Origin of the sequence: Pseudomonas sp. ArH3a (genome assembly GCF_022648765.1) — a bacterium.
Classification (GTDB): Bacteria; Pseudomonadota; Gammaproteobacteria; order Pseudomonadales; family Pseudomonadaceae; genus Aquipseudomonas.
The window spans coordinates 5319328-5375222 of the sequence record NZ_CP080330.1 but is presented as its reverse complement, the minus strand read 5'-3'; the positions used below and the strand labels follow the sequence as shown (position 1 = coordinate 5375222).

The 55895-nt window shown below is 59.7% G+C and carries 59 protein-coding genes and 1 tRNA gene (2 of these 60 only partly in view); 45 read left to right on the top strand and 15 right to left on the bottom strand.

The window, feature by feature from the left end:
- The 15 genes from fabF to K0P33_RS24570 form a co-directional block, all read left to right on the top strand.
- Positions 1-292, top strand: the end of a protein-coding gene (gene fabF / locus K0P33_RS24640; protein WP_094952766.1) for a beta-ketoacyl-ACP synthase II. Its footprint begins 953 nt before the window's first position; only the last 292 of its 1245 coding nucleotides appear in the window; its start codon lies beyond the left edge, outside the window; it ends in the stop codon at positions 290-292.
- Positions 292-1107 (top strand): aminodeoxychorismate lyase, encoded by an 816-nt coding sequence (gene pabC / locus K0P33_RS24635; protein WP_094952767.1) that lies wholly within the window; start codon positions 292-294, stop codon positions 1105-1107. The genes fabF and pabC overlap by 1 nt, the downstream gene beginning before the upstream one ends.
- Position 1108: 1 nt before the next feature.
- Positions 1109-2254: an endolytic transglycosylase MltG gene (gene mltG, locus K0P33_RS24630; protein WP_242152070.1), complete on the top strand. Its 1146-nt coding sequence runs from the start codon at positions 1109-1111 to the stop codon at positions 2252-2254.
- 19 nt (positions 2255-2273) lie between these two features.
- Positions 2274-2906 carry a dTMP kinase gene (tmk, locus tag K0P33_RS24625; RefSeq protein WP_242152065.1) on the top strand — a complete coding sequence of 211 codons (633 nt, stop codon included), beginning with the start codon at positions 2274-2276 and terminating at the stop codon, positions 2904-2906.
- A complete protein-coding gene (locus K0P33_RS24620; protein ID WP_094952770.1) occupies positions 2899-3888 on the top strand; it encodes a DNA polymerase III subunit delta' in 990 nt (329 codons plus the stop codon). The genes tmk and K0P33_RS24620 overlap by 8 nt, the downstream gene beginning before the upstream one ends.
- Before the next feature lie 77 nt (positions 3889-3965).
- Positions 3966-4751 carry a TatD family hydrolase gene (locus K0P33_RS24615; RefSeq protein WP_242152062.1) on the top strand — a complete coding sequence of 262 codons (786 nt, stop codon included), beginning with the start codon at positions 3966-3968 and terminating at the stop codon, positions 4749-4751.
- 445 nt (positions 4752-5196) lie between these two features.
- Positions 5197-5865: a TetR/AcrR family transcriptional regulator gene (locus K0P33_RS24610; protein WP_242152060.1), complete on the top strand. Its 669-nt coding sequence runs from the start codon at positions 5197-5199 to the stop codon at positions 5863-5865.
- A 139-nt stretch (positions 5866-6004) separates the two neighbouring features.
- A complete protein-coding gene (locus K0P33_RS24605) occupies positions 6005-6973 on the top strand; it encodes a radical SAM protein (RefSeq protein ID WP_094952773.1) in 969 nt (322 codons plus the stop codon).
- Between the two features lie 102 nt (positions 6974-7075).
- Positions 7076-7681 (top strand): DUF4823 domain-containing protein, encoded by a 606-nt coding sequence (locus K0P33_RS24600; protein ID WP_094952774.1) that lies wholly within the window; start codon positions 7076-7078, stop codon positions 7679-7681.
- 16 nt (positions 7682-7697) lie between these two features.
- A complete protein-coding gene (locus tag K0P33_RS24595; protein WP_242152056.1) occupies positions 7698-8258 on the top strand; it encodes a DUF1285 domain-containing protein in 561 nt (186 codons plus the stop codon).
- A 70-nt stretch (positions 8259-8328) separates the two neighbouring features.
- On the top strand, positions 8329-9042 hold the full coding sequence (locus K0P33_RS24590; RefSeq protein WP_094952776.1) for a GntR family transcriptional regulator: 714 nt from the start codon (positions 8329-8331) through the stop codon (positions 9040-9042).
- The gene (locus K0P33_RS24585; protein WP_094952777.1) at positions 9039-10040 is read left to right on the top strand and encodes an ADP-ribosylglycohydrolase family protein; all 1002 of its coding nucleotides are present in this window, start codon (positions 9039-9041) and stop codon (positions 10038-10040) included. Before K0P33_RS24590 ends, K0P33_RS24585 begins: the two co-directional genes overlap by 4 nt.
- Before the next feature lie 194 nt (positions 10041-10234).
- Positions 10235-11701 carry a cytosine permease gene (locus K0P33_RS24580; protein WP_242152053.1) on the top strand — a complete coding sequence of 489 codons (1467 nt, stop codon included), beginning with the start codon at positions 10235-10237 and terminating at the stop codon, positions 11699-11701.
- On the top strand, positions 11694-12611 hold the full coding sequence (locus K0P33_RS24575; protein ID WP_242152050.1) for a PfkB family carbohydrate kinase: 918 nt from the start codon (positions 11694-11696) through the stop codon (positions 12609-12611). Before K0P33_RS24580 ends, K0P33_RS24575 begins: the two co-directional genes overlap by 8 nt.
- A 25-nt stretch (positions 12612-12636) precedes the next feature.
- A complete protein-coding gene (locus K0P33_RS24570; RefSeq protein ID WP_094952780.1) occupies positions 12637-13365 on the top strand; it encodes a class I SAM-dependent methyltransferase in 729 nt (242 codons plus the stop codon).
- Positions 13366-13563: 198 nt separating this feature from the next.
- Here K0P33_RS24570 and K0P33_RS24565 read toward each other — a convergent pair whose 3' ends face one another.
- From K0P33_RS24565 to K0P33_RS24555, 3 genes are all read right to left on the bottom strand, one after another.
- Positions 13564-13830 carry a hypothetical protein gene (locus K0P33_RS24565; RefSeq protein ID WP_094952801.1) on the bottom strand — a complete coding sequence of 89 codons (267 nt, stop codon included), beginning with the start codon at positions 13828-13830 and terminating at the stop codon, positions 13564-13566.
- Positions 13831-13881: 51 nt separating this feature from the next.
- Complete coding sequence (locus K0P33_RS24560) at positions 13882-14226, bottom strand: hypothetical protein (RefSeq protein ID WP_094952800.1); 345 nt, start codon at positions 14224-14226, stop codon at positions 13882-13884.
- Positions 14227-14311: 85 nt separating this feature from the next.
- Positions 14312-15508 (bottom strand): MFS transporter, encoded by a 1197-nt coding sequence (locus K0P33_RS24555; RefSeq protein ID WP_242152048.1) that lies wholly within the window; start codon positions 15506-15508, stop codon positions 14312-14314.
- Between the two features lie 188 nt (positions 15509-15696).
- On the opposite strand from K0P33_RS24555, the gene K0P33_RS24550 reads away from it, so the two are divergent.
- The 6 genes from K0P33_RS24550 to K0P33_RS24525 all read left to right on the top strand — a co-directional run bounded on the left by K0P33_RS24550 (position 15697) and on the right by K0P33_RS24525 (position 21717).
- The gene (locus K0P33_RS24550; RefSeq protein WP_094952803.1) at positions 15697-16176 is read left to right on the top strand and encodes a GNAT family N-acetyltransferase; all 480 of its coding nucleotides are present in this window, start codon (positions 15697-15699) and stop codon (positions 16174-16176) included.
- 237 nt (positions 16177-16413) lie between these two features.
- Positions 16414-17235 carry an SDR family oxidoreductase gene (locus K0P33_RS24545; RefSeq protein WP_094952798.1) on the top strand — a complete coding sequence of 274 codons (822 nt, stop codon included), beginning with the start codon at positions 16414-16416 and terminating at the stop codon, positions 17233-17235.
- A gap of 32 nt (positions 17236-17267) precedes the next feature.
- Entirely contained in the window at positions 17268-18248 is a 981-nt protein-coding gene (locus tag K0P33_RS24540) for a substrate-binding domain-containing protein (RefSeq protein WP_242152045.1), read from the top strand.
- Positions 18245-19744 (top strand): L-arabinose ABC transporter ATP-binding protein AraG, encoded by a 1500-nt coding sequence (araG, locus tag K0P33_RS24535; RefSeq protein WP_242152042.1) that lies wholly within the window; start codon positions 18245-18247, stop codon positions 19742-19744. The genes K0P33_RS24540 and araG overlap by 4 nt, the downstream gene beginning before the upstream one ends.
- Positions 19745-19761: 17 nt before the next feature.
- A complete protein-coding gene (araH, locus tag K0P33_RS24530) occupies positions 19762-20727 on the top strand; it encodes an L-arabinose ABC transporter permease AraH (RefSeq protein WP_094952802.1) in 966 nt (321 codons plus the stop codon).
- 186 nt (positions 20728-20913) lie between these two features.
- Positions 20914-21717 (top strand): IclR family transcriptional regulator, encoded by an 804-nt coding sequence (locus K0P33_RS24525; RefSeq protein ID WP_094952795.1) that lies wholly within the window; start codon positions 20914-20916, stop codon positions 21715-21717.
- Here K0P33_RS24525 and K0P33_RS24520 read toward each other — a convergent pair whose 3' ends face one another.
- Entirely contained in the window at positions 21718-22770 is a 1053-nt protein-coding gene (locus K0P33_RS24520; RefSeq protein ID WP_094952794.1) for an NAD(P)-dependent alcohol dehydrogenase, read from the bottom strand.
- Between the two features lie 182 nt (positions 22771-22952).
- Here K0P33_RS24520 and K0P33_RS24515 point away from each other — a divergent pair, with 182 nt between their 5' ends.
- Positions 22953-23843 carry an AraC family transcriptional regulator gene (locus tag K0P33_RS24515; RefSeq protein WP_094952793.1) on the top strand — a complete coding sequence of 297 codons (891 nt, stop codon included), beginning with the start codon at positions 22953-22955 and terminating at the stop codon, positions 23841-23843.
- Positions 23844-24035: 192 nt separating this feature from the next.
- On the opposite strand, the gene K0P33_RS24510 is transcribed toward K0P33_RS24515, so the two are convergent.
- Positions 24036-25700 carry an electron transfer flavoprotein-ubiquinone oxidoreductase gene (locus tag K0P33_RS24510; RefSeq protein ID WP_094952792.1) on the bottom strand — a complete coding sequence of 555 codons (1665 nt, stop codon included), beginning with the start codon at positions 25698-25700 and terminating at the stop codon, positions 24036-24038.
- Positions 25701-26207: 507 nt separating this feature from the next.
- On the opposite strand from K0P33_RS24510, the gene K0P33_RS24505 reads away from it, so the two are divergent.
- The 14 genes from K0P33_RS24505 to K0P33_RS24440 all read left to right on the top strand — a co-directional run bounded on the left by K0P33_RS24505 (position 26208) and on the right by K0P33_RS24440 (position 37856).
- Positions 26208-26957 carry an electron transfer flavoprotein subunit beta/FixA family protein gene (locus K0P33_RS24505; protein WP_094952791.1) on the top strand — a complete coding sequence of 250 codons (750 nt, stop codon included), beginning with the start codon at positions 26208-26210 and terminating at the stop codon, positions 26955-26957.
- A gap of 16 nt (positions 26958-26973) precedes the next feature.
- Positions 26974-27903 carry an FAD-binding protein gene (locus tag K0P33_RS24500; RefSeq protein WP_094952790.1) on the top strand — a complete coding sequence of 310 codons (930 nt, stop codon included), beginning with the start codon at positions 26974-26976 and terminating at the stop codon, positions 27901-27903.
- A 79-nt stretch (positions 27904-27982) separates the two neighbouring features.
- Positions 27983-28792: a transporter substrate-binding domain-containing protein gene (locus tag K0P33_RS24495; protein WP_094952789.1), complete on the top strand. Its 810-nt coding sequence runs from the start codon at positions 27983-27985 to the stop codon at positions 28790-28792.
- Between the two features lie 9 nt (positions 28793-28801).
- Positions 28802-29164: a DUF4398 domain-containing protein gene (locus K0P33_RS24490; RefSeq protein WP_083357227.1), complete on the top strand. Its 363-nt coding sequence runs from the start codon at positions 28802-28804 to the stop codon at positions 29162-29164.
- The gene (locus tag K0P33_RS24485; RefSeq protein ID WP_094952788.1) at positions 29161-29976 is read left to right on the top strand and encodes an OmpA family protein; all 816 of its coding nucleotides are present in this window, start codon (positions 29161-29163) and stop codon (positions 29974-29976) included. The genes K0P33_RS24490 and K0P33_RS24485 overlap by 4 nt, the downstream gene beginning before the upstream one ends.
- A gap of 273 nt (positions 29977-30249) precedes the next feature.
- A complete protein-coding gene (locus K0P33_RS24480; protein ID WP_242152040.1) occupies positions 30250-31689 on the top strand; it encodes a PLP-dependent aminotransferase family protein in 1440 nt (479 codons plus the stop codon).
- Between the two features lie 117 nt (positions 31690-31806).
- Entirely contained in the window at positions 31807-32298 is a 492-nt protein-coding gene (locus tag K0P33_RS24475; protein ID WP_242152037.1) for a translation initiation factor 2, read from the top strand.
- A gap of 161 nt (positions 32299-32459) precedes the next feature.
- Entirely contained in the window at positions 32460-32714 is a 255-nt protein-coding gene (locus K0P33_RS24470) for a YkgJ family cysteine cluster protein (protein ID WP_094952785.1), read from the top strand.
- 54 nt (positions 32715-32768) lie between these two features.
- Positions 32769-33374, top strand: a complete 606-nt coding sequence (locus K0P33_RS24465; protein ID WP_094952784.1) for an START domain-containing protein — start codon at positions 32769-32771, stop codon at positions 33372-33374.
- Between the two features lie 103 nt (positions 33375-33477).
- Positions 33478-33714, top strand: coding sequence for a hypothetical protein (locus K0P33_RS24460; protein ID WP_025854180.1), 237 nt, complete (start codon positions 33478-33480; stop codon positions 33712-33714).
- A gap of 213 nt (positions 33715-33927) precedes the next feature.
- Positions 33928-34269: a ribonuclease E inhibitor RraB gene (locus K0P33_RS24455; protein ID WP_003193463.1), complete on the top strand. Its 342-nt coding sequence runs from the start codon at positions 33928-33930 to the stop codon at positions 34267-34269.
- 422 nt (positions 34270-34691) lie between these two features.
- Positions 34692-36101, top strand: coding sequence for a circularly permuted type 2 ATP-grasp protein (locus tag K0P33_RS24450; protein ID WP_242152035.1), 1410 nt, complete (start codon positions 34692-34694; stop codon positions 36099-36101).
- Between the two features lie 4 nt (positions 36102-36105).
- The gene (locus K0P33_RS24445; protein WP_094952782.1) at positions 36106-37056 is read left to right on the top strand and encodes an alpha-E domain-containing protein; all 951 of its coding nucleotides are present in this window, start codon (positions 36106-36108) and stop codon (positions 37054-37056) included.
- Positions 37053-37856, top strand: a complete 804-nt coding sequence (locus tag K0P33_RS24440) for a transglutaminase family protein (protein ID WP_094952781.1) — start codon at positions 37053-37055, stop codon at positions 37854-37856. The genes K0P33_RS24445 and K0P33_RS24440 overlap by 4 nt, the downstream gene beginning before the upstream one ends.
- Positions 37857-38006: 150 nt before the next feature.
- On the opposite strand, the gene K0P33_RS24435 is transcribed toward K0P33_RS24440, so the two are convergent.
- Entirely contained in the window at positions 38007-38813 is an 807-nt protein-coding gene (locus K0P33_RS24435) for a cytochrome c (protein ID WP_242152033.1), read from the bottom strand.
- A gap of 648 nt (positions 38814-39461) precedes the next feature.
- Between K0P33_RS24435 and K0P33_RS24430 the strand changes: the two genes are divergently transcribed.
- From K0P33_RS24430 to K0P33_RS24420, 3 genes are all read left to right on the top strand, one after another.
- Positions 39462-40667 (top strand): acetyl-CoA C-acetyltransferase, encoded by a 1206-nt coding sequence (locus K0P33_RS24430; RefSeq protein WP_242152031.1) that lies wholly within the window; start codon positions 39462-39464, stop codon positions 40665-40667.
- A 16-nt stretch (positions 40668-40683) separates the two neighbouring features.
- Positions 40684-42831, top strand: a complete 2148-nt coding sequence (locus K0P33_RS24425) for a 3-hydroxyacyl-CoA dehydrogenase NAD-binding domain-containing protein (protein WP_094950380.1) — start codon at positions 40684-40686, stop codon at positions 42829-42831.
- A gap of 215 nt (positions 42832-43046) precedes the next feature.
- Positions 43047-43772 carry an amidotransferase gene (locus tag K0P33_RS24420; protein ID WP_242152029.1) on the top strand — a complete coding sequence of 242 codons (726 nt, stop codon included), beginning with the start codon at positions 43047-43049 and terminating at the stop codon, positions 43770-43772.
- Here K0P33_RS24420 and K0P33_RS24415 read toward each other — a convergent pair.
- The 3 genes from K0P33_RS24415 to K0P33_RS24405 all read right to left on the bottom strand — a co-directional run bounded on the left by K0P33_RS24415 (position 43769) and on the right by K0P33_RS24405 (position 46523).
- The gene (locus K0P33_RS24415) at positions 43769-44740 is read right to left on the bottom strand and encodes a magnesium and cobalt transport protein CorA (RefSeq protein WP_094950378.1); all 972 of its coding nucleotides are present in this window, start codon (positions 44738-44740) and stop codon (positions 43769-43771) included. The genes K0P33_RS24420 and K0P33_RS24415 overlap by 4 nt on opposite strands.
- 137 nt (positions 44741-44877) lie before the next feature.
- Complete coding sequence (locus K0P33_RS24410; RefSeq protein WP_242152026.1) at positions 44878-45618, bottom strand: 1-acylglycerol-3-phosphate O-acyltransferase; 741 nt, start codon at positions 45616-45618, stop codon at positions 44878-44880.
- Positions 45619-45830: 212 nt separating this feature from the next.
- On the bottom strand, positions 45831-46523 hold the full coding sequence (locus K0P33_RS24405; protein ID WP_094950376.1) for a crotonase/enoyl-CoA hydratase family protein: 693 nt from the start codon (positions 46521-46523) through the stop codon (positions 45831-45833).
- 336 nt (positions 46524-46859) lie between these two features.
- Between K0P33_RS24405 and K0P33_RS24400 the strand changes: the two genes are divergently transcribed.
- The 6 genes from K0P33_RS24400 (at position 46860) to K0P33_RS24375 (ending at position 50629) form a co-directional block, all read left to right on the top strand.
- Positions 46860-46949 (top strand) — tRNA-Ser (locus K0P33_RS24400).
- Positions 46950-47701: 752 nt separating this feature from the next.
- Positions 47702-49216: a sensor domain-containing diguanylate cyclase gene (locus K0P33_RS24395; RefSeq protein ID WP_242152024.1), complete on the top strand. Its 1515-nt coding sequence runs from the start codon at positions 47702-47704 to the stop codon at positions 49214-49216.
- A gap of 417 nt (positions 49217-49633) precedes the next feature.
- Positions 49634-49888, top strand: coding sequence for a hypothetical protein (locus K0P33_RS24390; protein ID WP_242152022.1), 255 nt, complete (start codon positions 49634-49636; stop codon positions 49886-49888).
- Positions 49885-50139 carry a hypothetical protein gene (locus K0P33_RS24385; RefSeq protein ID WP_242152020.1) on the top strand — a complete coding sequence of 85 codons (255 nt, stop codon included), beginning with the start codon at positions 49885-49887 and terminating at the stop codon, positions 50137-50139. The genes K0P33_RS24390 and K0P33_RS24385 overlap by 4 nt, the downstream gene beginning before the upstream one ends.
- Entirely contained in the window at positions 50136-50381 is a 246-nt protein-coding gene (locus K0P33_RS24380) for a hypothetical protein (RefSeq protein WP_242152018.1), read from the top strand. Before K0P33_RS24385 ends, K0P33_RS24380 begins: the two co-directional genes overlap by 4 nt.
- Positions 50378-50629, top strand: coding sequence for a hypothetical protein (locus K0P33_RS24375; protein WP_242152015.1), 252 nt, complete (start codon positions 50378-50380; stop codon positions 50627-50629). Before K0P33_RS24380 ends, K0P33_RS24375 begins: the two co-directional genes overlap by 4 nt.
- On the opposite strand, the gene K0P33_RS24370 is transcribed toward K0P33_RS24375, so the two are convergent.
- The 6 genes from K0P33_RS24370 to K0P33_RS24345 all read right to left on the bottom strand — a co-directional run.
- A complete protein-coding gene (locus K0P33_RS24370) occupies positions 50604-51797 on the bottom strand; it encodes a tyrosine-type recombinase/integrase (protein ID WP_242152013.1) in 1194 nt (397 codons plus the stop codon). The two genes, K0P33_RS24375 and K0P33_RS24370, sit on opposite strands and share 26 nt — an antisense overlap.
- 266 nt (positions 51798-52063) lie before the next feature.
- Positions 52064-52312 carry a hypothetical protein gene (locus tag K0P33_RS24365; protein ID WP_242152010.1) on the bottom strand — a complete coding sequence of 83 codons (249 nt, stop codon included), beginning with the start codon at positions 52310-52312 and terminating at the stop codon, positions 52064-52066.
- Between the two features lie 65 nt (positions 52313-52377).
- Positions 52378-52671 (bottom strand): hypothetical protein, encoded by a 294-nt coding sequence (locus K0P33_RS24360; RefSeq protein WP_242152007.1) that lies wholly within the window; start codon positions 52669-52671, stop codon positions 52378-52380.
- A gap of 15 nt (positions 52672-52686) precedes the next feature.
- Positions 52687-55485, bottom strand: coding sequence for a toprim domain-containing protein (locus K0P33_RS24355; RefSeq protein WP_242152004.1), 2799 nt, complete (start codon positions 55483-55485; stop codon positions 52687-52689).
- A 4-nt stretch (positions 55486-55489) separates the two neighbouring features.
- Complete coding sequence (locus tag K0P33_RS24350) at positions 55490-55723, bottom strand: hypothetical protein (RefSeq protein WP_122456916.1); 234 nt, start codon at positions 55721-55723, stop codon at positions 55490-55492.
- Between the two features lie 74 nt (positions 55724-55797).
- Positions 55798-55895 carry the end of a hypothetical protein gene (locus K0P33_RS24345; protein WP_242152001.1) on the bottom strand. The gene runs 139 nt beyond the window's last position, so 98 of the gene's 237 nt are visible here — the last part of the coding sequence; the start codon falls outside the window, past its right edge; the stop codon is at positions 55798-55800.

Here is a 55895-nt window from a genome sequence, read left to right as displayed (position 1 = left end):
CATCAAGTCGGTGTTCGGTGAGCACGCCTATAAGCTGGCGGTCAGCTCCACCAAGTCCATGACCGGCCACCTGTTGGGTGCGGCGGGCGCGGTCGAGGCAATCTTCAGTGTGATGGCCATCAAGGATCAGGTCGCTCCGCCGACCATCAACCTTGATGAGCCGGACGAAGGCTGCGACCTGAACTTCGTGCCTCACGAAGCGCAGCCGATGCCGATCGACGTGGTGATCTCCAACTCGTTCGGTTTTGGTGGCACCAACGGTTCCCTGGTGTTCCGCCGGTTCACGCAGTGATGCACAGCTGGGTCGACGGTCAGCCAGCGGACAACGTGCCCCTGAAAGATCGCGGCCTGGCGTACGGTGATGGGGTGTTTGAAACCATCGCCGTCAAGGCCGGGCAGCCTGTGCTGCTCGACCGTCACCTGCAACGCCTTGACGAGGGTTGCAGGCGCCTAGCCTTGGTTACGGACCCAAAGCTTGTCCGTAACGAAGTGCTGGCGTATGCCGCCGCCCTTGGCGACGGTGTTCTCAAATTGATCCTCACCCGCGGCGACAGCTTGCGCGGTTATGGCATCAACCCAGGCGCCCCGGTGCGCCGTCTCTTGCAGGGCAATCCGCCCGCTACTTATCCCCCCGCGTATGGAACCGACGGCATCCGCCTGTTTCCGTGCGCCACCCGCTTGGCCGAGCAGCCGTTGCTCGCCGGTCTCAAGCACCTTAATCGCCTGGAACAAGTGATCGCCCGCGCCGAGTGGCAGGACGTTGAGCACGCCGAAGGATTGATGCTGGATATGTCCGGGCGCGTCATCGAGGGCGTGTTCAGCAACCTGTTCCTGGTGCGCAACGGCGTGTTAACGACCGCCGATCTGAATCGTTGCGGGGTCGCCGGAGTCATGCGCGCCGAGATTCTGGCCCAGGCTCAAGCACTTGGCATGCCGCTGGACGTGGCCGACATTAGCCTTGAGCAGTTGCAGCAGGCCGACGAGGTTTTTGTTTGCAACAGCGTCTATGGCATTTGGCCGGTGCGTGGCTGTGCTGCGATGAGCTGGCCGGTTGGGCCGCTCACCCGTAAACTGCAGGCCATTGTTCGCGCGCTATTGGATATTTGAGTTGATACGAAAACTGGTTTTACTGCTGCAGATCGGCCTGGTCTCGGCAGGCTTGCTGCTGGGCTTCTCGGCCTGGAAGCTTGACTCTGCCTTGAAGCAGCCCCTGAATCTGACCCAGGAACAATTGCTCGATGTACCGGCGGGGTCGACCCCGACGGGGACTTTCAATCGCCTCGAAGCCGAAGGCGTGCTCGATGATGCCTTCTGGTTGCGCCTGTACTGGCGTTTCAACCTCGACGGCCAGCCGCTGCACAGCGGCGAATACCGCATGACCCCCGGCCTCACCGCCGAAGGCCTGATCGGCCTGTGGCAGCGCGGCGAAGTGGTGCAATACAGCCTGACGTTGGTGGAGGGCTGGAACTTCCGCCAAGTGCGATCGGCCCTGGCCAAGCATGAAAAGATCGTGCAGACCCTGTCTGGCCTGAGCGACAGCGAAGTGATGGATAAGCTCGGCCACCCTGGCGTGTTCCCCGAAGGGCGGTTCTTTCCTGATACCTACCGCTTCGTGCGCGGCATGACCGACGTCGAATTCCTGAAAAAAGCCTACAACCGCCTGGACGATGTGCTCGCTCAAGAGTGGAGCAAGCGCGCCGCTGATGCGCCCTACACCGACCCTTACCAAGCGCTGATCATGGCTTCCCTGGTCGAGAAAGAGACCGGCGTGCCGCAAGAGCGCGGGCAGATCGCGGGCGTCTTTGTGCGGCGGATGAAGATCGGCATGCTGCTGCAAACCGACCCAACGGTGATCTACGGCTTGGGTGAACGCTACAACGGCAAGCTGACCCGTGCGCACCTCAAGGAAGCCAACCCCTACAACACCTACATGGTTGCCGGCTTGCCGCCGACGCCGATCGCGATGGTCGGCCGCGAGGCGATCCATGCTGCGTTGAACCCGGTGCCGGGCAGCAGCCTGTATTTCGTCGCCCGTGGCGATGGCAGCCATACTTTCTCCGATGACCTGGATGCGCATAATGCCGCCGTGCGTGAGTTTCAGCTCAAGCGCCGCGCCGATTACCGTTCCAGCCCGGCGCCAGTGGTGAAACCACCGGAAGACGCGGCGCCATCTGCCGATGCGCCGGCGCAAGCACCGGGTGAAACGCCCGCCGAGCCTGCGCGGGACACCGCCGCGCCGCAAAGCCCGCAATGACTCTGACTAAGGACCGCCTGTGACTGGCTTGTTTATTACCCTGGAAGGCCCGGAAGGCGCCGGCAAAAGCACCAACCGCGATTATCTGGCCGAGCGCTTGCGTTCGCAGGGCGTCGAGGTGGTGTTGACCCGTGAGCCCGGCGGCACGCCGCTGGCCGAGCGCATCCGTGAAGTGCTGCTGGCCCCAGGTGAAGAACAGATGAACCCGGACACCGAGCTGCTGCTGGTGTTTGCCGCCCGCGCCCAGCACCTGGCCGAAGTGATCCGCCCAGCCCTGGCACGTGGCGCCGTGGTGATCTGTGACCGTTTTACCGATTCGACCTACGCCTACCAAGGCGGTGGCCGCGGCTTGTCCCTGGCGCGTATCGCCACCTTGGAAACGTTCGTCCAGGGCGACTTGCGCCCTGACCTGACGCTGTTGTTCGATCTGCCGGTGGAAGTGGGCATGGCTCGCGCCAGTGCCCGGGGGCGCCTGGACCGTTTCGAACTGGAAGGCCAAGTCTTCTTCGACGCCGTGCGCACAGCGTTTCTCCAGCGTGCCGAGGCTGAGCCTGCGCGTTATCACCGGTTGGACGCGTCCCAGCCCCTGACGCAGGTACAGCAGGCCATCGACGCCCTATTGCCGACTCTGCTGGAGCGTGCCCGTGGCTGAAGCCTATCCGTGGCAGGACAGCCTCTGGCAGCAACTGGCCGGCCGTGCTCAGCACGCCCACGCCTATCTGCTGCATGGGCCGGCGGGTATCGGCAAGCGTGCCTTGGCCGAGCGCTTGATGGCCAGTCTGCTATGCCAGCGCCCGGTCAGTCTGGAAGCCTGCGGTGCGTGCAAATCCTGCCTGCTGCTCAAGGCCGGCAGCCACCCTGATAACTACCTGCTGGAACCCGAGGAAGCCGACAAGGCGATCAAGGTCGACCAGGTGCGTGACCTCGTCAGCTTTGTGGTGCAGACCGCGCAGATGGGCGGGCGCAAGGTGGTGCTGATCGAGCCGGTGGAGGCGATGAACATCAATGCCGCCAACGCCTTGCTCAAAAGCCTCGAAGAACCGTCGGGCGATACCGTGCTGTTGCTGGTCAGCCACCAGTCCAGCCGCTTGTTACCGACCATTCGCAGCCGCTGCGTGCAGCAGGCTTGCCCGTTGCCGAGCGAAGCCATGAGCTTGCAGTGGCTGGCGCAGGCGCTGCCGGAGTGCTCCGAAGACGAACGGGTTGAACTGCTGATCCTGGCCGCAGGTTCACCGCTCGCGGCCGTGAAGCTGCAAGCCCAAGGCGTGCGCGAGCAACGGGCTTTGGTCGTGGATGGCGTGAAAAAGCTGCTCAAGCAAGAGTTGTCCGCGACACAACTGGCCGAAAGCGCCTGGAAGGATATTCCGTTGCTGCTGCTGTTTGACTGGTTCTGTGACTGGTCGAGCCTGATCCTGCGCTACCAGTTGACCCAGGATGAAAGCGGCCTGGGCCTGCCGGACATGCGCAAGGTGGTGCAGTACCTCGCGCAGAAAAGCGCGCAAGACAAAGTGCTGAACATCCAGGACTGGATTCTGGCCCAGCGCCAGAAGGTCCTGGGCAAAGCCAACCTCAACCGCGTGCTGTTGCTCGAAGCATTGCTGGTGCAGTGGGTCGGCTTGCTCGGCCGGCGTTAATTTCCGTGGCCGACGGTTGTATCGTTGGCCAGACACGTTCCGTGGCTCACCTTTACCGGACTAAGTTGTAACTTCCTATGCTCGTAGATTCCCATTGCCACCTTGATCGCCTCGACCTTGCCCAGCACGGTGGCTCCCTTGACGCTGCCCTTGAAGCGGCGCGCCAGCGTGGAGTAGGGCACTTCCTGTGCATCGGCGTGAGCGCCGAGAACGCCGCCGACGTCAAAGCGCTGGCTGATCGTTATGCCGATGTCGATTGTTCGGTGGGCATCCACCCGCTGGATCTCAAACCCGGTGAAGCGCTGGCCCTGGATTGGCTACTGGGTGAACTCAACCACCCACGCGTGGTGGCGATTGGCGAAACCGGCCTGGATTACCACTACGAGCCCGAAGCCGCCCAATTGCAGCAGGCATCCTTCCGCCTGCACCTGCAAGCCGCCCAGCAAACCGGCAAGCCGGTGATTGTCCACACCCGGGGCGCCCGCGCCGACACGCTCACGCTGCTGCGCGAAGCCGCATTGCCACAGGCTGGCGTGCTGCACTGCTTCACCGAAGACTGGGACATGGCCAAGGCCGCGCTGGACCTGGGCTTCTACATTTCCCTGTCGGGTATCGTCACCTTCCGCAACGCCGACGCCCTGCGTGACGTGGCGCGCCAGGTGCCGGCCGACCGCCTGCTGGTGGAAACCGATTCGCCGTACCTGGCGCCCATCCCCCATCGTGGCAAGCCGAACCTGCCGGAATACGTGCGGGACGTGGCGGATTACCTGGCGATGCTGCGCGGCGAATCCTACGAGCGCTTTGCCGAGCAGACCACCGAGAACTTCAAGCGCCTGTTCCCGCTCGCCCACGTTGCCGGCTGATAAGGCCTAATCGCAGGCAAAAAAAACCCGGGTTCTGGGGGGGGAATCCGGGCTAAGACCATTAGGAGTAAAACAAGAGTACGCAGTCCGTCGGTACCCAGGTCGACGCGTCACTTGGGGGAGATGTCACGTCGACAGTTCAAGTATTGATCAGTATCCCGTTCAGTCCAGTCGCATCTGATCGTTTTTTAAACAGATTTGGAATACGCGCGCTTCGCTTGAGTTCTCATTGAGCAGGTGCACGGCGCCCTTGGGCACGTCTCGTTTCTGACTGATATCAATGAAATCGTTGGCGTGCTGAAGCTAAAGTGCGTGACGGGTTCACATAGACGTTGCCCAACGACTGTTCAGTCGGGATAATCCCTCGTACTGGGTAAATCGTATCGTCATGTAGCCGTGGCCATGCACAACCCTCCTAATATTCACCTCTGCAGACCTCTCCCTCATGCAAAAAGAACCCCGTAAGGTCCGTGAGTTTCGCCGCCGTGAGCAGGAAATTCTCGACACCGCACTCAAGTTGTTCCTCGAACAAGGTGAAGACAGCGTCACCGTCGAGATAATTGCGGATGCCGTGGGTATCGGCAAAGGCACGATCTACAAGCATTTCAAATCTAAGGCCGAGATCTATCTGCGCCTGATGCTCGACTACGAGCGCGACTTGAACGAGCTGCTGCATTCGGCCGATGTCGACAAGGACAAGGAAGCGCTGTCCCGGGCCTACTTCGAGTTCCGCATGCGTGACCCGCAGCGTTACCGCCTGTTCGATCGCCTGGAAGAGAAGGTGGTCAAGGGCCATCAGGTGCCGGAAATGGTCGAGGAGCTGCACAAGATCCGCGCCTCGAACTTCGAGCGCCTGACTCTGTTGATCAAAGGCCGCATCAGCGAAGGCAAGCTTGAAGACGTGCCACCGTATTTCCACTACTGCGCTGCCTGGGCCTTGGTGCATGGCGCCGTGGCGCTGTACCACTCGCCGTTCTGGAGCAATGTGCTGGAAGATCAGGAAGGCTTCTTCCAGTTCCTGATGGACATCGGCGTGCGCATGGGCAACAAGCGTAAGCACAGCGCCGAGCTGCCAAGTGCTGAGCCCAAGAGTGGCGAAACCCCCGCGACTTAAGCCGTTCCCGACACTACTGGCGCAATGATTTACTGCCAGTTGCAGTACCCCAGGAATATACTCAGGCAAGGACCTTGCTAAAAGTTGATTTATAAGTCAGCTTTTAGCGCGCCCGAACAATCCTCTGCCGGAGTGATCCATGATCGTTGATCGTCAAGGCAGGCGGTTTCGCAATTTGCGGATCAGCCTGACCTCAGCCTGCAATTACGCGTGTACCTACTGCGTGCCTAACGGCAAGCGGCTGGTGGCTGCCCAGGACGAGCTCTCGGCCGAGGCCATGGCCCGTGGCGTGGCGTATCTGATCGAAGCGGCGGGCATCGAGCGCCTGCGCATCACTGGCGGCGAGCCGCTGGTCAGTCCTAAATTGGAAGCCTTCATGCGCGCGGTGGGTGGGATGGGCCTCAGTGATATCAGCCTGACCACCAACGGCCAATTGCTCGCACGCAAGCTGCCATTGCTGGTAGAGGCCGGCATCCGCCGCATCAACGTCTCCCTCGACACCCTGGACGCCGACGCCTTCCGCACCATTGCCCGTGGCGGCGACCTGGCCACCGTGCTCGATGGCATGGACCAGGCCCGCGCTGCCGGGATCAAGATCAAAGTGAACATGGTGCCGTTGCGCGGGCAGAACCTCGACCAGGTCATGCCGCTGCTCGACTACTGCCTGGAGCGTGGCTACGAGCTGCGCTTTATCGAGCTGATGCGCATGGGCCACCTGGCCAAGGACTCCAACGCGTTCCTGCAGCAATTCGTCAGCTTGCAGCAACTGCTCAGCCTGATCGGCGAACACCACGAATACCTGCAAGCCAATGCGCCGGTCGACGCCACGGCAGTGCGCTACGAAGTGCCGGGCAAGGGCTTCTTTGGTGTGATAGCCAACGAAAGCGTGCCGTTCTGTCGTACCTGTTCGCGGCTGCGGCTGTCGTCCACGGGTTGGTTGCATGGTTGCCTGTCGTCGAGCAACCGTCACTACGTCGGCGACCTGCTCGACCAGCCGCGCCACCAGGCGCTGCCGGCCTTGCAGGGTTTGTTGATGAAGGCCCTGGGTGACAAACAGGAAGTGGCCTTCTCCGGCGGTGCGACCATCATGAAAATCATTGGCGGCTGACGCCGAGTCTCAAGCTTGTAGCTAATATCTGCTCCTCTGGCGCGGATTCTGCATCTCACGCCCATTCGCCGGTTTTCCGTCACCGGCTTCTGGAGGATTAGGATGCGAAGTCTGGTTTTGTTGCTGGCGTCATTGACGCTGAGTGGTTGCATGACCGTCAGCGATATGGCCGAAGGCACCCGCTATCAGATGAGCGACGCCGGGTTGCTGGACCACAGTGATACGCGCCGCACCGCGTCGATTCGCATACAGCCGGACTCTTTTGTGTTTATCGCCCAGGGTGTGTTTGTGCCGCCGGGCAGCGCCTATCCGCGCCCTAACGTGGTGGCTGAGGAAGCCTTCAACGGTTTCGTCGAATATTTCCCGATGGTGCGTCGCGCCCACAAGCCTGAAGGCCTGGAACAGGCCATGTCCGAAGCCCGCGCGGCGGGTGCGCATTACCTGCTGTATTGCCGCTTCGCGGCAGCCGATGACCGTATCGGCAATACCGACGAGTGGACCGATCAACAGGCCCTGGACCGCGTCGGGATCGACACTGGCGTCATTCAGATCATGTTGATCGAGACCAGCACCCAGTATTTGATTGATACTGCACGTATTCGCAGTCGTGGCGGTTTACTGACGTTCCACGACAACAAGCCAGAAGATCTGATTGCCCGCCCACTGGCGCAGTACGCCCGGAGCCTGCTGGGTATGAGTAATCAGTAAGCCAGAGGAGCGCCCGATGACCGATTCCGCCAAGGCCAATGACCTATTGGCCCAACTGCCCAAGGGCAAGGGGCCGGCACCGGTACACCTGTGGAACCCGGATTTTTGCGGCAACATCGACATGCGCATCGCCCGCGACGGCACGTGGTTCTACCAAGGCACGCCGATCGGGCGTAAGCCGATGGTCAAGCTGTTCTCCAACATCATCCGCCGCGATGGCGATGATTACTTCCTGGTCACGCCCGTGGAAAAGGTCGGCATCAGCGTCGATGATGCGCCGTTTGTCGCGGTGACCCTGGAGGTCGAAGGGCAGGGCGAGAGCCAAGTACTGCGCTTCAGCACCAACGTTGACGATCAAATCGAAGCCGGCCTCGAACACCCGCTGCGTGTCGTCATCGACCCAGTCACCCAGGAACCGGCGCCGTACCTGCGGGTGCGCACCAACCTTGAAGCCCTCGTGCACCGCAACGTGTTCTACCAACTGGTGGAGCTTGCGGTCAGCCGTCCGATCAACGGTCAGAACTGGCTGGGCGTCTGGAGCGGCGGTGAGTTTTTCCGCATCGGCCTGGAACCCTGAGGCCGGCTTTTTCATCCTCCTGAAATAATGTGCTTGCTGTCATTAGGCGCTTTCGGTTATCAGTTTGTACATGATTAGACATGTCCGATTTGATAAGAAAAAACGCGTCGTCGACGAGCTCATCCGCCGTATCGAGGGTGGAGTGATGGCCGACGGGTTCCTGCTGCCGGGCGAGCATCAGTTGGCCGAGGAATTCGCGGTCAGCCGTGGCACCCTGCGCGAAGCCTTGGCTGAGCTCAAACGCCGCAACTACATCGCCACCCAGAGCGGCGTAGGTTCCATCGTCACCTTTGACGGCATGGTCCTCGACCAACGCAGCGGCTGGGCCCAGGCTTTGGCTGACACCGGCGCGCAGGTGACCACCGACATCCTGCGCCTGGACGCCGTGACCCGTCCGGACCTGTTCAGCCGTTTCGGCAGCGACCAGTTCATCGCCCTCGACCGCCGTCGGCGCACCACTGACGGCACGGCCGTGTCGCTGGAGCGCTCGCTGATGCCCGCCACCGGTGGCCTGGAAAGCCTGCCCCGCGTCGGCCTGATCGACAACTCCCTGACCATCACCCTGGCGGCCTACGGCTACATCGGTGCCGAAGGTGACCAATGGATCGGCGCCGAGCCGCTGAGCGACGAAGACGCCGAGTTGCTAGGCCGTCCGGCCGGCACGGTATTTCTCAAGGCCTCGCGCACCACCTACGACCGTCGCGAGCGCTTCATGGAGTACGTCGAAAGCCTGCTCGACCCTCTGCACTTTCGTCTGCATCTGCAGTTTGGAGCTTCAAAATGACCGCGGAAAATCGCGCGCTTGGCGCCTTCTACGGCTTGGCCTTGGGCGACGCTCTGGGCATGCCCACCCAGTCCTTGAGCCGCGAGCAGGTGCAGCAGCGCTTCGGGGCCATCACCGGCCTGGAGGACGCCGATGGCGACCAACCGATTGCGCCGAATATGCCGGCCGGTTCGATCACCGATGACACTGAACAGGCGATCCTGGTCGGCGAGTTGCTGGTCGAAGGCAAGGGCAAGATCGAACCGACCGTGCTCGCCCAACGCCTGATCGACTGGGAAGCGGTGATGCGCGCCAAGGGCTCCCAGGATTTGCTCGGGCCATCGACCAAGCGCGCCATCGACATGATCCTCGCCGGCCACACCCCGGAAGAATCCGGGCGCTACGGCACCACCAATGGCGCCGCGATGCGTATCACGCCGGTGGGGATCGCCGCCGATGTCAGCGACCCGGCGCAGTTTATCCAGGCCGTGATTCAGGCCTGCCAGGTCACCCATAACACCACGCTGGGTATCTCCAGTGCGGCGGCGGTGGCCGCGGTGGTCTCGGCCGGCATCAACGGCGTGGACCTGGGCGAAGCACTCAACATTGGCACCCAGGTTGCCCAGCAGGCCGAACGCCACGGCCACTGGATTGCCGGTGGACGCATTTCCACGCGAATCAGTTGGGCACGGACCTTGAGCGTCGGCAGCGGCGACAAGGCCTTGTTTGCCGACCTGCTCTACGAATTGATCGGCACCTCCGTCGCGTCCCAGGAATCGGTAGTGGTCTCGTTTGCCCTCGCGCAACAAGTGGCGGTGGGTGCGATGAATGCCTTTGAGGCCGTGTGCCTGGCCGCCAGCCTTGGCGGCGACACCGACACCATCGCCGCGATCCTCGGCGCGATGTTGGGCGCGTGTTTGGGCATGCAGTGCTGGCCTGAGGCGATGATTGAACAGGTCAAGCAGGTCAATGGCCTGGATTTGCAGGCGCTGGTGCAAGGGCTGCTCGAAATTCGATAAGCGCCGCAGGCAAACAGGTGGGAGCGGGCTTGCTCGCGAAATCGGTGTATCAGGTGGCCTATCAGTTGGCTGAACCACCGCTATCGCAGGCAAGCCAGCGCCCACATTGAGCCCAGTTTGAGTCAGGACGACCGATTGAAGCTTTGACTATCTGCCACAACCACAACAATACAGGCACCAGGAGCATCTCCCTCATGAGCACCCCGTCTAGCGGCCAAAGCGCCGGGCAATTGGAAACACGCGGTATCGAACCGGTCCCTGAAGGCGAGTGTAACGGCCATCCGCTGCAGCTGTTCTGGGTGTGGTTCGCGGCCAACATCAGCATCCTCGGCTTGCCGCTCGGCGCGACCCTCGTGGCCTTTCGTGGCCTGGCGATCTGGCAGGCGATCATCGTCGCGATCCTCGGCGCCGCCGGCTCTTTCGCCGTGGTGGGTATCATCTCGATTGCCGGTCGTCGCGGGCGTGCACCAAGCCTGACGCTGTCGCGCGCCATCTTCGGCGTGCGCGGCAATATCGGCCCCACCTTGGTCTCGCTGATGTCGCGCCTGGGCTGGGAAACCGTCAACACCACCACCGCCGCGTTTGTTTTGCTGTCGTTGTGCTCGATCCTGTTCGGTTCGCCGGTCGAGGCAAAAAGCGCACCGGTGCTGACGCTGATCTTCATTGCCATTTTCGTGCTGCTGACCCTGTCCGTCTCCGGCCTCGGCCACGCCACCTTGTTGGTCATCCAGAAGTGGGCCACCTACGTGTTCGGCGCGCTGAACATTCTGGTGGGCGGCTTCCTCTGCGCCACCATCGACTGGAGCGCGGTGTTCAATGCCACCCCGGCGCCGTTGAGCGCAATGATCATCGGCGTCGGCACCATGGCTGCCGGCACCGGCATCGGCTGGGCCAACGCCGGTGCCGACATGTCGCGCTACCAGCACCGCAGCGTCAAAGCCGCACGCCTGGTGGCATCTGCCGCTTTTGGCGCGGGCATTCCGCTGGTGCTGCTGATCACCCTCGGCGGCCTGCTGTCGGTGGGCAACAACGACCTGGCCTCGGCCACTGACCCGATCATCGCGATCCGCGACATGCTGCCCACCTGGATGGCCGTGCCGTACCTGATCACCGCGTTTGGCGGGCTGTTGCTGTCGAATAACCTCTCGGTGTACTCGGCGGGCCTTACCACCTTGACCCTCGGCTTGAAGGTCAAGCGCGTGCACGCGGTGATCGTCGACATCGTGGCGATCTTCGCCGGCTCGATTTACTTCATGCTGATCGCCGACAGTTTCTACGGCCCCTTCATCACCTTCATCTCGCTGCTGGCCGTGCCGATCACCGCGTGGGTCGGCATCTTCGTGGTCGACCTCATCCACCGTCACTACTACAGCCCCCAAGACCTGCTGGACGTGAGCCCCAGCAGCGCCTACTGGTATCGCGGCGGTGTGGAATGGCGTGCATTCGGCGCCTGGGCGATAGCGATTGTGCTGGGTTTTTGCTTCACCACCATCGGCACCACCGCCGAAAATATTTGGTTCGCCGGGCCGTTGTCCGACTCGTGGCTGGGCCATAACGGCCTGGGCTGGATCGTCACCTTCCTGGTGGCCGGCGGGATTTATGAGCTACTGGGCGGCGCGGCTGACCGTCGTCCGGCTTTAGTCGAGAGCCCTAATGTCTAGATTGCTGCACACCGGCCAGGTCATCGTCGACCTGGTGATGGCCCTCGACACACTGCCTGCGACCGGCGGCGACGTGCTGGCGCAATCCGCCAGCTTCGAAGCCGGCGGCGGCTTCAACGTAATGGCTGCTGCCCGGCGCAATGGTTTGCCGGTGATTTACCTCGGCCGGCATGGCAACGGCCGTTTCGGCGACCTGGCGCGCGCAGCGATGCAGGCTGAAGGCGTGGAAATCGCGCAGGCGGCCAGCGATGGCAAGGACACCGGTTTGTGTGTGTCGCTGACCGAGGCCACCACCGAACGCACGTTCATTTCGCATATCGGCGCTGAAGGGGAGTTGAGCGCCGAGGATTTGGCCGGTGTGGTGCCGCGCGCGGACGACTATGTGTACGTCAGCGGCTACAGCCTGTTGCTTGAAGGCAAGGCGCAGGCGTTGCTCGATTGGCTGCTGGCGCTGCCGCGTGAAATCACGGTGGTGTTCGACCCGGGGCCGCTGGTCAAAGCGCCGGATTCGGCGTTGATGGTTGCCTTGCTGCCGCGTATCGACATCTGGACCAGCAATGGCCCCGAAGCCCTGGCGTTTACTGGTGCGAGGACGTTGGCCGAGGCGCTGCTTGAACTTAATCGCCACCTGCCGGCTGAGGCACTGCTGGTGGTGCGCGATGGGCCGAATGGGTGCTGGGTGAGCCACCAAGGCCAGGCCGAGCATGTGCCGGGTTTCAAGGTGACAGCGGTGGACAGCAACGGCGCGGGGGATGCCCATGCCGGTGTGTTTCTTGCGGGGTTGGCCAAGGGGTTGCAACCTTCACAAGCAGCGCGTCGCGCGAATGCTGCCGCGGCGTTGGCGGTGACACGCTGGGGGCCGGCGACATCACCGGGTACTGACGAAGTGGATGCGTTGTTGGCAGAATAGGGCCTTCTTAGCAGGGAATGAGCCCATGACCCAGAATATCTACGACACCCCGGCCTTCTTCGAGGGCTACAGCAAGATGGGCCGCTCGGTCGAAGGCCTGGCCGGTGCGCCGGAGTGGCCTGCCTTGCAGGCACTGCTGCCGCCGATGCGTGGCTTGAAAGTGGTGGACCTTGGCTGTGGCTACGGCTGGTTCAGCCGCTGGGCCGAGGAGCAGGGCGCCGCGCAGGTGCTCGGGTTGGACGTGTCGCACAAGATGCTGGCGCGGGCCAAAGAGATGACCTCTGCGCCGACCATCACTTATGCAATCGCCGACCTGGAACAGCTCGACCTACCTGCCGGCGCATTCGATCTGGCCTACAGCGCCCTGGCCTTCCATTACATCGTCGACCTCAAAGGGCTGTTTGCGCGCATACACCAGGCGCTGGTGCCCGGTGGGCGGCTGGTGTTTTCCATCGAACACCCGATCTTCATGGCGCCGCGCAATCCTGGGTGGCTGGTGGATGATCAGGGCCGTAAGAGTTGGCCGGTGGATGGTTACCAGTTGGAAGGGCCGCGGGTGACCAACTGGCTGGCCGATGGCGTGATCAAGCAGCATCGTACCTTGGGCACGTTGCTGAATTTGTTGATTCAGGCGGGGTTTACGCTGAGTCATGTGCAGGAGTGGGGGCCAAGCGAAGCGGACCTGATTGCTCGGCCCGAACTGGCGGAAGAGCAAGAGCGCCCAATGATGCTGCTGGTGTCGGCTCAACGCTGATTTCGGGTGTGCAGCACAAATCAAACTGTGGGAGCGGGCTTGCTCGCGAATGCGCAGTGTCAGCCAACCTATAAGGTGACTGGTTGACCGCATTCGCGAGCAAGCCCGCTCCCACATGAGTTTTGTAGTGGCTGGAAAACCGGCGTTAGCCAGCTTTGCGCAGCGCTTCAATCAACGGGCCAGACCAGACAAAATGGATCACTGAGAGCCTTCACCGTCCAGCTTGCGTGCCTCGTCAACGCCCGAGGCGGTCAGCTTGATCGGCAGGTTTAACGAATATTCACCGGCGTCGTCGGTGGTCACATGCCCATCCTTGATAAACCCACGGTCCTGCAGGAACGCCAAGACACTGGCAACCTCCTTCTCGCCGCGGTAGTTATCCAGCACCTCCTTGCCCAGGCCGTTAGGGTGGGCGTGCAGCAGGCGGGTGAGGACTTCTTTCTCAAGGTTTCTATCGACGTTCATGCGTACCTCTTCACTGGGAAATGATCGGGTGTTCGTCTTGCGTCCGATGTATCAAGGCGCAGGTTGTTTTGGCGAGCCAGGGACGTTGGAGTCATCACCGGTGTTGATTTTTGGCTGGTTAACACTCGGCCCCATTTTGCCGTTGCCGACCGCAGCGGGCGCCTGGCGTTGGGTGTCATTGCCCTGGGTGCGAGGGTCAGCGCCGGGTTGGATGATCGCGCCACCATTGGTATCCATGCCGGTGCCCATCGAATCCTGAGATTCCTGGGTGGCAGGGTTCGGTGGGCTGCCGACCGGGTCAGTCTTGCCGGTCGAGGAAGTGGCCGCAAACGCGTTCAGCGAGGCGGCAGACAACAGGCCCGTGAGGGCGAGGGCGGCAAACTTGGAATTCTTCATGAGGGTGTCTCCATATGATTAATGTCCTTACCCTTTATTGGTCCGCCCGGCCTTCGCGTTCGTGCCTTGATGGCGACGAACGGTATTAGCTCACCTGTAAGATTTTATGTGCTGAAAGATGGCGCCTGATTAGGCGGGCCGCGGTGATTAGCCAGTTCAACGCGGCGATGACCAATAGGCTGAGCATCAGCACGGGCATGCCGTAGTCGACGATGATCTTGCCCGCCAGCCAGGGAAACCCGAACACGCCGACAAAGTACGCCAGGCTGAACAGCAGCAGCGCTTGTGACGTGGTTCCGGCTGGCGCTTCGTTGGCTACCAACCCATTGATCACCGAATACGTCAGGCCGTATCCAACCCCCAGCGTGGCAGCGGCCAGCAAGTAGCTGAGATTACCGCTCACGCCAAACGCAAACAGTGCGATGGCTCCGAGCATGATCCCGGACAACACACAGGCGGCCCGGTAGGCATCACGCTTGACCACGAACCCCGCGATCAACAGGCGGCTGGTGATCGCAGCACTCAGGAACCCCGCGAAGAACAGCGAATAGTCCAACCCGTGCGCGGCCGCGTAACTGGTCTGGAACGACGAAAGCCCACCAAACACGCAACCTCCCAGGCCGACCATCAAGATCGCGAACCCCGCCTTGGAGGACAGCACGCGACGGCTGGCGGCCCAGGAAATCCTCGACGCCGGCACATTCGCGTGCTGCTTGAGTTGAGCGCCCATGCGCCAGAACATCACCACCCCGGCAAGGCTGGCCACCCCGGCGATGTAGAACGCCGTGGTCAGGGGCAGGTCCAGCGCACTGGCAGCGCGCCCGAGCAGCGGGCCGGAGCCGATCCCGCTCAACATGCTGCCCGACAGCAGGGCAAAGTACTTGGCTCGCTGCTGGGGCTCCACCAACAGGCTCACGATGATCGGGCCCAAGGTGTAGAACACGCCCCAGCCCAACCCCAGGGCCAGCCCGAACACCATTAAGCCTTGGCCAAACCCCGGCATCAGGGCAAAACCCAGGCAGGCCACCACCAGCAATACACCCATCCCCGCAATGGCTCGCGCGGCGCCCAATGCATCGGCCAAATGCCCGGAGAACACCACCGCCACGAAGGTGCTGAGCATCGCCATGGAAATCACACTGCCGGCGTCGTGCTCATTACCGCCGCGCGAATGAATCAGCAGCGACAGCAGAAACGTCGAGCCGTAGGACAGTGACAGCAGGAAGCTGGCGAGGCAGAACAGGGCGAAGGTCTTCGCGCCCACCGTAGACGGGGTGTGCATGAGCGAGTCTCGAATTGTTGGATTTATGCCCTCTGTTTACCACGCGTGGCCAAGCGGATTGTTCTGTGGTTGGTGGTGCTCGGATTACTGTTCGACGGAGTAAAGCGCGCGGGCCCCGCGAAAATGCACTGCAATCAGTCATCAAAGCGCCTTAGTATGTGGCCTTTGAAATTGCCCAAGGCCCGCCCATGACCATCGAGATTCGCCCTGCCGTGCCCAGCGATGCTGCGCAGATCCTGACGTTCATCACTGAGCTTGCCGAATACGAAAAAGCCCGGCATGAAGTGATCGCCAGTGTCGTGGACATCGAGCGCAGCCTGTTCAGCGAGGGCGCCACTGCCCATGGCCTGATCTGCTCGCGAGACGGTTTGCCGATTGGTTTTGCGGTGTTCTTTTTCAGTTACTCCACGTGGCTGGGCAGCAACTCCCTGTACCTCGAAGACCTGTACATCAACCCCGAGCAACGCGGCGGCGGGGCGGGCAAAAAGTTGCTGCGCCACCTGGCGAAGATCGCCTGCGACAACGGTTGCGGGCGTTTTGAGTGGAGCGTGCTGGACTGGAACGAACCGGCGATTGCGTTCTACAAATCCATCGGCGCGCAGCCGCAGGAAGAGTGGGTGCGTTACCGCATGGAAGGGGATGCACTGCGCGATTTCGCCCAGGGCTGAATTCACCCTTCCACGCACACCGAAGATCAAATGTGGGCGCTGGCTTGCCCGCGATAGCGGTGGTTCAGCCAATGATTTATTGCCTGACCCGCCGTATTCGCGAGCAAGTCCGTTTCCACATTTTTTTGGTTTTGTCTCACTATATGGGATGCAAATTTATATATTGAGATATTTCAAATGATGGGTTTATAGTCGGCAGCATCAGCACTCACTACCAAAAATAAAACAGGTGAAGCGATGCAGCCCCAACCGTTGTCATTACCCGCCGTGCCCGAACCTACCTACGGCGAGCGGCTGAAGAACAAAGTGGTGATCATCACAGGTGCTGCCCAAGGCATTGGCGAGGCGATCGTCGCCTGCTTCCAGGCCCAGCAGGCGCGCTTGGTCATCGCAGATATTCAGGCTGAAAAAGTCGAAAAAGTCGCTGCACACTGGCGCGAACGCGGCGCCGAGATCGTCGCGCAAGCCGTCGATATCACCTCTAAAGAGCAATGGCAGTCGCTGGTCAACCTGGCCATCGAGCGTTTTGGCCGTGTGGATGTGCTGGTCAACTGCGCTGGGGTCAATGTGTTCCGCGACCCGTTGGAAATGACCGACGAAGATTGGCGCCGTTGCTTCGCCATCGATCTCGACGGCGCCTGGTTCGGTTGCCGCACAGTGCTGCCGCACATGATCGAGCAGGGCATCGGCAACATCATCAACATCGCCTCCACCCATTCCAGCCACATCATCCCCGGCTGCTTTCCCTATCCGGTCGCCAAGCATGGCCTGCTCGGGCTGACCCGCGCCCTCGGCATCGAATACGCGCCTAAGGGCATCCGCGTGAATGCCATCGCCCCGGGCTATATCGAAACCCAGCTCAACGTCGATTACTGGAACGGTTTCCCCGACCCCCACGCCGAACGGCAACGCGCCTTCGACCTGCACCCGCCCAAGCGCATCGGCCAGCCGGTTGAGGTGGCGATGTCGGCGCTGTTCCTGGCGACCGACGAGGCGCCCTTTATCAATGCAACCTGCCTGATGATCGATGGCGGGCGTTCTGTGATGTACCACGACTAAAAACGTTTCCAATAACAAGAAGGAGGTGGTTCATGTTCAAGAAAACACTCGGCGCCTTGGCGCTCGCTGTTGCCTTTAGCGGCTTTGCATCTGCCGAAGAAGTGAAGATCGGCTTCCTGGTCAAGCAAGCCGAAGAACCTTGGTTCCAGACCGAATGGGCTTTCGCCGAAAAAGCCGGCAAGGACCAGGGCTTCACCGTGATCAAGATCGCCGTGCCGGATGGCGAGAAAACCCTTTCCGCTATCGACACCCTCGCGGCCAACGGTGCCAAAGGCTTCGTCATCTGCCCACCGGACGTGTCCCTGGGCCCGGCGATCATGGCCAAGGCCAAGCTCAACGGTTTGAAAGTGCTGGCGGTGGACGACCGTTTCGTCGACGCCAAAGACAAGCCCATGGAAGACGTGCCTTACGTCGGCCTGGACGCCTACAAGATCGGCCAGAAACAAGGCGAAGCCATGGCCACCGAAGCCAAGCGTCGCAACTGGGACTGGAAAGACACCTACGCCGTCATCAACACCTTTGACGAGCTGGAAACCGGTAAGAAACGCACCGACGGTTCGGTAGAGGGCCTCAAAGCTGCCGGCCTGCCCGCCGACCACATCTTGTTCAGCGCACAGAAAACCCTCGATGTGCCGGGCAGCATGGACTCCACCAACTCGGCGCTGGTGAAACTGCCGGGCACCGCGAAAAACCTGATCATTGGCGGCATGAACGACAGCACCGTATTGGGCGGCGTGCGCGCCACCGAGAGCGCCGGTTTCAAGGCGGCCAACGTGATCGGCGTCGGCATCAACGGCACCGACGCCATCGAAGAGCTGAAGAAAACCGACACTGGCTTCTACGGCTCGATGCTGCTGAGCCCGGACGCTTCGGGCTATAAAACCGCCAGCGCGATGTTCGAGTGGGTGACCAAAGGCACTGAGCCGGCCAAGTTCACCGCGTTGGACAACGTGACCCTGATCACCCGCGCCAACCTCAAGGAAGAGTTGAGCAAAATCGGTCTGTGGAAATGAGCGGCGCAGCCCTGCGTTTCAACGGCATCGGCAAGGATTTTCCCGGGGTCAAAGCCTTGGCGCAGATCAGCTTTGAAGCACGGCCGCACTCGGTACATGCGCTGATGGGTGAGAACGGCGCGGGCAAGTCGACGCTGCTGAAAATCCTCGGCGGCGCCTACATTCCGAGCAGCGGCACGGTGCAGATCGGCGAGCAGACCATGGCCTTCAAAAATGCCGCCGACAGCATCGCCAACGGTGTCGCGGTGATCCACCAAGAGCTGCACTTGGTGCCGGAAATGACCGTGGCCGAGAACCTGTTCCTCGGGCATTTGCCATCGCGTTTCGGCGTGGTCAATGGCGGCCAGCTGCGCAAGCAGGCGCTGGCCTGCCTCAAAGGCCTGGCCGATGAAATCGACCCGCAGGAGAAGCTCGGGCGCCTGTCCCTGGGCCAGCGCCAACTGGTGGAAATCGCCAAGGCGTTGTCCCGTGGCGCCCATGTGATTGCGTTCGATGAACCCACCAGCAGCCTGTCGGCACGCGAAATCGACCGCTTGATGGCGATCATCACGCGCCTGCGTGACGAGGGCAAAGTGGTGCTGTACGTGTCGCACCGTATGGAAGAAGTGTTCCGCATCTGCGACGCCGTCACGGTGTTCAAGGACGGCCGCTTCGTGCGCACCTTTGACGACATGGCCGCGCTGACCCATGACCAGTTGGTGACCTGCATGGTCGGTCGCGATATTCAGGACATCTACGATTACCGCCCGCGTGCGCGCGGCGAGGTGGCGCTCAAGGTCGAGGGTTTGCTCGGCCCGGGCTTGCGTGAAGCGGTCAGCTTGCAAGTGCACAAAGGCGAGATTCTCGGCCTGTTTGGTTTGGTGGGTGCCGGGCGCACTGAGCTGTTTCGCTTGCTCAGCGGGCTGCAACGCGCCACCGCCGGGCAGTTGGAATTGTTTGGGCAAACCCTGCAACTGCATTCGCCCCGCGATGCCATCGCCGCCGGCGTGCTGCTCTGCCCGGAGGACCGCAAAAAGGAAGGCATCATCCCGCTGTCCAGCGTGGCTGAGAACATCAACATCAGTGCGCGCGGTGCCCATTCCACCTTTGGCTGGCTCCTGCGTGAAGGCTGGGAGAAGGGCAACGCCGACCAGCAAATCAAGGCCATGAAAGTCAAAACGCCGAACGCCGAACAGAAAATCATGTACCTGTCCGGCGGCAACCAACAGAAAGCCATTCTCGGCCGCTGGCTGTCGATGCCAATGAAGGTGCTGCTGCTCGATGAGCCGACCCGTGGCATCGATATCGGCGCCAAGTCGGAGATCTACCAGATCATCCACAACCTAGCGGCCAGTGGCATTGCGGTGATTGTGGTGTCCAGCGACCTGATGGAAGTGATGGGCATTTCCGACCGTATCGTGGTGATGAGCGAAGGCGCGCTGACGGGCGAGTTGAACCGCGACCAGGCGGATGAAGCACGGTTATTGCAACTGGCCCTTCCGCGCACGCGGGCTTGAAGAATTCGAGGTGAATGATGTCCCAGGTAAAAACAGCAAAAGGCTTCTGGCCAGGTTTCAACCAGCGCAAGTTTTTGGATGAATGGGTGATGCTACTCGCTGCGTTGAGCATCTTTGTGCTCAGCGCGTTGTTTATCGATAACTTCCTCTCGCCGCTGAACATGCGCGGGCTGGGCCTGGCGATTTCCACGGTCGGGATTGCCGCGTGCACCATGTTGTTCTGCCTGGCGTCTGGGCACTTCGACTTGTCGGTGGGCTCGGTGATCGCCTGTGCCGGCGTGGTGGCGGGGATTGTGATTCGTGACACCGACAGCATGGTGCTCGGCGTGTCGGCGGCGTTGGCCATGGGCCTGGTGGTGGGGCTGATCAACGGCATTGTGATCGCCAAGCTGCGCATCAATGCGTTGATCGCCACCTTGGCGACCATGCAGATCGTGCGGGGCCTGGCCTACATCTTCTCCAACGGCAAGGCCGTCGGCGTGATGGACGAACGCTTCTTCGTGTTCGGCAACGGCCAACTGCTGGGCGTACCGGTGCCGATCATCATCACCGTGCTGTGCTTTGTGTTCTTCGGCTGGTTGCTCAACTACACCACCTACGGGCGCAACACCATGGCCATCGGTGGTAACCAGGAAGCCGCGTTGCTGGCTGGGGTGAACGTTGATCGCACCAAGATCATCATCTTTGCCGTGCACGGTTTGATCGGTGCCTTGGCTGGGGTGATCCTCGCCTCGCGCATGACCTCGGGCCAGCCGATGATCGGGCAGGGCTTTGAGCTCACGGTGATTTCCGCCTGTGTGCTGGGCGGTGTCTCGCTGAGCGGCGGCATCGGCATGATCCGCCATGTGATTGCCGGGGTGTTGATTCTGGCGATCATCGAGAACGCGATGAACCTGAAGAACATCGACACCTTTTACCAGTACGTGATCCGAGGTTCGATCCTGTTGCTCGCGGTGATTATCGACCGTATGAAGCAACGTTAAAGTCTACCCTGTGGAGATCAAAATGTGGGAGCTGGCTTGCCTGCGATGAGGGCGTATCAGCCGGTATATGGGTTGGCTGACACACCGCTATCGCAGGCAAGCCAGCTCCCACAATGGATCTCCTCTGTTCAGGAAGGCTGCATTTGCCATAATGGCGCCGTTTTCGTACTTCCCAATAGGCCCGATATGCAGGAAAACGCCCACACTCCCGTCAAAGACGCCGCGCCCACCGGCACCCAGACCCTGCTGCGTGGCCTGGGCGTGGTGCAAGCGGTGGCGGCCGGTGCGCGGGATCTGAAAGAGATCGCCCGGCGCATCGGCACTACCCGCAGCACCACACACCGCCTGGCCAGTTGCCTGGTGGAGGAGCGTTACCTGCGCGTGGTGCCGCAAGTCGGTTACCTGCTGGGGCCCAAGCTGATTGAGCTGGGCTTCCAGGCCCGTGAAGAACTGCCGCTGGTCAGCCTAGCCGTGCCTTACCTGGATGAGCTGTCGGCGCTGACCGGCGACACCATCCACTTGGCGATTCGCGAATACGACGACGTGCTTTACCTGCACAAGAACCCCGGCCGCAACGGCCCGGAAATGCGCTCGCGGGTCGGTCATCGCATGCCGCTGGCGCGCACGGGTGTGGGCAAGGCAATGTTGCTGGATGACTCGGTGCAGGAGTGGCAGCGCCTGTATGAAGCCAGCCTGCCGGCCGCAGGCAAGAGCCAGCAATGGCCGCAGCACCCGGAGCAATCCTGGGCGCAGTTCGAGCAGCGCATGCGCGAATACGTGGTGGGCGGTTATGCGTTCGATCTGGAGGACAACGAACCGTCGATCCGTTGTGTGGCGGCACCGGTGCGCGATGCCAGCCGGCGAATCGTCGCCGGCATCAGCATCGCCAGTACCGTGCCCTACATGCCGCTGGAGAAAATGGCCGAGCTGATCCCTGTGATCAAACAGGTCGCAGCACGGCTGTCAGCGGAGTTGGGCGCGAAGGCCTGATCAGGCCTTCAAGGTCGCCATGTCGATGACAAAGCGGTACTTCACATCACCAGCGATCATGCGGGTGTAAGCCTCGTTGATCTGGCGAATATCGAGCATTTCGATGTCGCAGGTGATGTTGTGCTCGGCGCAGAAGTCCAGGACTTCCTGGGTTTCGGCAATGCCGCCGATCAACGAACCGGCCAGCATTTTACGCCCCAACACCAGCTTGGCCGCGTTGACCGGTGGATCGACCGGCTCGATCAGGCCGACCAGGATGTGCACGCCGTCAAAGCGCAGCACATCGAGGTAGGGGTTCAGATCGTGCTGCACCGGAATGGTGTCGAGCAGGAAGTCAAAGCTGCCGGCGGCGGCTTTCATCTGGTCGGCGTCGGTGGACACGATCACGTGGTCGGCGCCCTGGCGACGGCCTTCCTCAGCCTTGCTCGCGGAACGGGTGAACAGCGTGACTTCCGCGCCCATCGCCTTGGCGAACTTGATGCCCATGTGGCCCAGGCCGCCCATGCCCAGCACGCCGACTTTGTCGCCCGCTTTCACGCCGTAGTGCTTGAGTGGCGAGTAGGTGGTGATGCCTGCACACAGGATCGGTGCGGCGCTGGCCAGGTCGAGCTTGGCCGGGATCTTCACCACGAAGTGCTCGCTGACCACGATGCTGTCGGAGTAGCCGCCCATGGTGTTGCTGCCATCAACCCGGTCCGGGGTGGCGTAGGTCATGGTCGGGCCTTCGAGGCAGTATTGCTCCAGGTCTGCATGGCAGGCGTCGCAGTGGCGGCACGAGTCAACCATGCAGCCTACGCCGACCAGGTCGCCGACTTTGTGCGCGGTGACGCTGGCGCCGACGGCGGTGACTTTGCCGACAATCTCGTGGCCCGGCATCAGCGGGTACACGGCAATGCCCCACTCGTTGCGTGCCTGGTGGATGTCGGAATGGCACACGCCGCAGTAAAGGATCTCGATGGCCACGTCATCGGCGCGCGGGCTGCGGCGTTCGAAGGACATGGGGGCGAGGGGAGTGGTCGCCGACTGGGCGGCATAACCGATGGCGGTGTACATGGTGAAAACCTCGCAAAAGCAGTGACAGGTAAGGCGGGCCATTCTCCGCGCCACCCCCTGACGCGGCCATGGCGATTGCTCCGAACCTCATGCCTATTCGTCCGGCAGTGCCCCTGGATTGGATTCATCTGCCCCAAGACCTGCGATGATGCTCTCATCCCTTTTTCGCGAAGTTTTTTGCCATGTTGTTGACCCGCCATCTCGACGCCAACGCCACGCTGGTGGCCTTGATAAAAGGGCTTACGCCCCGCGACGGTTTTTCCCCGACCCACCTGCCGGGTGTGAAGGTCTTGCGCGCCAGTTGCGACGTGGCGCGTGGGCCGCAGATCTATGAACCAAGCCTGATGATCGTCGCCCAGGGCAGCAAAGTCGCCTACCTGGGCCCGCGTACGCTGGAGTATGGCGCTGGGCATTACCTGATCCAGGCGATGCCGGTGCCGTTTGAATGCGAGACGTTTGCCCTGCCGAATGCGCCGCTGTATGGCGTGACGGTGGGCATCGACCGTGTGGTGCTGGGCGAGTTGGTCATGGCCATGGGCATCCAGGCCGGGCCGCCGCCGACCGCGCAGACCCTGGAGTCGATGAGTTCGGTGGTGTTGGATGAGGCGATGCGCGGTTGCGTCGAGCGGCTGTTGCAGTGCCTGCACGATCCGCTGGAAAGCCGGATCATGGGCCCGGCGCGGGTACGCGAATTGTTGTTCACCGCGTTGCGCGGGCCGCAGGCCGATGTGCTGCGGGCGTTGGTGGAACAGCAGGGGCAGTTTTCGCGGATTGCCACGTCATTGAATCACCTGCATGCCCATTACGCCGAGCCGCTGAATATCGAGACCTTGGCGGGTTATGCGCACATGAGCGCGTCGACGTTTCATGAGCACTTCAAACGCTGCACGTTGTTGTCGCCGGTGCAGTACCTCAAGCGTTTGCGTTTGCTCAAGGCGCAGCAGTTGTTGCTGGTGGACGGCCAGAGCGTGGCGCAGGCGGCGCACAGCGTGGGGTATCAGAGTACGTCGCAGTTCAGTCGCGAATATAAGCGCTATTTCCTGCGTAATCCGGGTGAAGAGCGCGCGGCCTAGGTTCTGTTGATACAACTCGGTCAATCTGGGAGCTGGCTTGCCTGCGATGGCATCAGCTGAGTTTTACTGACAGACCGAGTCGCCTGCATCGCGGGCAAGCCCGGCTCCCACAGAAAGCGGGTCCCACATTCGATTTATGCCGACCATAAAAAAGGCTCCCGGTCTGGGAGCCTTTCAGGTCAAGCAATCGACTTACATATTCGGGTAAGTCGGCCCACCCGCGCCTTCCGGCGTCACCCAGGTGATGTTCTGCGAAGGGTCCTTGATGTCACAGGTCTTGCAGTGCACGCAGTTCTGGGCGTTGATCTGGAAGCGCTTCTCGCCGTCTTCCTTTGTGATCACTTCATACACGCCGGCCGGGCAGTAGCGCTGCGCCGGTTCATCGTAGAGCGGCAGGTTGGTGCCGATCGGGATGCTCGGGTCTTTCAACTTCAAGTGGCACGGCTGTTCTTCTTCGTGGTTGGTACCGGAGATGAACACCGAGCTGAGCTTGTCGAAGCTCAACTTGCCGTCGGGTTTGGGGTAGTCGATCTTGGTGCTGTCCTTGGCGAGCTTCAGGCAGGCGTAGTCCGGCTTGGTGTCGTGCAAGGTGAACGGCATTTTGCCGCCGAGGATGTTCTGGTCGAACCAGTTGAAGCCGGCGCCGATGATCGGGCCGAATTTGTGCATCGCCGGGCCGAAGTTGCGGCTGGCGAACAGCTCTTCGTAGAGCCAGCTGGCTTTGAAACTCTCGACGTAGTTGGTCAGTTCGTCGCCGCCTTCAGACTCGGCGAACAGGCGCTCGGCCACGGCGTCGGCAGCGAGCATGCCGGACTTCATCGCGGTGTGGCTGCCTTTGATCTTGGCCACGTTCATGGTGCCCAGGTCGCAGCCGATCAAGGCGCCGCCTTTGAAGACCATTTTCGGCAACGAGTTGATGCCGCCTTTGGCCAGGGCCCGCGCGCCATAGCTGATACGCTTGCCGCCTTCCAGGTACTGGGCCAGTACGGGGTGATGCTTGAGGCGCTGGAACTCATCGAACGGCGACAGGAAGGTGTTGCTGTAGGACAGGTCGACGATCAAGCCCACGACCACTTGGTTGTTTTCCAAGTGATAAAGGAAAGAGCCGCCGGTGTTCTCGTTGCTCATGATGTCCAGCGGCCAACCGGCGGTGTGCACCACCAGGCCAGGTTGGTGCTTGGCGGGGTCGATTTCCCAGATTTCCTTCAGGCCGATGCCGTAGTGCTGGGCATCGGCGTCGCTGTCCAGGTTGAAGCGCTGGATCAGTTGCTTGCCGATGTGGCCACGGCAGCCTTCGGCGAACAGCGTGTACTTGCCACGCAGTTCCATGCCCGGCGTGTACACGCCTTCTTTTGGATGGCCTTCACGGTCGACGCCGAGGTCGCCGGTGATGATCCCGCGCACCACGCCGTTTTCGTCGAACAGTGCTTCTTGAGCGGCGAAGCCTGGGTAGACTTCCACACCCAGGTTCTCAGCCTGTTGGGCCAGCCAGCGGCACAGGTTGCCCAGGGAGATGATGTAGTTGCCTTCGTTGTGCATGGTCTTGGGCACAAAGAAGTCAGGCACCTTGGTGGAGGTGTCGGCGCTGCGCAGTACATAGATGTCATCACGCACTACAGGGGTGTTGAGCGGGGCGCCGAGTGCTTTCCAGTCCGGGAACAGTTCGTTCAGGGCGCGGGGTTCGAACACCGCACCGGAGAGGATATGCGCGCCGACTTCGGAGCCTTTCTCGACCACGCAGACGCTGATTTCTTTACCGGCTTCGGCGGCCTTCTGCTTCAATCGGCAGGCGGCAGACAGGCCTGCCGGGCCAGCGCCGACGATGACCACGTCGAATTCCATGTATTCGCGTTCCACAGGCTATCTCCTACTCAAGGCTCAACAGGCTTTTTTTTCTAATGGGTGGAGGTTCGGTGTCGCCTCGCAGCAACGGCAAGACCCACCTTTCTCTCTAGGTGGCGCATTATATCTACACCACTGGCAGCGTCCAATACAAACGTTTGTTTGAATTGCTTGGAAGCTAGGTAAATCAAAGCAACGCGGCTTATGACTGGCTATTTTGGCGTATTGACCAGAATAGGTGTTCCGGTCAATATACGGTCGGTTTTGCGCTTACCGTAGGCAGACAGCAGGTTTCAAGAGCACGTCCAAAAGCAAGACAGGTGACGCGCGCCTAAACGATGGCGCGCAGTTTACACGCTGCGATAAAGAATGACCCCTCAGTCACCCCTGACGAACGGTCATCATTTCCCCATCGCTGAGTCACTTGCCGAGGTTTTTGGAGGTGCCCTTGTGTGCCGATGAGCATCAACCGCCAGGTTCGCCTAGGCGACTTTCTTTTCACCGGAGAGTAACGAGGAATCCATGAAGGTTCTTGTAGCTGTCAAACGCGTTGTCGATTACAACGTGAAAGTTCGCGTCAAGGCGGACAATTCCGGCGTCGACCTCGCTAACGTCAAGATGTCGATGAACCCGTTCTGCGAAATCGCTGTGGAAGAAGCCGTACGCCTGAAAGAGAAAGGCGTGGCGACTGAAATCGTCGTGGTTTCCATCGGCCCTACCACTGCTCAAGAGCAGTTGCGTACTGCCCTGGCACTGGGCGCCGACCGCGCTATCCTGGTTGAGTCGGCTGAAGAGCTGACCTCCCTGGCCGTTGCCAAGCTGCTCAAAGCCGTTGTCGACAAGGAACAGCCTCAACTGGTGATCCTCGGCAAACAGGCGATCGACAGCGACAACAACCAGACTGGCCAGATGCTGGCTGCGCTGACCGGTTACGGCCAGGGCACCTTTGCCTCCAAAGTCGAAGTGAGCGGCGACAGCGTAGCTGTTACCCGTGAAATCGACGGCGGCGCACAAACAGTTTCGCTGAAACTGCCGGCCATCGTGACCACCGACCTGCGTTTGAACGAGCCGCGCTACGCGTCCCTGCCAAACATCATGAAAGCCAAAAAGAAGCCGCTTGAGTCGGTTACTCCAGAAGCTTTGGGCGTTTCTACCGCCTCTACCAACAAGACTGTGAAAGTTGAAGCACCGGCTGCACGCAGCGCGGGCATCAAGGTCAAGTCTGTTGCTGAGCTGGTCGAGAAACTGAAAAACGAAGCGAAGGTGCTTTGAATTGGGGAGCCTAACCATGACTATCTTGGTAATCGCAGAACACGACAACAAAGTGTTGGCCCCGGCCACACTCAACACCGTAGCCGCTGCCGCTAAAATCGGTGGCGACATTCACGTGCTGGTAGCCGGTCAAGGCGCTGGCGCCGTGGCTGAAGCCGCTGCGAAAGTCGCTGGCGTGAGCAAAGTACTGCTGGCCGACAACGCCGCTTACGCTCATCAACTGCCGGAAAACGTTGCTCCGCTGGTTGCAGAGCTGGGCGCTGGCTACAGCCACATCCTGGCAGCTGCCACGTCCAACGGCAAAAACATCCTGCCACGCGTTGCCGCGCAGCTGGACGTTGACCAGATCTCCGAGATCATCTCGGTTGAAAGCGCTGACACCTTCAAGCGCCCGATCTACGCCGGTAACGCCATTGCCACCGTGCAATCGACTGCTGCGATCAAAGTCATCACCGTGCGTGCCACCGGTTTCGACCCGGTTGCTGCTGAAGGTGGTTCGGCTGCCGTTGAAGCCGTCTCCGCTGCCCACGACGCTGGCACTTCCAGCTTTGTTGGCGAAGAGCTGGCCAAGTCGGATCGCCCAGAGCTGACCGCTGCCAAGATCGTCGTTTCCGGCGGTCGCGGCATGCAGAACGGTGACAACTTCAAGCACCTGTACGCCCTGGCCGACAAGCTGGGCGCTGCGGTCGGCGCTTCCCGCGCGGCCGTCGACGCAGGTTTCGTACCCAACGACATGCAGGTCGGCCAGACCGGCAAAATCGTTGCGCCACAGCTGTACATCGCCGTCGGTATCTCCGGCGCGATCCAGCATTTGGCCGGTATGAAAGACTCCAAAGTGATCGTAGCGATCAACAAGGACGAAGAAGCACCGATCTTCCAGGTGGCTGATTACGGCCTGGTTGCGGACTTGTTCGAAGCCGTACCTGAGTTGGAGAAGCTGGTCTAATCCAGCGGCTTCACTTATAAAGAGCCCGGTCTTTGGACCGGGCTTTTTTTTGCGCCTTTTTTAACCTGGAGAAACCGCCATGGACCTGCGTCCCGTATTGCTAGCCCTGTCGCTACTCCCGAGCCTGACGCTGGCCGCCGGCAAATGTGAGCGCCTGGTGATCACCGGCAGCCCGGACGCACCGCCCTTGCTATGGCGCGACCCGCAAGACCCGACCCACCTGATCGGCGCCACCGCTGATGTATTGCAACAAGTGGCCAAGGACCTCGGGCTTAAACTTGACCTGCTCTACGGCGGCAAACGCTCCCTGGCCCTGGATGAAGTGCGCAGCGGGCGCATGGACATCCTCGCCGATGCGCCGCTGAACCTGGGCGAGTTGGAAACCCTCGACTATATCCACCCGGCGTTGATGCAGATCGACTATCTGGTCTGGACGCGCAAGGATTCGGCGCTGGTCTACACCTCGGCCGCCGACCTGCACGGCCACAAGGGCGCGGTCTCGGAACGTGCACGTTTGAGTGCCGACTTCGAAGCGTTCGCCGGCCTGCAACTGAGCCTGCAACGCCTGCCCAGCCTCACGCCAGCCTTCCAAAAACTGTTGCTCGGCGAAGTGGACTACGTCCTCGCCGGGCGTTATTCCGGCATGGCCATGGCCCAGACCTTGGGCATGAGCAATGACCTGATCGCGCGCGAAGTACCCATTGATCAGCCCGGCCTGTACCTGGCGATTTCCCACAACTCCGCCTGCAATGACCCATGGCTGCGCGGACAGCTGGCTAAAAAGATGACAGAATTGGCCGCGTCCGGTGTGGTGCAAGCGGCAACGCAGCGCAACCTCGAGCGCTGGAAGGCGCAATTGCAGCAACCCGTCGGCACCCCAGCAAAGTAAGGATCTACAGTGACTATTCGACCTCTTTTCGCGGCCCTCGCCGTTGTCGCTTTGGCGGGATGTGCAGCCGATCCTGCGCCGAATGAACAAATACGCCTCACCCAGCAAGCCTTGGAGCAAGCCAGCGCCGTGGGTGCCAGCACCGATGATTCGCCAGAGCTGAAACTGGCCGAAGACAAGTTCGCCAGGGCCAAGGCCAACATGGCCGACGAATCCTATAAACGTGCGCGCATGCGGGCCGAACAAGCTGAGCTGGATGCGCGCCTCGCCGAAGCCAAGATTCTGACCCAGAAAAGCCAGGAGCAACTGAACGTGCTCAACACCCGCATCACCCGCCTGCGCAAGCAATTGCAGTTGGGAGAAGCCCAATGAGCCCGATGATCCGTGGTTTGAGCTGTGTGTTGCTACTGAGCAGCGCCGCCTTGGGCGGTTGCGCCAGCCAGGCCAATAGCGAGCAAGCGTTGGAGCAGGCCGGCAATGACTTCCAGGCGGTCAAGGAAGACGCCAACGTGTTGCGCTTTGCGCCCAAGGATGTGATTCGCGCCGGTGAATCCCTGGCCCGCGCCGATCGCTTGTCCAGCTATTGGGGCAGCGGCGCCGACGTGGTGCATTACGCTTACCTGAGCCAGCGCTACAGCGCGATCGCCCGCGAACACACCGAACAGGGGCTTAATGCCGAGCGCGGCACCAAGCTCGAACTGGAACGCCAACGCCTGCAACTGGCCCTGCGTGAAAACAAGCTGGCCAGTGTGCAGCAGCAGGGCAAGTGGCTCGAAGAGCAAATCGCTAGCCTGACCACCACCCAGACCAATCGCGGCCTGGTGATGACCTTGGGCGATGTGCTGTTCGACACCGGTGAGGCGGAACTGGAAAACTCGGCCAACCGCACTGTGCTGAAGATCGTGCAGTTTTTGCAACTGAACCCCAAGCGCGTAGTGCGCATTGAGGGTTACACCGATAACACCGGTGGCGAGCAGGAAAACCTCAAACTGTCCCGCGACCGCGCGCAATCGGTGGCCGATGTGCTGATGGACCTGGGGATCGACGAAAAACGCATCCAGGTCGAAGGCTATGGCGACCAGTACCCGGTCGAAGCCAACGCTTCCGAACGTGGCCGTGCGCAGAACCGTCGGGTGGAAATTGTGTTCTCCGATGAGAAGGGCCAGCTGGGCGCCGCGCGCTAAGGCCCGGCACGGTCTTGTGTGGGAGCTGGCTTGCCTGCGATAGCATCACCTCGCTGAGCCAGATACACCGAGGTGCCTGCATCCCAGGCAAGCCAGCTCCCACCCAAAGCAAACCCGATCGCTGATCGGGTTTTTCATGTTCAACACCCCTACAGTTTTTTCTATCACTGCCGCTCGTGCTCGACTATTCTCGCAACTGTCCCCGTACACTTCTAAACTGTGCCGGTATGTTTCACACAAAAATAAAATACCCGTGAAATCGAGTGCTGCGTCATGACCAATCTGTTGCTCTACCAACGTATCGCCCAGCAACTGGCTGAGGACATCCGGCGTGGTGTCTATCAGCCCGGTGAGCGTGTGCCCTCGGTGCGCAAAATGAGCTCCCAGCTCAACGTCAGCCACGCCACGGTGTTGCAGGCTTACGCCAACCTGGAAGACCAGGGGCTGATCCGGGCGCGGCCGCAATCGGGCTACTACGTGCACCAGACGCCTGCGCTCACGGCGCCGACGCCGGACATCGCACGGGTCGAGCGCCCGGGCTTGGTCACCCGCAGCAGCATCATCCAGCAAGTTTTGGTCGAGTCGCGCCGCGAAGGCGTCTTCCCGTTGGGCGCCGCCGTGCCGAGTGTGGATTACCTGCCGGTACGCGCGCTGCACCAGCAACTGGCCAAGGTCACGCGCTTCCAAAGCCCGCGGGCATTCAGTTACATGTTCAGCCCCGGTTTTGAGCCGCTGCGCCGCCAAGTGGCGATTCGCATGCGCGACGCCGGCGTGGTGGTCGACCCCTCCGAAGTGGTGATCACCCACGGCTGTGTCGATGCGTTGCAGATGTCGTTGCGCGTGCTGACGCGTCCGGGTGATTTGATCGCCGCAGAATCACCCACCTATTACGGCTTGCTGCAACTGGCCGACTTGCTGGGCCTCAAAGTCATCGAGATCCCCAGCGACCCGTCCACCGGCATGAGCCTTGAGGCCCTGCAACTGGCGGCCAACCAGTGGTCGATCAAAGCGCTGGTGTTGACCACGCGCCTGAGCAATCCCCTGGGCGCGACCATGCCTGAGGATCGGCAGAAACAGTTGCTGCGCCTGGCCTCGGATTTCGATATCCAGATCGTCGAGGACGATATCTACGGTGAGCTAATGTTCGAGTTGGGCCGCACCAAGGCCCTGAAAGCCTATGACCGCCTGGACCGGGTGATCTACTGTTCGAGTTTCTCCAAGACGTTGTCACCCGGCGTGCGCATCGGCTGGATGATCGCCGGCAAGTACCAGCAGGAAATCCAGCGATTGCAGATGTTCAGCACCCACTCGGCGTGCAGCGTCACCCAGATGGGCGTCGCGGCCTATCTGGAAAACGGTGGTTATGATCGCCACCTGCGCTACATCCGCCAGGAATACCGCAAGAACCTCAGCGCTTTCCAGCTGGCGGTGCAGCAGTACTTCCCCGAAGGCACGCAGATGACCCGCCCGAACGGCGGCTTTATCTTGTGGGTCAGTTTGCCCGGGCGCGTCAATACCCAGGAACTGCACGTGCGCGCATTGCAGCAGGGCATCAGCATTGCACCGGGGGTAATTTTTAGTAACACAGAACAGTTCAACCACTGTATTCGCCTCAACTGCGGCACGCCGTGGAACCGCGAGGCAGAACGGGCCCTGATGACGTTGGGGATGCTCGCCAGCCAACTGTGCCAAGAGACAGCTGCCGGGTTTTAAAACGGCTGGCTGAGGCGTGGAAAGGGGACAGTATCGATCGCTGGCTGATCTCCAGGCTTGTCAGGCCGCGCACAACAAGCGAGCATATGGCCCTCTGCCGTTAATGCTGTAGGCGATATGACCTCTATTTTTCGCGCTGCTGTGGTGATTGGCCTGTTAAGCCTGTGTAACGTTGGCACCGTGCTGGCGGCGGCTCCCGTGACCAAAAGCACGCCCGCGGCCAGTACCGAGCAAAAGACCCCAGCGAAGAAACCGGTCCCGGCTAAAAAAGCCCCGGTCGCCAAGAAGAAAGCCGCGAAGGTCAAAAAGCGCGCACCGATTGCGAGCAAATCCAAGTCGGCCCGTGAAGTGGCCCAGACTAAACTGCCATCGGCACAGTTGGACCTGTCTTTGCCCTCTGAGATGGTCAGGCACTTGCAGCCCATCGGCACCATGCCCAAACCCAAGAGCGTGCCGTTGTTGCCGCCCATGTTTGGCGAAAAGCCTACCGACAACAGCGCGTTCCAGATCAACGGGCGCCTGCTCAGCAACGAGATGAAGCTGCAACTGCGTAACGAAGAGCGGCGCGATATCGAAGGCGCCGCGCTGGATTTCGAATTCAAGCAATAATTTTTCCCGCAAAGGTGACGTCGCCCACCGACCATCTGTCGCAGACTGGTCGGTCACTTTTGTTTTGTGCGAAAAACCCCTGTTAGACCATTTTAAAACGGCTGTTTAAGGGCGTACTCTAGCCCGGCCATCCACATTGAGTCGTCGAGGACCTGCTGGTCATGAAATGCCGTGAAGGCTGTGGCGCATGCTGCATCGCCCCCTCCATCAGTTCGCCATTGCCGGGCATGCCCCATGGCAAACCGGCGGGCGAACGCTGCTTGCACCTGTCGGTCGAACAGCTATGCCAGCTGTTTGGCCAACCGGAACGCCCAGCGGTGTGCAGTGATTTCAAGGCGGATCTGGATGTCTGTGGCACCGACCAAGCCGATGCGATCCGGTTGATCGGCTGGTGGGAGCAGATGACGGCGGCTTGATGGGCTTTACTTTCGGAACTTACTTTCAGAACGTCGACAATAAGGAATACAACAATGGGTTCGCTGAAACGAATGGCTGTGCTGTGCGGTTTTACGGTGTTGTTTGCTGCCACTGCCCAGGCTGAGGATTGGCAAGTCGCCAAGGACGAAGACGGTATCAAGGTGTCCCTGAGCGAAATTGCCGGTTCCAAATACAAGGCGTATCGCGGTGTCACCTTGATCAAGGCGCCAGTGGCCAAGATCCAGGCCCTGCAGGAAGACGTGGCCGGTGCCTGCTCCTGGATCCACGAATGCAAATCGCAAAAACTGCTCAAGACCGAAGGCGACAAGAGCTGGACCTACACCCAGTTCAAGGCACCGTTCCCGGTGACCGACCGTGATTCGATCCTCGAAATCACCACCTCCAAGGCCGCCGACGGCACCGTGACGCGCAAACTGCTGGAAGTGCCGACCTACCAGCCGGAAGTCAAAGGTTACGTGCGAGTGGCCCAGGTAGACGGTTATTGGAAACTGGTGCCCAAAGGCGACAACCAGACCGAAGTGACCTACCAGGTGCACACCGAGCCAGGCGGCAGCGTGCCATCGTGGCTGGCCAACAAGTTTGTGGTGGACGCGCCGTTCAACACCTTGAAAGCCTTGAAAGAACACGCTGAAAAATAAGCGCAGTTGATCCGGTGCCTCCGGACATGAGTGGAACGTTTGCCGAGCCCTCAAGGTCCAGATAGTTGTAAGCCCACACACGGGTTTTATCGAGGAGGCACCGATGCAAAAGTGGCAGATTACCTTCGTTGATGATCACGGCGTAAAGTCCGTCGAGCAGTTCACCTGCGACCAGAAGCCCAGCCTCGAAGATGCGGCGCACATGATTCGCAACAAGCTCGTACCTGTGGCCGCCGAACTTGACCTCAATGACCTGGAAGGCCGTAAACCCGAGCCTACGGTCAAGATTCTGAAAGACCAGAACAGCATTCAAATCCTCGACATATCGCCTGCCGCCTGAACATTCTCTGTATGCCTTTAAAGCGCCTCTGGTGGAGGTGATAGCTTCGCGCTACTCTGCAAGTGAGATCAGCGAATGAATCGCTAAGGTCTGGTCTTGTCAGCTACATGCTTGTTTTCCCACGGTGTCGTTAATGCCGTAGCACCGGCGCCAGCAGGGCGCGGTCTTCGGGAAGCACGGAAAGTCTATCCATCAGTTTGAGGAGGACGTTTCATGAGCACAGCCTATCAAGAAGACATCAGCACCAACGTATTGCGCCGCATGAAAGAGGGCGGCTTTGACTTCTCACGTTTTCACCCCATCGAGTTCTACGCCATATTCCCGGATGAGGAACGGGCGCGCAGGGCTGCGGGTCGATTTCGTGGGGAATCCCTGAATGCCCAGGTCAGCGCGCGCGATGATGGCGCCTGGTACCTGGAACTGAGCAAAATCATGTTCGCAACCTACGACGGCATAGGAGACTTCGAGCAAGACTTTGAGGCGGTGGTCGAGCCTTTGGGCGGGATCATCGAGGGATGGGGCGTCAAGCAGGAGGTGCGTGGGTTACCGATGTAATTCACTGCACAGAGCAGAATGAGAAACGCAGCGTATCGGCTGACCTTTGGGTCGGCCGATTTTGTTTGTGCTGTAGGAAAACTCTCGGAACTTGCAGCGTGTTTTCTCGCACCAAAAAAAAGCCACCCAAAGAGGGTGGCCTAAAGGGAAGAGCGGTTCGCTGAAGCTGTAGGACGCATCCTGTTCAGCCGATGGGGGTGATTATCCGCAGGCGTGGGCGGGCAGTGAAATCAACTCTGACTATGCTGTTGATAGTCAAAGCCCGCATTGTGATGAAGCGCGGCACACGACGGCGGGCATTCTGCGCACCAGGACGGTGCGTATAGATCCCAGTGGCAATTCAACTCACTGATTTTTAAGTGTTTATGCCGATGGCACGGGCTTTGCGATAGTTCAAACGCCCGGGTGACAAGGAGTACGGCATGACCCGCACTTATTACGATGAAATGTACGACGGGGCAGGGCAGGTCCGCCCCCATTACCGCGAGTTCGCCCGCTGGTTGGCCGAAACACCGGCCGAGCTGCTGGCTCAGCGCCGGCGCGAAGCCGATTTGCTGTTCCATCGCGCCGGCATCACCTTCACCCTTTACGGGGACGAGCAGGGCACCGAGCGCCTGATTCCTTTCGACACCATCCCGCGCAGCATTCCGGCGAGCGAATGGCGGATCGTCGAGCGCGGCTGCATTCAACGGGTCAAGGCGCTGAACATGTTTCTGGCCGACCTGTACCACGAGCAACGCATCATCAAGGCCGGGATCATCCCTGCCGAACAGGTGCTGGCCAACGAACAATACCAGCTGGCCATGCAGGGCCTGGACTTGCACCGCGGTCTGTATTCCCACATCTCCGGCGTCGACCTCGTACGTGATGGCGACGGCACCTACTACGTGCTGGAAGACAACCTGCGCACGCCGAGCGGCGTCAGCTACATGCTCGAAGACCGCAAGATGATGATGCGCCTGTTTCCCGAACTGTTCGCCGCCCAGCGCATCGCGCCCATCGACCACTACCCCAACCTGCTGCTCGACACCCTGAAAAGCTCAAGCCCGCTGGATAACCCCAGCGTAGTGGTGCTGACCCCGGGACGCTTCAATAGCGCGTTTTTCGAGCATGCCTTCCTGGCGCGGGAAATGGGTGTGGAGCTGGTGGAAGGCGCCGACCTGTTCGTGCGCGATGACCGCGTGTTCATGCGTACCACCGACGGCCCCAAGGCGGTCGATGTGATCTACCGTCGCCTCGACGACGCGTTCCTCGACCCGCTGGCCTTCAATCCGTACTCCATGCTCGGCGTGCCCGGCCTGCTGGCGGCGTATCGCTCGGGCAATGTGGTACTGGCCAACGCGATTGGCACCGGGGTGGCGGATGACAAATCGGTGTACCCCTTCGTCACCGAGATGATCCGTTTTTACCTGGATGAAGAGCCGATCCTGAAGAACGTTCCTACGTTTCAATGCCGCAAGCCCGACGAACTGTCTCACGTGCTGGCCAACCTGCCAGATCTGGTAGTCAAGGAAACCCAGGGTTCCGGCGGCTACGGCATGCTGGTCGGCCCCGCGTCCACCCAAGCGGAAATCGAAGCCTTCCGTGCGCGTATCAAGGCCAAACCTCACGCCTACATCGCGCAGCCGACCCTGTGTTTATCCACCTGCCCGACCTTCGTCGAAAATGGCATCGCACCACGCCATATCGACCTGCGGCCGTTCGTGTTGTCCGGCAAGGAAACCCGCGTAGTGCCCGGTGGTTTGACCCGCGTGGCCTTGCGCGAAGGCTCGCTGGTGGTCAACTCCTCCCAGGGCGGCGGTACCAAAGACACTTGGGTGGTCGAGGACTGATGCCATGTTGAGTAGAACTGCCTCGGATTTGTACTGGATGTCGCGCTACCTGGAGCGCGCGGAAAACCTCGCGCGCATGCTCGATGTCAGCTATTCGTTGTCGCTGATGCCGCAGGATGGGCGCGGTGATGGCCTGCATGAGTTGGCGATGCCGCTGCTGATCACCGGCACCCTCGATGATTACCACGAACGCCACGGCGAACTGCATGCCGAGCGCCTGCTGCACTTCTTCGCGCTGGACGCGGCCAACCCGGCGAGCATCTACAGTTGCCTCGGCGCCGCGCGGGCCAGCGCCCATGCGGTGCGTGGGCGAATCACCGCCGACATGTGGGAAAACATTAACGCCACCTGGCTGGATATTCGCGATATCGCCCAGCAGGGCCTTAGCCGCTACGGCATGAGCCGGTTCTGTGAATGGGTCAAGGAACGTTCGCACCTGTTCCGTGGCGCCACCTACGGCACCATCATGCGCAACGACGCTTTTCGTTTTATTCGTCTGGGCACCTTCATCGAGCGCGCCGACAACACCCTGCGCCTGCTGGATGCGCGCTACGAAATGGCCGGCGACCAAGCCGCCGCCGTCAGCGACGGCACGGCCCACGCCTACTATCAGTGGAGCGCCTTGTTGCGCGCGTTGTCATCGTTCGAGGCCTACACCGAGATCTACCGTGACGCGCCGGGCGCCAGGCAAGTGGCGGAACTGCTGTTGTTGCGCGCCGACGTGCCGCGCTCGCTACGGGCGTGCAGCGAAGAGATCGATCAGATCCTCGCCAGCCTGCCCGGCCTCAACGGTCGCCCGGCCCAGCGCCTGGCCGCCGAGATGGACGCGCGCCTGCGCTTCACCGCCATCGATGAAATCCTCGAGGAAGGCCTGCACGCCTGGCTGACCGACTTTATCCCCTTGGTGCGCCAGCTCGGCGACGCCATCTACAGTTCCTACCTGGAGGCCGCATGAGACTCTCCATCAGCCACGAAACCACCTACCACTACGAAGACCAAGTGCGCGCCAGCATCCAATACCTGCGCCTCACGCCCCACGACAGCGAACGCCAGCACGTGCTCAGTTGGCAGCTGGACTTGCCGCGCCCGGTGCGCGCCCAGGTCGACCCGTTCGGCAACATCCTGCATGTGCTGACCCTCGACGAACCCCACGACGCCATCATCATCGGCGCCCGTGGCCAGGTGGATATCGATGAATTGCGCGAGGCCGAACACGAGAGCCAGTCGGCGTTTCCGTTCTTGCGCAGTACGCGCCTGACCGAGCCCGATGAGGCCTTGCGCCTGTTCGCCGAGCTGCATTGCCATCAACGTCGCGACCGCAGCGCGTTGATCGACCTGATGCACGCGCTCAACCAGTCGATGGTCTACACGCCCGGCGCCACCGAAGTTGACACTTGCGCCGCCCAGGCCTTCGCAGGGCGCGCGGGCGTGTGCCAGGACCACACCCACGCGTTCCTGGCTTGTGCACGCAGCCTGGGCATTCCTGCGCGGTATGTGTCGGGGTATTTGTACACGGAGGACAGCACCCACCTGGCCAGCCACGCCTGGGCCGAAGCCTGGCTGGATGACGCGTGGTACAGCTTTGATGTGACCAACCAACTGGCGCGGCCCGAGCGGCATCTCAAACTGGCAGTGGGCTTGGACTACCTCGACGCCTGCCCGGTACGCGGCATGCGCCGTGGCGGTGGGCATGAGCAGATGCATGCCAAGGTGTTCGTGGCGCCGACGCCGGTGCTTTCGGTGCAGCAGCAATAACCGTCTTTACCGGCGAAGTTGATCGAGGGTGGGAGCTGGCTTGCCTGCGATAGCGGCCTGTCAGTTAACCCATTTGTAGCTGACCCACCGCCATCGCAGGCAAGCCAGCTCCCACAGTGAGCGGTGGTGTTTTCAGAACGTTTGCAAGGCTCACGGCTGCTGTTTACGCCCCGCCATATGCTTCAAATACCCCACCAGCAGGTCCAGCTCGCCATCCGGCAACACACTGGCAGCAAACGCCGGCATCTTCGCCTGTGGCCAATGCCGCATGCTTTGCGGGTCGCGGATATAACGCTTGAGGAAATCCCCGCTGAAATACTCAGTCGGGTTATAGGGAATATTCAGGTCTGGCCCCACCTGCGCATCGCCTGCGCCATTAAGGCGGTGGCAGGCCAGGCAGTTTTTCTGGAACAACGCAAAACCCTGGTTGACCGGGTCATTGGCGGCCAACTTCAGGTCTGGCAACAACGCCGGAAAGCGCTCGGCCACGGTCTTCAATTGCTTAATTCCAGAGATCTGGAACGGCCACTGCTCAGGGCTGATATGGCCGGCCTGCGGATCGGTCCACACCAGGTAAAACGGCCCGGCACTCGGCTTGCCCGCCGCCAACGCAGGCCATGGATGGGCAGGGTCTTCCACCGCCAACCAAGCACGGGCGCCACGATTTTCAAGCAAGGGCGCAGCCGTCAGCTCAGCGGCGAAGCCATCCAGAGCCACGGCTTGCAGGTGGTTTTCAGGCTTCAAGCCTGGAAGCAGAGACGCCAGCGGCACCGCGCGATAAGTCATGTTGCGCTTGTAGGAAACGTCATCAACGACCTGCACCGTCTGCGCATCCGGGTGCTTGAGTAGATCAGCGGTCTGCCAGGTCTTGTTGGCGTGATCCAGCTCTATAGTCAATTGCGCAGCCGAAGCGGGCAAGGCGAGCAGCAGGGCGAGGACGGCAAGGATTGGTTTCAAGAAGAGAGCCCGATGGTGGGTGGCGATGCGGCCCACGATACCGGAAATCCGCATGTAAAAAGACAGCCCCTGTAACAGGATCGCTATACGCAATGTCCCGGCAGGTGCTGCCAAAAGCTGTAGTCCTGGTGCAATGAGTGCCCGGAATGTGTGGATCGAGTCGTCACCCAATAATCTTGGTTAAATTGGGCAAGATCAGAATCAGTGTGGTGGCGAAGAGAATAAGTCCCGCCTGACGTACTTTCGAATGTTTGAACATGGCTGACTGCCTTTTGTTGTTATTCCTGAGCGTCAAATGCGGGCTGGTAATTTTCAGTATCGCAACGTGACGTGTCGCTTTTCTTACAGCTGCTCCAGCAAAACCCGGCAGCAACTTCCTACTAAGTGAACCTTAGAGCCCTCGTTCTTATTGCCTTAGATCCATTTCATATCAGCTAATCAGCATTTCTACTTAAAAAGGCATGAGGCATACCGCCATCTTGGCGCCAATGCCTTGGCTAGACCGCTAAAACGATTAACCCGAGGTATCCCATAGCACCCTACCGTTCGTCCGAGCGTGAGGGTCAAAAGCAATGAGCGCATCGGTCATTGAAACCGTGTCAATCGGGCCTAAGGTAGGGGCACACACGCACAGCGTTCGAGGATGTCATGACTCAAGCTTTGATCTTTGATGCGATACGCACGCCCCGGGGCAAAGGCAAGGCCGACGGCGCCCTGCACAGCGTCAAACCGGTAAACCTGGTGGCGGGCTTGCTCACCGCGCTGGCCCAGCGCAGCGACCTTGATACACGCCAGGTGGATGACATCGTCCTCGGTTGCGTGACCCCGGTGGGCGACCAGGGCGCCGACATCGCCAAAACCGCCGCGCTGGTGGCCGACTGGGACGTCAGCGTTGCCGGCCTGCAGATCAACCGCTTCTGCGCCTCAGGCCTGGAAGCGGTGAACCTCGGCGCGATGAAAGTGCGTTCCGGCTTTGAAGACTTGGTGGTGGTCGGCGGCGTTGAATCCATGTCGCGGGTGCCCATGGGCAGCGATGGCGGCGCCTGGGTGCTCGACCCGCACACCAATATGCACAGCCACTTCACGCCCCAAGGCATCGGCGCGGATTTGATCGCGACCCTGGAAGGTTTTACCCGCCAAGACGTCGACGCCTTCGCCCTGCATTCCCAGCAGAAAGCGGCCAGGGCACGCGCAGACGGTGCCTTCAACAAGTCGCTGATCGCGGTGCAGGACCAGAACGGCATCGTGCTGCTGGACCACGACGAATTTATCCGTGGCGACTCCACCCTCGAAGGCCTCGGCAAGCTCAAGCCAAGCTTTGAAATGATGGGGCAGATGGGCTTCGACGCGACGGCGTTGCGGGTCTACAGCCATGTGGAGCGCATCAATCACGTGCACACACCCGGCAACAGCTCCGGCATCGTCGACGGTGCCGCGCTGATGTTGATCGGCTCCGAGGCCCGTGGCCGCGAACTGGGCCTGCAACCGCGAGCGCGGATTGTCGCCACAGCGGTGACCAGCACCGACCCGACCATCATGCTCACCGGCCCGGCACCGGCCACGCGCAAAGCCTTGGCCAAGGCCGGTTTGCGTGTGGAAGACATCGACCTGTTCGAAGTCAACGAGGCGTTTGCCTCAGTCGTCCTCAAGTTCATCAAGGACATGGGCATCGACGCCGCTCGGGTCAACGTCAACGGCGGCTCCATCGCCATGGGCCACCCGCTGGGCGCCACGGGCTGCGCGATCCTCGGCACCCTGCTCGACGAACTGGAAGTGCGCCAGCAGCGCTACGGCCTGGCCACCCTGTGTGTCGGCGGTGGCATGGGCATCGCCACCATCATCGAACGCCTCTGAGCCCAAGGAACCTGTCATGACCGAAGCCATTCGTTACGAAAAAGGCCAGGACCAGATCGTGGTGCTGACCCTCGACATGCCCGGCCAGAGCGCCAACACCATGAACGCCGTGTACCGCGAGGCCATGGCGGCCACCGTGGCGCGCCTGGAAGCGGAAAAGGATGACATCGCCGGTGTGGTTATCACCTCGGCGAAGAAGACCTTTTTTGCCGGCGGCGACCTCAATGAATTGATCAAAGTCGATAAGGCCCATGCAAAAGTTTTCTACGACAGCGTGTTGGTGCTGAAGGCGCAATTGCGCCGCCTGGAAACCCTCGGCAAGCCGGTGGTGGCCGCGATCAACGGCGCGGCACTCGGTGGCGGCTGGGAGATTTGCCTGGCATGCCATTACCGCGTCGCACTGGACGACAAGTCGACCCAGCTCGGCTTGCCGGAGGTCACCCTAGGCCTGTTGCCGGGCGGCGGCGGGGTCGTGCGTATGGTGCGTATGCTGGGGCTGGAAAAGGCCTTGCCGTATTTGCTGGAAGGCAAAAAAGTGCGGCCGCAGCAGGCGTTGCAGGCGGGATTGATCCATGAATTGGCGGCGGATCGCGATGAGCTGCTGGCCAAGTCTCGGGCCTGGATTCTGGCCAATCCTGAGGCCAAACAACCGTGGGACAACAAGGCCTATCAGATCCCCGGCGGCTCGCCCTCACACCCAAAAGTAGCGCAGATGCTGGCGATTGCACCGTCGATTTTGCGCAGCAAAACCCATGGCTGCTTCCCGGCCCCGGAGAAAATCCTCTGCGCCGCCGTGGAAGGCGCCCAGGTGGATTTCGACACCGCGCACCTGATCGAAACCCGCTACTTCACCGAACTCGTCACCGGGCAGGTGGCGAAAAACATGATCGGCACCTTCTGGTTCCAGCTCAACGAAATCAACGCCGGCAGCTCGCGGCCACAAGGTTTTGCGCCGTACATCACGCGCCAAGTCGGTGTGCTTGGCGCGGGGATGATGGGCGCGGGCATTGCCTATGTCAGCGCCTGTGCGGGCATCGAGGTGGTGCTCAAGGACATTAACGTGGCGGCGGCAGAGAAGGGCAAGGCACATTCGGCCGCGCTGCTGGATAAGAAAGTCAGCCGTGGGCAATTGACCGCCGAACAGCGGGAAATCACTTTGGCGAGGATTCATCCTACGGCGTCTGATGCTGACCTGGCCGGCTGCGACCTGATCATCGAAGCTGTGTTCGAAGACCGCGAACTTAAGGCCAAGGTCTCGACCGCCGCTCAAAGCGTGGTCGGCACCGACGCCGTAATTGCCTCCAACACCTCGACCTTGCCCATCAGCGGCCTGGCGAAAGCGGTGCCTGATCAAGGCAAGTTCATCGGCCTGCATTTCTTCAGCCCGGTCGACAAGATGCCGCTGGTGGAAATCATCAAGGGCGCCCACACCCGTGACGAAACCCTGGCTCGGGGTTTTGATTTCGTACTGCAAATCAAGAAAACCCCGATCGTGGTAAACGACAGTCGCGGCTTCTTCACCTCGCGCGTGTTTGGCACCTTCACCAACGAAGGTATCGCCATGCTCGGCGAAGGCGTGGCCGCGCCGATGATCGAAACCGAAGCGCGCAAGGCCGGCATGCCGGTGGGGCCGTTGGCGGTGTCGGATGAAGTGTCGCTCAGCTTAATGAGCCACATCCGACAGCAAACCGCGAAGGATCTGCAGGCCGAAGGCAAGCCGCTGCCGACGCATCCGGCGACAGTGGTCATTGACCTGTTGGTGAACGAATACAAACGCCCCGGCAAGGCGGCGGGCGGCGGCTTTTACGACTACCCCGTCGGTGGGCAGAAACACCTGTGGCCCGAGTTGAAAACGCGGTTTGAACAGCCCGAGAAACAGATTTCGCCACAGGATGTACGCGACCGCTTGCTGTTTATTCAGGCTATCGAAACCGTGCGCTGCGTGGAGGAGGGCGTGTTGATGTCCACGGCTGACGCCAACGTCGGCTCGATCTTCGGCATCGGCTTTGCCGCGTGGAGTGGCGGCGCGCTGCAGTTTATCAATCAGTACGGCCTGAACGACTTTATCGCCCGGGCGCGGTACCTGGCTGAGCAGTATGGGGAACGGTTCTCGCCACCGGCATTGCTACTGGAAAAAGCGGCACAAGGAGAAATATTCGGCTGACCGAAACGCCCTATCCTGCCCGATAGAGAACCACTGTGGGAGCGGGCTTGCCCGCGATAGCGGTATGTCAGCCACTGCATAGGTCGGCTGATATGACGCCATCGCAGGCAAGCCCGCGCCCACCGTGAGTCACTTGGCGGGACTTGCTTTGCAGGTACATTTCAAGGCAGGCTCTGGGGTGTGCATTATTCCCATCACCGTGTCAGGTATTTTTTATGTCGCTACGCGTCTGTATCCTGGAAACCGATATCCTGCGTCCAGGCTTGATCGATCAATACCAAGGGTACGGGCAGATGTTCAAGCGCCTGTTCTCCAAGCAACCGATTGCCGCCGAATTTGTCGTCTACAACGTGGTGCAGGGTGAATACCCGTCGGATGAAGAAGTGTTTGACGCCTACCTCGTCACCGGCAGCAAAGCCGATTCTTTCGGCACCGACCCGTGGATCCAGACCCTCAAGACCTACCTGCTCCAACGTTACGAGCGCGGCGACAAGTTGCTCGGCATCTGCTTCGGCCACCAACTGCTGGCACTGCTGCTGGGCGGCAAGACCGAACGCGCCGGGCAAGGCTGGGGCATCGGCATCCACGACTACAAACTTGATGCCAAGGCGCCATGGATGAGCCCGGAAGTGGACGAGTTGACGCTATTGATCAGCCACCAGGACCAGGTGACCACCTTGCCGGAAAACGCCACGGTTATTGCCTCCAGCGTTTTTTGCCCGTTCGCTGCGTACCACATCGGCGACCAGGTGCTGTGCTTCCAAGGCCATCCGGAATTTATCCACGACTATTCCCGCGAGCTGCTGGAGATTCTTCAGACAACGCTGGGCGAAAAGGTCTACACCAACGGCGTCGCCAGCTTGGCACGTGACCACCACGGCGTCACCGTGGCGGAATGGATGATGCGCTTTGTCGCGCACAAGCCGCAGGCTTCAGCTTAAAGCCAGCCCGAACGCTTGAAGCTGGCCCACAAACTGGTGCAGCCCACGGCGATAAACCCGAGCACCGCAAAATAGCCGTAGTGCCATTGCAGCTCGGGCATATTCTGGAAGTTCATCCCATAAATCCCCGCTACTGCGGTGGGGAACGCCAGGATCGCCGCCCACGCGGCGAACTTGCGCTGCACCACGCTTTGGCGCGACGCCTCCAGCAACACACCAATCTCAATGGTCTGGCTGGCGATATCGCGCAGGGTGGTGAGGTCTTCCATCTGCCGCGTCACGTGGATCTGCACGTCACGGAAATACGGGCGCATATTCTTGTCGATAAACGGGAAGCTCAGCTTCTGCAGCTCCTGGCTGATCTCCACCATCGGTGCCACATAACGTTTGAGCCGCAGCACGTCGCGGCGCAGGCCGTGGAGGTTCTGGATATCGCGCTCGCTCAGCGAGCTGCACAGCACGTTACGCTCCAGCTCATCAATTTCGGCGTGGATTGCTTCGCTCACCGGCTGGTAGTTTTCGGTGACGAAATCCAGCAGCGCATAGAGTACGAAATCTTCACCGTGCTCGAGCAGCAGTGGCCTTGCCTCACAGCGTTGGCGCACAAAGCCGTAGGACGCCGAATGACCGTTGCGGGCAGTGATGATGTAGCCGTTGCCGGCGAAAATATGGGTTTCGATAAACACCAGCTTGCCGTTCTCGCGCACTGGTGAATAGGTGACGATAAACAGCGCATCGCCGAAGGTTTCCAACTTCGGGCGGCTGTGTTTTTCCAGCGCGTCTTCGATCGCCAGTTCATGCAAGTTGAACTGGCGTTGCAGGTTGGCCAGCTCCTGGGCGTTGGGCTCTTCCAGGCCGATCCACACAAAGTGGTCGGGTTTGGCAGCCCAGGCTGCGCCTTCGTCGAGGGTGATATCAGTGACTTTCTTTCCGGCGCTGTAAACGGCCGCCGCAACAACTCTACCCATGGTGCTGATCGCTTCTTATTAGGAGGACAGGTGTTGGGCAGCTTAGCTCGAATGGCGTTCCATTGTTGCTCTTGCAGGTGCGCGCTTCATGTGGCGAGCAAGCTTGCTTGCGCTGGGGGGCGAGGCGCCCCCCAAAATCACAAAGGCGCAGGTGTCCAAGCGGTTTGCAGTTGCCGATCCATCTGCGCAATGCATTCATCCATCTGCGCCTGACACGCCTGCATCAACGCCGGGATGTCATCCGGAGTCAGTCCCACGGTAGGAATCGGCGGCAACGAACGTATGAGCACATCACCACTGTTCCAACGATTAAGCTGCATATGCGTGACGTAATTGCTGACACACACCTGCACGATCGGCACACCTGCCGCAATCGCCATATGGAACGCGCCTTTCTTGAACGGCAACAACCCTTTGCCCAAGTTGCGCGTGCCCTCCGGGAACACCCAGATCGAGGTGTCTTCGTGCTGCAAGGTATGCGTGGTCGTGAGCATCGCGCGGCGCGCCTTTTGCGCATTGCCACGGTCGATCAGTACATTGCCCGCCAGCCAGAACAATTGGCCGAACAGCGGCACCCATTTCAGGCTCTTCTTGGCGATACACACCGTGCGATGCGGCACCACAGTGCCCAACACAAACAGATCGTAGTTGGACTGGTGGTTAGCGAGGATCACGCACGTGCCCGGTTTGTTACGCAGCGAGTCGACATCCGCCTTCACGTTCAGCCGCAATATCCACATCGCAGGCAGCCCGTAGAGGCGAGCACACAGGCGACTGTTGTCCGGATTGAACGGCCGACAGATACCCAGCAACACGCCCAGCACACCCGCGACCATAAAGTGCAGGCCCATCAACAACATACGTAACAGAAAAAGCATCGACACGGCCCATCTGGACAAAAGGTGGCGCAGTGTACGGATGTGCACTGTATTCGGCAATTGCCCCTACAGACGTAGGAGATAGGCGATGTTTAAGCACATGTTTCAACGTGTGCCGGCAAAGCCCGGCTAGAGCGGTTAAGGATGTTTCCGAATTTTTTGTAAGAAAAGCCCGACTCATGGTCGGGCTTTGGCGCAGCAGCTATAAAGCATCAGCTTAGGTTGTGGCCCTGATCCTGAATGATTGCATCATCCAAGGCTTCCAGCAGCGCCTTACGTACCTTCAACTTGGTGTGCTTGTGGGCGTTCATGTTGATCTTCTTCAACTGACGCGCCGCTGCCAGGGCCGCCGCGTGCAATTCCTCCGGTGCTACCACCTTATCCAGGAAGCCAGCGCCCAAGGCGCCTTGCGGGTCAAACATCTCGGCATTGATCACCGAACGATGAAACGCCGACTTACGCAGCCGATCCCGCGCCAGCTCAATACCGGCGTGGTGCATGGTCATGCCGATCGCCACTTCATTCAGGCCGATGCTGAACGGGCCTTCCACGCCAATCCGATAATCGGCCGACAACAGCAGGAACGCACCCTTGGCCACCGCATGCCCAGGGCACGCCACAATCACCGGGAACGGGTGCGACAACAGGCGACGCGCCAACGTCGAGCCTGACGTCACCAGGCTGATAGCCTCTTTAGGGCCGGCCGTCATCACCTTCAAATCATAACCACCGGACAGAATCCCCGGCGTCCCGGTGATGATCACCACCGCCCGATCCTTCTCGGCCTGATCCAGTGCCGTATTAAACTCACTGACCACCGCCGGAGAAATGGCATTCACCTTGCCGTTGCTCAAGGTCAGGGTCGCGATACCGTCTTCGAGGTGGTAGGCAATCAACTCACTCATGACGCGGTTCCTTGTAGGACTTGTTATAGATAGGCTGTTTATAGAAGCGCATGCGCAGACGTTACCCACCACGCCCGCCCCGGTAAAGCGCCGTGACTGACTACCCAGTCAGGCTTTTGCCGCATCCCCAAGGGTAGACGGCCCGGAGCCGGGCGCAGCCGCCGCCCCGAACGCGTACCGCCGATGCCCGAGAATGGCAGATTCACCGCCCCTTGCTGGGTGGGTAATGGCATAACCGTCTAACCGCATGAAAATTCTGAAAAAAACCTTTGCCATCAGAAAGGCTTTCGACTACATTAGCGCGCCTCGACAGACTGAACTAGTTTGACGAGATACGGTGAAGTGTCCGAGTGGCTTAAGGAGCACGCCTGGAAAGTGTGTATACAAGAAATTGTATCGAGAGTTCGAATCTCTCCTTCACCGCCACATTCTGAAAACGCAAACCCCTGATTTTCCTAGAGAAAGTCGGGGGTTTGTGGTTTTTGGTGTCCGAAAAATAGCCCCATGGGACCATCATGGGACTGATGCCGCATTTTGGTGCGTTTTTGGTGTCGCCATCTGAAGCCCAATTGTTTCTTTTATGAACCTACCGTTAGCCCCATGACTCCCTAAAGGAGGGGCCAAATTCTTTAGTCCTCCTTCAACCGTTTGAGAGCTTGGGTAGGAAGTCATGTTTAGCGCTAGAAACGATCGTCATCCCGCAACGAGTGCGTCGGCTGATTTACTCGCTGTGATTGCGCACGCACCCACCGCAGTTGAAGCCCGTCACCATCAGATTCGCGCGCGTGAGTTGATAGTGACTCTTCAAGTAGAAGACACCATCTCCAGGCTTGACGCAGACAATCTGCGAGTCATGTTTTCAGTGGCAATTGAGAAGCGTCTTTATGATATTGCCAGCGTGTAGGATCTGAGCACTGTCTAAATCGACCTGGTGATCGCATCGGGGGTCGCAGACACCGGGTACTTCGCGGTGTGCCTACACTTGTCCTCACCTCGTCTATGCTCATCACAGCAGTTTTGGAACGTAGACCTTGCGTAGACTCATAACGTGCATGTTGGGCTTATTAAGCTCATATTGCCTTAGTATCCTGATCGCTGTGGACACGCTCAACCTGGGTTTTTAAAAAATTTATAAAATTCACAGGAAAATTCAGCATTCCAACGCTATGATAAAGTCAATGAAAAACATAACACTAATTTCTGGCCGTTTAACACCTAAAGCTCTCTCTGTGGGCATGATAGCTTTCATATTCCTTGTCTGTGGTACGTTAGTTTCCGCAATTGCTTGGCAATTAAAACAGTCGGCGGACGAGCGATTGACTAATGCCATAATTGCTGTCCATAACATTGTTCGCGCTTCTGATCAGCAGGCTCAAGATACCTTGCGTCAGGCTGAAAGTATTCTCAGTAACCTTGCTGAGCGTGTTGAGAATGACAAACTTGACGCCGAACAGAGGCTTCGTTTGTTCAAAGTAATGGCAAAAAACGTTGAGCTAACTGACGGAATTCAAGGGTTGTTTATTTACGACAAGAATGGCGACTGGGTAGTAAACTCTTTCTCCTCAGAGACGGTCACAAAAAACAATAGTGATCGATCTTATTTTATCTACCACAAGAATCATCCCGGCTCGGACATTTATATAGGCCAGGTCATTTTGAGCCGTACCACCGGCGACATGATCATTCCTGTCAGCCGGCGCACCCAATACCCAGATGGCAGTTTCAGCGGTGTGGTGTTGGCCACGTTGCCCGTCTCATATTTTCAAAGTTACTTTGAACGTTTAGACGTCGACAAAAAGGGAGTAATAGTGCTTGCGCTGAATAACGGCGATTTACTGGCCCGCCGACCAATGATTGACGCGCTAATGACTACTAATATCGCAAAGGGAGAGCTGTTTAGTCGATACTTAAAAAGCAGCGACAGCGGTACAGCAAGGTGGACCTCGGTCGTGGACGGAGTAGAGCGAATCTATGCTTACAGCCGTATAAAGGGCCTCCCGGTAATCACAGCAGCAGGATTGTCGTTAGATTCGGTATTTTCAACATGGTGGATCTACGTCTATCAAGCATCCATTATGGTTGTACTTATAATTTTTGTGCTGATCAGCCTGGGGTTTCTTTTTTACCGGCAAATTCAACGTTTGTTGTTGGCAGAAGAAGTACTGCGTCTTGCGCAACATGATTTAGAGCATATTGCTAAAACAGATAGCCTGACGGGGTTGCCTAATCGTAGATGTTTCGACGCTGCAATGGCACAAGAGTGGTCGAGAGCATGTCGCACTGGAAATAGCGTAGCGCTCATACTGATCGATATAGATTGGTTCAAACAGTACAACGACCATTATGGCCATGTTCTTGGTGACGAATGTTTAACTCGAATCGCACAATTAATAGGAAACCATATAAGGCGCCCTGCCGATTTGGCTGCCAGGTATGGCGGGGAAGAGTTTGTAATCCTACTTCCAGAGACGGAGCTGGCAGGTGCAATGGAGGTCGCTGAGAAAGTGCGATCAGTAATAGAAGCTGCAAGAATTGAACACAGTGGCAATGCAGCAGGTATTGTCACCATCAGCGCAGGTGTAGCTTCCAGCAGCCAAGATGGTGTAATTCTAGCGACTGATTTGCTGGAAAAGACCGACAGTCTTCTGTATCGCGCAAAAAAACTGGGGCGCAATCGAGTTGAGCATCAGTAGCGGGAGGTCTTCGAAACATAAACCGTTGCGTCTACAGATCGACGCCCCCGCAGGTCCGTTTAAATCAACAGCACAGGTTTCCTCAGATCATCGGAGTGCTACTCACTGAATAGTGCTGGATTTTTTAGATGCTTCCGACACTCAGTTTTTGGCCATTAGCTCCCATTCTGGAAAGACAGCAATGTTTCGATACGGCCGTTGACGACAAATAGGTTGAACGCTGAATGCGAATAACGCCGCTTATGTTCAAAAGGCCCCCACACTTGCGCCAGGTGCGGGGGCCTTTTTTCATCCGCACGGAAGCCAGAACCCCCTACACTGTTAGACCACTCCCCCCTACAGTGGTTTTACGCACTCATACCCCCTGACTCGGACAAGAGCCAACTCCATGCTTTTACTCACACTCGGCGCACGCTCATGAGCAAACCCTACGACCAAGCGCCCGTCGCTGTACGTGGCCCTATCAACGTGGTGCTGGACGACTGGTACAGTCGCTGGGTCATGATGGGACAGTCACTTTACTGCGTGGACTGTCATGCAGGACAAGATGCGGTATATGCCGCTGAGTCCTTTGTGCACGAGCCAGACTGCACGTTGACCATGCCCACGTTCCAATACCCTTGGTATGAACTTCGCGCCGCATTGGCGCACCTGCCGAAAGTCAAACTATGACCACTGATCATTACCTAGCCCCCCGGCCTGATTCGTCTACCGCTGTCGGCGACTTTGCCCTTGGCCTATGGAAAGACCATTGGATCATGAGCCATGAGGCCGTGCGCGGCCGCTACTGCCTGGCCCCAAAATGGCCTCGCAATGCGAGGGGCCCGGTGCGTCATTGCCCAGGCTGCGAGCTGAGCCACTCCCACTACCCCTTGCGCGACCTGGCAAAAATCCTGGCCGACCTGCCGGCGGTGCCGGCATGAGCGGCTTCGATCCCCTGGGCGTGATCTTGCTGCCGCCCAAGCCACGCAAGTGCGTGGAACAGCACCTGGCCTACATCGAGCGCGCTGAAAACAGCCGAATCGTGCACATATGGGTCGACCGTGCGCAAAGCCTGATTGAGGGCCTGGAGGCGTCCGGCGCGCTCAATGACACGACGATTGAAGCACTGTATATCCACGTCGATAACGTCGCTCTGTCTCGCCTGGAGGCGCTTAAGACATGATCGGGGAGGCCATCCAGTCGGATACCTTAAAAGCGCTGGTCAATCAGCACGCCATCCGTGAGGCTGTGGTGGGTCGGGTGGCCGGCGATGATGGTAAGTGGACGCTATCCATTCGCCTGGGCGGTCCCACGGCGCGTCTGGTGCAGGTGCGCAGCCGCCGAGAGCCACTGCGCACTTGGGCAAGCCTGACGGCCTTAGGCCGGTTTGCCGACGCCGTGGGTATTACGGAGTTTCGTGTCGAGCTGTGACCGGTGATAGCTTTAGCGCCAACTGCAACATCCCCACCACGTCTGGCCCATCCTCATTGATCCATGTCCCATAGTGCTGACGGATCATGTTGCCGTTGGTGTGCCCCATCTGTTCGGCAATCCAATCAATTGAGGCAACGCCCGTCGTCAGCAACTGACTGGCGTAGGTATGTCGGCATTGACCAGGCCCACGATATCGAACCCCTCCCGCAAGTAAGTGAGCCTTGAAAAATCGGTCGCGCACTACAAAGTCGTTGGCGTGTGGCAGGCCGCTTTTGGTGTTCAAAAACACAAAGTGCAGAGTGTGCTGACGTACAGTTTTATTGTCCCGCTCAACTATCTCCACGGTTTCCGCTTTTCGCTTTCGAGTCAGAGCATCCAGCTTGCGCAACGCATCCCAAGCGGGCGCTAACAGGCGAACCTTGCGCATAGAGCGCCGGGTTTTGGTGACGCGGTAGGCGCCGCGTACCTTTGATCGGCGAAAGGTCACCGTACCTTGTTCCAGGTCGACATCCTCCCACGCCAGGGCAATGGTTTCAGACACCCGAGGGCCAGCCCACAACATGAATTGCACCATCAGCAGTTCATAGGTGCGCGTAGTCGGCGTTTCCAGGATCTGTTTGATTTCCGCCCGGGTGAACGGGTCCGGTGCCTCGGGATCGGGGAGGCGCACCATCAAGCCTTCTGTGGGGTCGTGGGCGACTTTCATCCTAGTGCGATACAGCCTGAACACCTGGCGCACATTGCTGATGATGTCGCGTATGGTTTTGTTCTTGAGAGTCTTGGACAGCGTGCCCTGAATCCACTCCTGCAGGTCCAGGTGATCGATCGCGTTTATCTGCACCTTGCCCCAGCGCGGCCGCACATGCACCTCGGCCTTGTTGGCGTAGCCGCGATAACTTGATGCCGCCACGCTATTGGCCTTGATCCGCAACCAAAGGTCCAGATAGTGACCGAAAGTGTTTTCGACCAGCCTGGCCGAGTAGGGGAAGTGGCGAGCGTAATCAAAACTGCCGGATTCAATCTCGTACTCAATGATGGCGAGCAAGCGTTTTGCCTGGGCCACTGTGGCCGGCTTGTTTCCTCCTGGTATGGATTCGCGGCATTTTTTACCGTCAAATTGAAAATAGATTCTCACGGAATTACCGCGAGCTTCGACGCCACTCATGTAAACCCCTAACGCTGTACTCGTGTATCGACAGTCTGACGATCGGAAACAAAAAGGCCCGTTTCCGGGCCAAGTATCTGGAAGCGCATTTTCTGGTGGACGCGGCCTAACCTTTAGGCTTGTGGTTGCGTAGATGGGCGTTCTGCAGCTGGCGCCGCCGGCTGCATTTAAGGTGATTGCCCTGGACGCGCCAATTGCCGCATTGGTCGCAAACGCTGGTGTAATTAATGTTCCAGGGAAAGCGCCGTGTCGGTGCTGCAGAACTGTCAGACATTGCGTGATACGCCCCGGGTTGTCGGCTTGGAGAGCAGTTGCGCGACGACGGCGGCATCCGTTTCGCTCAGTTCACCCAGGTTGCTAGCCATCTGGCTGAGGCTTTCGAGGCGGGTGCGTGATTCAGGGGTTTTGTGCACCAGGTAGCCAATGACGGCCGCGCCGATAATCGCGGTGGCCACCAGGTGCCGCGCCGGTGTGGTAGCCTTCGCGGCGCTGCTGCTTAGGTTCTGTGCTTGCATGGTATAGCCCTCTGTTGCGGTCGGGTGTCGAGGAGCTGCAACTCCTCGGCACTGTTTTTTAAAGGTCAGTCCTTGCGGGCCAGGTGGATCACCAAGCCATCAAACTTCGGCTCATGTTCACTGCATGATTGCCATTCCAGCACCCTCAAAATCTGTTGCCGGCTGCAGTCGTCCACCAGGATTTCGTGCTGGCCACCGGCTGCGCGGACTTCCAAAATCTCCAGCAAACCATCCTCGCCATTAGCCTCGGCGTGGATGATCGGCGCGCTTTCTCCCGTGAAGTCCAAACGGTCCTGAACTGACTGCAGCTTGCTGGTTTTGCCGTCGCCGGCACTGCCCATAAACACTTGGATTTGCATCGGTCTTACTCTCCTTTACGCCTTGAATGTCCAGCACTTGACTGTCGTCGGCCGGGGTTGTGAACATGGGTTACGACCGTTGAACGCAGCACGTACTGCGCTGTGTACGGCCTTGTTGCTGTCCAGAAACTTGCGGGAACGGGACTCTTTGAGCAGGTCGCGCAATGTGGCCACGTCGGCCAACTTCTGTTTGTGTTCGGCGGCGCGCTCGCAGAATTCGTTGAGGTTGATAGCTATCACTGTGGGGTCGCTGCTGTGGTCGACCACTGGGTCTTCGCTTAAGGATTCGAGGTAGTCGTAGACCTCCCAAAACTCTGCCACGGCCGCATGGTCGGAACTGATCGACGCCTGGCGCTCGATGGCCATCCGCACGATCTGGCGCTGGGTGGCTGCAACCTGGGGGTCACTGAGTTTCAGCACCAGGCGCAGGCAATCCAGCAGCGAGAGCAGTTGGGCGTGGTTTTTGCTGATGCGCTCCACGCGGATGTAGGCGCGCAGGTCATAGCCGCAGCTGGTGCAATTGCCCTGGTCACTCGCGTAGGCCGTGCTGCAGGCGAAGCAATGGCTGTGCAAACGACGCAGCTTCGATTCGTGTTGGGGCATACGCTGGGCGAACAGCTCAAGCACCGCGGACTCTTTCGCCACGGCCCGCAACAGGAAGTGGCTGAGGATGCCGCCGTCCAGGGCGTTGAGTTGATCAGCTGCAGCACGGCTTTCCGGCGTGACGGTCGGCCGCACAAAGTGCAGTTTCACAATCCGCGTCATGATCGCTTCGTGGGCGACCACGGCCGCGTTCTGGCTGATAGCGATCGTTCCTCGGAATGGTGGCTCGTACGTCTCGTTACCTGCTGTCTTGACGCCCTTTGTCGCCAGGGTTCCGCCACCATAGAAGTCTTTCAGCTCGTCCCATTCGAAGGTTTTAGCGTGTGCCCGGTCATCACCGTGGCGATCCGCTTCCAGGAACACCACGGGCATTCCGGAGACCTGGCCCATCAAGCGAGAACGCCCGGCCTTAGTGGACTTCATGGGGTCAAACCCTTCATAGCCTTCGCGGCCGAGCAGTTTCCACAGGAGGTTAAGCAAGGTTGTTTTGCCGGCGCCGGCCTCACCAGTGGCTTCCAGGAAAGGAAAGGACTGGTAGCGAGCGCGGATCTGTTCGCAAAACAGAGAGCCGAAGAAAAACACCAGAGCGACAAATCCCTGGGCGCCGAAGCAGGTCCATAACAACTGCACCCACTTCTCGTCAAAGCCCTTTGCTTCGCGCTGCAGCCTTATAGGGACGCCTTTCTGCAGGGTTTTCAGGCGCAGCTTGCCGAACTCGAAATAGTCTTCGCTGTTGACCTTATAGGTGGTGCCGTCTTTGATCGCTATATCGCCGTAGACGTAGCAGGCGTATTCCTTGCTGTAGCCCACGTAGTCGATGGTCGACACAGTTTTGATGCCAAACAGTTGATCCTTCATGAGCTTGTCGAGCTGCTGGCCACTGCCGGTAAACATCGCCCCCGCCGCCATGCCGAGCAGCCGCTTTTTGAATTCGCTTGCGGCCGACAGCTGGCCGCTGGTGAAGGTGTTTTTCACGCTTTCGGAGTCGTGCGGGAAGTCCACGCGCAGGTAGTACCAGGACTCGTCCGTTACCTCGTTACGCTGGAAGTACAGAGCTTGTGGGTAGCAGTTGGCAATCTCCACGACGCTGCCGGAGTGCTGCAGCGCTTTTTCGCGCTGTTGCGCCTGGTTCAGCAGTTGGTCGTCGTGGTTTTCGCTGTCCTCGATGTCGGACATGGCTCGGTTGAATTTCTCCATGTCCAACTTGAACCAGTACAGGCGGCTGCCAAAGCCCAGGTGAAATTCCCCGCGCTTGTTCCAGTCGTACATGAGCAAGGCCTTTTCCGCTGCGCTCTCGGCCAGCAGCAGGGCGCCCTGGTGACGGGCTTGCTTGAGGTCAGTTGCTATCTGTTCGGCGCGCTTGGTGTCGTCCTGGATGAAGCTCCAGCGCTGATGCAGATCGTTCCAGTCTGACTTGCGGCCATCACGTTGCGGGATCTGCGCAGACTCACAGACAAACCCCAGGGCACGGGCTTCGCGTACCCAGCGCCGGGTATAGGCGTTGGCGCTGGGCTCGTTATCAAGCGCCCAAACCAGCTTGGGCAATTCCCCTCCATCGCGGATTTTGACCAATGCTTTCAGCGAATCCCCCGGGAACGCATTAGAGGACATGGCCGAGACGGCCACGATGTCGTTGTGCACCAGAGCGATGGCATCGAAGATCCCTTCGACAATCCAGATTTCCTTGGTTTCAAGAAGGTCGACGCAGGGCGGGCACCACCAGACGCCGCGATAGCTGTCCTTGGATTTGAAGCGGGCTTTCATCTTGCCGAAGCGGTGCGGCTGATCGATCAAACGTTCCCACCAGCCGCCTTTTTCCAGGGCGAAGCGCACAGTCGCGCTGCCGGCATTGTGTTCAGCGGAGTAGAACGTTTCTTGGGTGAACCAGCCCTGGATCAGCTCAAACCGAAAGCCCCGGGCGAATTCCAGGTAGGCGCGCGCCGTTGCGTTGGGGTGCTGGTCTGTCGCCGGCGCGCGCTTGCTCCAATCTTCGAACAGATCGTCGTACAGCTCTTTTACGTGCAGGGTGTGGCCACACTTTTCGGGACGACCACAAATCACCATCCATGGCGTATCAAAGCGGGAATACAGTTCTTTCTTTTTGCACTTCGGGCAGGTGCCGCCGCGCATGTAGTCGGTGCCCGTGCGATGTTTGAGCCCGAAGTCGGACTGGAGGCGTTGCAACACGTCTTCGCGAAGATCTTCTTTCATGGGGTTACTTCACTGCTTTGAGGCTGTGGGACAGGGCTGCCATGAGGCGTTTTTGCGCAGCCATGACCGGGATGTGGGCGAGAATCGCGCCGTGGCGCAGACCGGCCGCAACAAGGCGGAACTGGTCGGCGTACCAGTGCTCGTTGAGGCTCAAGCGATACTGTTCACGCAGGTTGGCCAACAACGCTTCGGCCTCGGCTGGGGGCAGTTGTGTGGTGACAATTACGGCGTTTGCCATCGTTAAACCTCAATTTCGGGCGTAGCTCACCCAAACCCACGGGATGTGGGGCCGGCGATTGGTTGGGTAGGGTGTTACGAGTTGGCGGAGCGCTGACGGTGCGAGACTTCCACCAGCTCGATGTGAGCAAGTGACGTCAGTTTGATTGCAACCGGTTCGGCCACGTCGAAGC

Bases quoted from the DNA above. Each gene is read 5' to 3' on its own strand.
- K0P33_RS24605 (WP_094952773.1), top strand. From the start codon at position 6,005: ATGATCGTTGATCGTCAAGGCAGGCGGTTTCGCAATTTGCGGATCAGC.
- K0P33_RS24365 (WP_242152010.1), bottom strand. From the start codon at position 52,312: ATGCAAGCACAGAACCTAAGCAGCAGCGCCGCGAAGGCTACCACACCG.
- K0P33_RS24415 (WP_094950378.1), bottom strand. From the start codon at position 44,740: ATGGGTAGAGTTGTTGCGGCGGCCGTTTACAGCGCCGGAAAGAAAGTC.
- K0P33_RS24610 (WP_242152060.1), top strand. From the start codon at position 5,197: ATGCAAAAAGAACCCCGTAAGGTCCGTGAGTTTCGCCGCCGTGAGCAG.
- K0P33_RS24370 (WP_242152013.1), bottom strand. From the start codon at position 51,797: ATGAGTGGCGTCGAAGCTCGCGGTAATTCCGTGAGAATCTATTTTCAA.
- K0P33_RS24485 (WP_094952788.1), top strand. From the start codon at position 29,161: ATGAGCCCGATGATCCGTGGTTTGAGCTGTGTGTTGCTACTGAGCAGC.
- K0P33_RS24565 (WP_094952801.1), bottom strand. From the start codon at position 13,830: ATGAACGTCGATAGAAACCTTGAGAAAGAAGTCCTCACCCGCCTGCTG.
- K0P33_RS24505 (WP_094952791.1), top strand. From the start codon at position 26,208: ATGAAGGTTCTTGTAGCTGTCAAACGCGTTGTCGATTACAACGTGAAA.
- K0P33_RS24570 (WP_094952780.1), top strand. From the start codon at position 12,637: ATGACCCAGAATATCTACGACACCCCGGCCTTCTTCGAGGGCTACAGC.
- K0P33_RS24385 (WP_242152020.1), top strand. From the start codon at position 49,885: ATGACCACTGATCATTACCTAGCCCCCCGGCCTGATTCGTCTACCGCT.
- K0P33_RS24420 (WP_242152029.1), top strand. From the start codon at position 43,047: ATGTCGCTACGCGTCTGTATCCTGGAAACCGATATCCTGCGTCCAGGC.
- K0P33_RS24515 (WP_094952793.1), top strand. From the start codon at position 22,953: ATGTTGTTGACCCGCCATCTCGACGCCAACGCCACGCTGGTGGCCTTG.
- pabC (WP_094952767.1), top strand. From the start codon at position 292: ATGCACAGCTGGGTCGACGGTCAGCCAGCGGACAACGTGCCCCTGAAA.
- K0P33_RS24595 (WP_242152056.1), top strand. From the start codon at position 7,698: ATGACCGATTCCGCCAAGGCCAATGACCTATTGGCCCAACTGCCCAAG.
- K0P33_RS24540 (WP_242152045.1), top strand. From the start codon at position 17,268: ATGTTCAAGAAAACACTCGGCGCCTTGGCGCTCGCTGTTGCCTTTAGC.
- K0P33_RS24465 (WP_094952784.1), top strand. From the start codon at position 32,769: ATGGGTTCGCTGAAACGAATGGCTGTGCTGTGCGGTTTTACGGTGTTG.
- araH (WP_094952802.1), top strand. From the start codon at position 19,762: ATGTCCCAGGTAAAAACAGCAAAAGGCTTCTGGCCAGGTTTCAACCAG.
- K0P33_RS24580 (WP_242152053.1), top strand. From the start codon at position 10,235: ATGAGCACCCCGTCTAGCGGCCAAAGCGCCGGGCAATTGGAAACACGC.
- K0P33_RS24455 (WP_003193463.1), top strand. From the start codon at position 33,928: ATGAGCACAGCCTATCAAGAAGACATCAGCACCAACGTATTGCGCCGC.
- K0P33_RS24600 (WP_094952774.1), top strand. From the start codon at position 7,076: ATGCGAAGTCTGGTTTTGTTGCTGGCGTCATTGACGCTGAGTGGTTGC.
- K0P33_RS24550 (WP_094952803.1), top strand. From the start codon at position 15,697: ATGACCATCGAGATTCGCCCTGCCGTGCCCAGCGATGCTGCGCAGATC.
- K0P33_RS24440 (WP_094952781.1), top strand. From the start codon at position 37,053: ATGAGACTCTCCATCAGCCACGAAACCACCTACCACTACGAAGACCAA.
- K0P33_RS24350 (WP_122456916.1), bottom strand. From the start codon at position 55,723: ATGGCAAACGCCGTAATTGTCACCACACAACTGCCCCCAGCCGAGGCC.
- araG (WP_242152042.1), top strand. From the start codon at position 18,245: ATGAGCGGCGCAGCCCTGCGTTTCAACGGCATCGGCAAGGATTTTCCC.
- K0P33_RS24575 (WP_242152050.1), top strand. From the start codon at position 11,694: ATGTCTAGATTGCTGCACACCGGCCAGGTCATCGTCGACCTGGTGATG.
- K0P33_RS24395 (WP_242152024.1), top strand. From the start codon at position 47,702: ATGAAAAACATAACACTAATTTCTGGCCGTTTAACACCTAAAGCTCTC.
- K0P33_RS24555 (WP_242152048.1), bottom strand. From the start codon at position 15,508: ATGCACACCCCGTCTACGGTGGGCGCGAAGACCTTCGCCCTGTTCTGC.
- K0P33_RS24585 (WP_094952777.1), top strand. From the start codon at position 9,039: ATGACCGCGGAAAATCGCGCGCTTGGCGCCTTCTACGGCTTGGCCTTG.
- K0P33_RS24480 (WP_242152040.1), top strand. From the start codon at position 30,250: ATGACCAATCTGTTGCTCTACCAACGTATCGCCCAGCAACTGGCTGAG.
- K0P33_RS24525 (WP_094952795.1), top strand. From the start codon at position 20,914: ATGCAGGAAAACGCCCACACTCCCGTCAAAGACGCCGCGCCCACCGGC.
- K0P33_RS24375 (WP_242152015.1), top strand. From the start codon at position 50,378: ATGATCGGGGAGGCCATCCAGTCGGATACCTTAAAAGCGCTGGTCAAT.
- K0P33_RS24475 (WP_242152037.1), top strand. From the start codon at position 31,807: ATGACCTCTATTTTTCGCGCTGCTGTGGTGATTGGCCTGTTAAGCCTG.
- K0P33_RS24450 (WP_242152035.1), top strand. From the start codon at position 34,692: ATGACCCGCACTTATTACGATGAAATGTACGACGGGGCAGGGCAGGTC.
- K0P33_RS24355 (WP_242152004.1), bottom strand. From the start codon at position 55,485: ATGAAAGAAGATCTTCGCGAAGACGTGTTGCAACGCCTCCAGTCCGAC.
- K0P33_RS24460 (WP_025854180.1), top strand. From the start codon at position 33,478: ATGCAAAAGTGGCAGATTACCTTCGTTGATGATCACGGCGTAAAGTCC.
- K0P33_RS24590 (WP_094952776.1), top strand. From the start codon at position 8,329: ATGATTAGACATGTCCGATTTGATAAGAAAAAACGCGTCGTCGACGAG.
- K0P33_RS24560 (WP_094952800.1), bottom strand. From the start codon at position 14,226: ATGAAGAATTCCAAGTTTGCCGCCCTCGCCCTCACGGGCCTGTTGTCT.
- K0P33_RS24425 (WP_094950380.1), top strand. From the start codon at position 40,684: ATGACCGAAGCCATTCGTTACGAAAAAGGCCAGGACCAGATCGTGGTG.
- K0P33_RS24520 (WP_094952794.1), bottom strand. From the start codon at position 22,770: ATGTACACCGCCATCGGTTATGCCGCCCAGTCGGCGACCACTCCCCTC.
- K0P33_RS24410 (WP_242152026.1), bottom strand. From the start codon at position 45,618: ATGCTTTTTCTGTTACGTATGTTGTTGATGGGCCTGCACTTTATGGTC.
- K0P33_RS24495 (WP_094952789.1), top strand. From the start codon at position 27,983: ATGGACCTGCGTCCCGTATTGCTAGCCCTGTCGCTACTCCCGAGCCTG.
- K0P33_RS24445 (WP_094952782.1), top strand. From the start codon at position 36,106: ATGTTGAGTAGAACTGCCTCGGATTTGTACTGGATGTCGCGCTACCTG.
- K0P33_RS24500 (WP_094952790.1), top strand. From the start codon at position 26,974: ATGACTATCTTGGTAATCGCAGAACACGACAACAAAGTGTTGGCCCCG.
- K0P33_RS24360 (WP_242152007.1), bottom strand. From the start codon at position 52,671: ATGCAAATCCAAGTGTTTATGGGCAGTGCCGGCGACGGCAAAACCAGC.
- K0P33_RS24545 (WP_094952798.1), top strand. From the start codon at position 16,414: ATGCAGCCCCAACCGTTGTCATTACCCGCCGTGCCCGAACCTACCTAC.
- K0P33_RS24390 (WP_242152022.1), top strand. From the start codon at position 49,634: ATGAGCAAACCCTACGACCAAGCGCCCGTCGCTGTACGTGGCCCTATC.
- K0P33_RS24405 (WP_094950376.1), bottom strand. From the start codon at position 46,523: ATGAGTGAGTTGATTGCCTACCACCTCGAAGACGGTATCGCGACCCTG.
- K0P33_RS24470 (WP_094952785.1), top strand. From the start codon at position 32,460: ATGAAATGCCGTGAAGGCTGTGGCGCATGCTGCATCGCCCCCTCCATC.
- K0P33_RS24380 (WP_242152018.1), top strand. From the start codon at position 50,136: ATGAGCGGCTTCGATCCCCTGGGCGTGATCTTGCTGCCGCCCAAGCCA.
- K0P33_RS24430 (WP_242152031.1), top strand. From the start codon at position 39,462: ATGACTCAAGCTTTGATCTTTGATGCGATACGCACGCCCCGGGGCAAA.
- K0P33_RS24615 (WP_242152062.1), top strand. From the start codon at position 3,966: ATGCTCGTAGATTCCCATTGCCACCTTGATCGCCTCGACCTTGCCCAG.